This is a genomic window from Marinobacter koreensis (genome assembly GCF_023156285.1).
In the GTDB taxonomy this organism is placed as follows: domain Bacteria; phylum Pseudomonadota; class Gammaproteobacteria; order Pseudomonadales; family Oleiphilaceae; genus Marinobacter; species Marinobacter koreensis.
The window spans coordinates 230,686-288,356 of sequence record NZ_JAKZAJ010000003.1 but is presented as its reverse complement, the minus strand read 5'-3'; the positions used below and the strand labels follow the sequence as shown (position 1 = coordinate 288,356).

The window sequence follows — 57,671 nt, the reverse complement described above, 5'->3', positions numbered from 1 at the left end:
ACTCGCGAACCTGCCCCATCACGCCACTGAGCTCCGGGCCGGACCAACGCTCAAGGACTTTGCGACCGAGCATGCACAGCAGATCAATGTAGATGTCGTAGAGGTTGTTAACGCTTTCACGGGTCAGCGCTGACACAACCGCTCCCCGGCGTGGAAAGATTTCGACCAGGTGGCGACGCTCCATGATCAGGAGAGCCTCACGGACCGACCCACGGCTGACATTCAGTTCCCCTGCAACTTTCAGTTCCTGAATGCGTTCGCCCGGTTTGAGGTCACGGGTAATGATTCGCTGCCCAAGGTGTTGGGCAATCTGCTCGGACAAACTTTCGGGAGCCTGAAACCTCATAGCTACTGACGCTCACTTCCTTCATGGAGACAATCGTAAGCGCAGAAGTTTATCACACGCTTTCGCCTGCCCCATCCCCCGACCGGGAGATTTTGCCTGTCGCCATCGAACTGGCCCGGCAAACCTCTGCCAGTTTTTTGGCACCACCTTCAAAAAACCGGTTTTGGCTTGCCATACAACCTTAAAGAAAGCTATTAGAGTATTGGTTTTACTGTCTTTTTATTTTCCGGCACAGGATCTGCTTATTGAAGCACAACGATTCCGAAAACAGAGCGATTTAACGTGAAGCACACGCCCTTTGTCTCCAAGTCTGCAGACCAGCCTCAGAAACTGGCAGCCCTGAAACAAGCCTGGCAGGAATGGACAACCTCTCCGGACATCCTGGCCCGCCTGACGCGTCGGCTGTCGACAACTCTCTCGCTGGAAAACCAGCTGACAATCTTTGCCGAAGAGGCCGCAACGGTGGTGCCATTTGACTCGCTTCAGTACCGGCACCGCATCGCCAAACAGGACTTCGTATTCTCGACAGGTCTTGGCGGGCCTCACCGTGCAGAATACCGGCTGAATCTGGAGGGAGCCCACTTTGGCACCCTCACGCTGCTTCGAAGAAAACGATTCACCGAAGAAGAGCTGGGCGGAATCGAAATGCTGATCGGCACCGCGATCTGCCCGATCCGGAACGCCTGTCAGTTCATTGCATTGGAACAAACTGCGCGGACCGATGCTCTGACCGGCATTCCCAACAAACGGGCACTGGACGAAGACCTGGCTCGGACCAGCCACCTGTCAGACCGCCATCAGGAAACCTACTCCCTGATTCTTCTGGATCTGGATCATTTCAAGGCCGTCAATGACATTCATGGCCACCTGGTGGGCGACCAGATTCTGAGATTGACCGCTGAGAGCATGGAACGGACGCTGAGGGTTTCCGATAGTATTTTCCGGTTCGGCGGTGAGGAATTTGCGGTATTGCTGCCCCACACGGCAAGTAACGAAGCGCGTGAAGTGGCGGACCGCCTCCGAGAGGCCGTCACCAATACAATCTTTGAACGTGGCGATATTCGCGTCGGTGTAACAGCCAGTTGCGGTGTGTCCACGCACATGCAGGGAGAATCTGCGGAACAATGGCTGACCCGGGCTGATGAGGCGCTCTACCGGGCCAAAAGGGAGGGTCGCAATCAGACCCGAATTTCAGCCACGATCAGCGGCGGTCAGTGACCGCCGCGCCTCGGCGCTCTGCCCTTTCCCTTGCCCGATGGCGCATCGTCAACCTGCCACTTCTTTGCGCCCTTACCCTGGCCAGGTCTTGCAGGTGCCTTTCTACGCTGCCGTTCATGGGCTGCTTTCTGTGACGGAGTCTTGGCGGGGATAGCGACCGACTCCAGACCCACGCTTTTGCTGAGAAGATCCACAGCCTTCTGGTCCAGCTCTTCCCATTTACCCATGGTCAGACGACTTGGCAGAAAGATCGGCCCGTAGCGAACACGCTTCAGCCGGCTCACTTTCACGCCCTGGGACTCCCAAAGACGACGCACTTCCCGATTGCGCCCCTCCAGCAGGGTGACATGGAACCACTGGTTCAGACCGGAACCACCCGCCGGGCTGATATCACTGAATTTCGCCATGCCATCCTCCAGCAACACCCCTTCCAGGAGCCGCTCGATCATGGCCTCATCGACTTCCCCGAACACCCGGACCGCATACTCACGGTCGATCTCATTGGAAGGGTGCATCAGCCGGTTTGCGAGTTCACCATCGGTGGTAAAGAGCACGAGCCCGGTGGTATTGATATCGAGCCTGCCGATGGAAATCCAGCGATGGTCCTTCAGACGTGGTAAATGATCGAAAACCGTGGGCCTTCCCTCGGGGTCTTTACGACTGGTCACCTCACCTTCGGGCTTGTTGTAGATCAGCACCCGACGGACGGTTTCAGCGGCGCCAGTGACGTCCAGACGCTTGCCATCGAGCTCGAACCGGTCGCCGACCGTCGCTTTGTCACCAGGACTGACGGCCTGACCGTTCACCCTGACACGACCGGACTCCATCCAGGCTTCAATTTCCCGGCGGGAACCGACGCCCGCCCGGGCAAGCAGCTTCTGTATCCGCTCCGGTGTGTCCTGGCCGGCTTTGTTTCGGTGATTTGCCGCACCGGCACCTGGTTGGTCTGACGCCATGTTTGAATCCTTGATATAAACTGCGCGAACGGTAACGCGTCAGTGAAGTGTTTCCTGACTGGAGGTGTCGGGGGACTCGAACTCAATCTCCCCCTGCATATTCTTTTCAATCTCCCGGCCGATCTCTTCAAGATCGCGAATTTCCGACAGTGGCGGCAACTGGTCAAGCCCGGTCAGATTGAAATAATCCAGAAACTGTTTGGTAGTGGCATACATTGCTGGCCTTCCCGGTACGTCACGATGGCCGACCACCCGGACCCACTCTCGCTCAAGCAGGGTGCGAATGATATTGCTGCTTACCGTGACACCGCGGATATCTTCGATTTCCCCACGGGTGATCGGCTGGCGATAGGCAATCAAAGCCAGCGTCTCCAGCAGCGCCCGGGAATAGCGCTGTGGCTTTTCCTCGAACAGCCGCCCAACCCAGGGCACAAACTCTTCCCTGACCTGCAACCGATAGCCGCTTGCGACTTTCTTCAACTCGAAACCACGCCCCTCGCAGGCGGCCTCGAGCTGAACAAGGACATGCTCCATCACCTGCCTTGCCGGACGCTCGTCTTCAGTGAACAGCTCCCGCAATTGCTCCAGGGACAGTGGCTTGCCTGCCGCCAGCAGGGCCGCCTCGGCAATGGCCTGGATCCTGAGGATATGATCTTCATTCATGATCGGAATCCGGTTTCTCGTACATTCAGGCTCGTCAGCCTCCGTCAACGCGCAGCGCGCGCTCTGACATGGATGGGTCCGAGCACGTCACCCTGCACGACCTCAATAAGTTGTTCCTTCACCAGCTCAAGCGTCGCCAGAAACGTGACTACGACACCCAGGCGACCCTCTTCCAGGGTAAAGAGGCTCTCGAAGGTCACAAAACGATCGTCCTGAAGCACCGACAATATGTGTGACATGCGCTCCCGCGTGGAGAGAATTTCTCTCTCAACGTGATGGCTGGTGAACAGATCCGCCCGTTTCAGAACGCCCTGCATAGCCAGCAACAACTCCCGCATCTCGACGTCCGGGTGCGGCTGGCTTGAGGGAAGTTTTGGCAGTGCCGCGGATGCACTGAACGTGTCCCGTTCCATGCGCGGCATCTCGTCAATATCCTCCGCGGCCTGCTTGAATCGCTCGTACTGCTGAAGACGGCGAATGAGCTCGGCCCGGGGATCCACCTCCTCCTCGTCTTCCGATTCCTGACGGGGCAACAGCATTCGGGATTTGATCTCCGCCAGTGTCGCTGCCATCACCAGATACTCGGCGGCCAACTCGAAACGCATCGCCTCGACGGCTCCGATGTAGTCCATGTACTGACGGGTAATTTCGCTGACGTCGATATCCAGAATATTCATGTTCTGGCGCCGGATCAGATACAGCAACAGATCCAGCGGCCCTTCAAAGGCTTCGAGAAAGACGGCCAGCGCATCCGGCGGGATATAGAGGTCCTTGGGCAGATCGACCACCGGCTTGCCTGAGACCACCGCCAACGGCGATTGTGCCTCTGCCTCCTGGGGCGTCTCCATGGCCGTGGTATTGGACTCGTCCGTCATTCACTGCCCTCGGATGATTCTCATCGGATCAGGCAAACTACCGCGCTCAGCGATAGCTCAGCCCCATTGCAGCCCGCACTTCCTCAAGCGTGTCCCGGGCAGCGTCACGGGCGTGCTCCCGGCCTTCCTGGAGGATGGAGTGCACCAGATCCGGGTTGTTTTCGTATTCACGGGCACGCTCGTGCAGGGGCCGTTGTTCTTCAACGATCGCGTCGATCAGCGGCTTCTTGCAATCGAGACAGCCAATGCCAGCACTGCGGCAGCCGGTCTGCACCCATTCCTGGGTATCCGCATCGGAATAGATCTTGTGCAGGCCCCACACCGGGCATTTCTCCGGCTCACCCGGGTCCGTCCGGCGAACCCGTTGGGGATCGGTCTGCATGGTCCGGACTTTCTGGGCAACCGCATCCGGCTCCTCACGCAAACCGATGTAATTGTTGTAGGACTTGGACATTTTCTGTCCGTCCAGGCCGGGCATCTTGGACTCCGGCGTCAACAATGGCTGGGGTTCCGGCAGGATCACCTTGCCGCCCCCCTCGATATAGCCATACAGTCGTTCACGGTCACCCAGAGAAATATTCTGCTGCTCCATAAGCAGCGCCCGGGCCGTCTCGAGCGCCTCCATGTCACCTTCTTCCTGGTAGCGCTTCTTCAGTGTCCGATAGAGCTTCGCGTTTTTCTTGCCCATCTTCACGATCGCACCTTCGGCCTGCTCTTCGAAACCGGGTTCGCGACCGTAGATGTGGTTGAACCGACGGGCAATTTCCCGGGTGATCTCCACATGCGAAACCTGGTCCGCGCCGACGGGCACCTTACCCGCGCGGTACATCAGGATATCCGCCGTCTGAAGCAGTGGGTAACCCAGGAATCCATAAGTCGCCAGATCCTTCTCCCGCAGCTTTTCCTGCTGATCCTTGTAGGTCGGAATGCGCTCCAGCCAGCCCAGAGGCGTGATCATCGAGAGCAGCAGGTGCAGTTCGGCATGCTCAGGTACCTGGGACTGGATAAACATGGTGGAAGAGCCGGGATTGACGCCGGCAGCCAGCCAGTCGATCACCATATCCCAGACGCTCTGCTCGATGCCGGAAGGATCGTCATACTGCGTCGTCAGGGCATGCCAGTCAGCAATGAAGAAGAAGCACTCAAACTCGTGCTGGAGTTTTACCCAGTTTTTCAGCACACCATGGTAGTGACCAAGGTGAAGCTTTCCGGTCGGACGCATGCCCGACAAAACCCTTTGCTGGGAATCTACAGAACTCAAAGCACGAACTCCTTATGTTTCTAGCGATAGGCCGAGAAAAATCGGCTGACCGGGCATTATAGTCTGATAGCCCTCCGCCGTTAAGGACACAGGCCAAAAAACAAAAACCCCCGAACACCGGCGGGTGTCGGGGGTTTTTGTCAGAAAGGATGGCTTACCAGCCAGTCACTTCCTTGAGGGCCTTGCCGATATCGGCCAGGCTGCGCACGGTTTTGACACCGGCATCGTTGAGGGCCGCAAATTTCTCATCCGCAGTGCCCTTACCGCCGGAGATGATCGCACCGGCGTGGCCCATACGCTTGCCAGGAGGCGCAGTCACACCCGCGATGTAGGAGACCACCGGCTTGGTCACGTTCTCCTTGATGAACGCGGCCGCTTCTTCTTCAGCGGTACCGCCGATCTCACCGATCATCACGATCGCCTCGGTTTCCGGGTCTTCCTGAAGCAGCTTCAGGATATCGATGAAGTTGGACCCGGGAATCGGGTCACCACCGATACCAACACACGTGGACTGACCGTAGCCGAAATCGGTGGTCTGCTTGACCGCTTCGTAGGTCAGGGTGCCGGAACGGGATACGATACCGACCTTGCCCTTCTTGTGGATATGGCCCGGCATGATGCCGATCTTGCACTCGTCCGGAGTGATCACACCCGGGCAGTTCGGCCCGATCATGCGAACGCCTTTACGATCAACGTATTCTTTGGCGTACAGCATGTCGATGGTCGGAATGCCTTCGGTGATGCAGACGATCAGCTGGATGCCCGCGTCGGCTGCCTCGATGATGGCGTCCTTACAGAACGGGGCCGGCACATAGATAACAGTCGCTTCGGCACCGGTCGCCTCAACGGCGTCACGGACGGTATTGAAAACCGGCAGCCCCAGGTGCTCGGTGCCGCCCTTACCGGGGCTTACACCACCAACCATCTTGGTGCCGTAGGCAATGGCCTGCTCGGAGTGGAAGGTGCCCTGCGAACCGGTAAAGCCCTGACAGATAACCTTGGTGTCTTTGTTAATCAGGATGCTCATTATTTACCCCCTGCGGCTTTAACAACTTGCTCTGCCGCATTTGACAGACTGGTGGCGGCAATGATGTTCAGGCCGCTGTCGGCGAGTACCTGGGTACCCTTTTCGGCGTTGTTGCCCTCAAGGCGAACCACCACAGGAACTTTCACGCCCACTTCCTTCACGGCACCGATGATGCCCTCTGCGATCATGTCGCAGCGCACGATCCCACCGAAGATGTTGACCAGAACGGCCTTGACGTTGGAGTCAGACAGAATGATCTTGAACGCTTCGGAAACGCGCTCTTTGGTGGCACCGCCGCCTACGTCGAGGAAGTTGGCGGGCTGGCCGCCGGACAGCTTGATGATGTCCATGGTACCCATGGCCAGGCCGGCGCCGTTAACCATACAGCCGATGTTGCCTTCCAGAGCCACGTAGTTGAGTTCCCACTTCGCTGCTTCCGCTTCCCGGGCATCTTCCTGGGAAGGATCGTGCATCTCGTGGATTTTCTTCTGGCGATACAGGGCGTTGCCATCCACACCTACTTTGGCGTCCAGGCAGTGAAGGTCGCCAGCCGGGGTGATAACCAGCGGGTTGATTTCTACCAGCGCCAGGTCGGCCTCTTCGAACAGCTTGGCAAGACCCAAGAAGATCTTGGTGAACTGACCGATCTGCTTGCCTTCCAGACCCAGTTTGAATGCCAGCTCGCGGCCCTGGTATGGCTGAGCGCCAACCAGCGGATCGATTTCGGCCTTCAGGATCTTTTCCGGAGTCTCTTCGGCCACCTTCTCGATCTCGACACCACCTTCGGTGGATGCCATGAAGACAATCCGACGGGTGCCACGGTCAACGACAGCACCGAGGTAAAGCTCTTCAGCGATATCGGTCAGGGATTCAACAAGAATCTTGCTGACCGGCTGGCCATTCTCGTCAGTCTGGTAGGTCACCAGATTCTGACCCAGCCATTTCTCGGCGAACTCGCGGATCTCGTCTTTGCTCTTGACCAGCTTTACACCGCCGGCCTTACCACGGCCACCGGCGTGTACCTGGGCCTTGACTACCCAGCCGTCACCGCCGATTTCATCTGCCGCTGCTACGGCTTCCTTGGGAGTATCGCAGGCGATGCCCTTGGATACGGGCAGGCCGTACTCGGCGAACAGCTGCTTGCCCTGATATTCATGCAAATTCATAGTTAATGTCCCGCTTATTGATGGAGGATAACCACGTACGGAAATTGAACCCGCGCAAGCTCCGCAAGACGGAGCTGCTGTTGCGAATTCCGCTCGGCGGGCCGGGGATCACCTCAACCCGCCCGGTGCGCAGCCGGAAACGTGCCTTTCAGATGGCAGCGGGGCGCCGATCCAGGCGCCCCCGTTTTCCTGACTTGCGTTACTTCTTCTTGCGACGGTTGGCGACGTGAATCGCCCCGCCCGCTACGGCCAGTGCTGCCTCGTGCACAGACTCGGACAGAGTCGGGTGCGCAAAACAGGTCAGGGCCAGATCTTCGGCGCTGGAGCCAAACTCCATGGCGATTACGCCCTGTGCAACGATTTCGGAGGCGGCAGGACCAACCACGTGGAAACCGAGGATCCGGTCAGTCTTGGCGTCGGCAATGATCTTGACCATGCCACTGGCGGCGTTGGCAGCCATCGCGCGACCATTCGCTGCAAACGGGAAGACGCCGACGTTGTATTCTTCGCCTTCGGCCTTCAGTTGCTCCTCGGTTTTGCCGACCCAGGCCACTTCCGGCGCGGTGTAGATCACGTTCGGAATGCAGTCATAGTTGACCTGCGGCTTGTGACCGGCAATGCGCTCGGCAACCATGACACCCTCTTCGGACGCCTTGTGCGCGAGCATCGGACCCCGAACCACGTCCCCAATGGCCCAAACGCCCGGGGCCTCGGTTTTGCAGTTGTCATCCACGAAGATGAAGCCACGCTCGTCCATCTGGACGCCGGCATCCTCGGCCAGGAGGTTGTCGGTGTACGGCCGGCGACCGACCGCGACAATCAGCTTGTCGAACTTCGCTTCCTGTTTGCCCTTGGAATCCTCATAGCTCACATTGACCAGCTTGCGCTTCACTTCCGCGTTGGTCATACGTGCGCCCATGACAATGTCCAGGCCCTGCTTCTTGAACTGTTTCAGGGCATCCTTGGCAACCTGCTGGTCCACTGCCGGCAGGAAGGTTTCCTGCGCTTCCAGCACAGTCACTTCGGAACCCAGGCGCGCCCAGACGCTGCCGAGTTCGAGACCGATGACGCCTGCCCCGATGACACCCAAACGCTTGGGCACTTCGGTGAACTCCAACGCGCCCTCGGAATCGACGATGTGCTCGCCATCAAACGGAGCGGGAGGAATCTCGATCGGCTTGGAGCCAGTCGCGAGGATCACGTTGTCCGCTTCGTAAGTCTTGGTCTTGCCATCCTTGTCGGTCACTTCGACCTTGCGACCTGCCAGCAACTTGCCGTGACCGTGGATGGGGGTGACGCCGTTGGACTTGAACAGCCCGGCAATACCGCCGGTCAACTGCTGAACGATTCCGGACTTGCGCTCCATCATCTTCGCGATGTCCATCTGGACATCCTTGGCGACGATCCCCATGGTCTCGTAGTCGTGGTTGGCTTCCTCATACTTGTGAGAAATCTCCAACAGCGCCTTGGACGGAATACAACCCACGTTCAGGCAGGTACCGCCGAGCACCTGGCTCTTTCCATCTGTGGACGTCCAGGACTCAACACAGGCGGTCTTGAGGCCGAGCTGGGCCGCCTTGATGGCTGCCACATAGCCGCCCGGGCCAGCACCAATGACAATGACGTCGTACTTGTCAGACATAATTTATCCCGTTTTCTGATTCGTTAAGGGTCAGTTCACACGTCCAGCAGAATACGTGCCGGGTCTTCCAGCATTTCCTTGATCGCAACCAGGAACTGCACCGCTTCCTTACCGTCGATCATACGGTGATCGTATGACAGCGCCAGGTACATCATCGGCAGGATTTCGACCTGACCGTTAACCGCCATCGGGCGCTCCTGAATCTTGTGCATGCCCAGGATGGCAGTCTGCGGCGGATTCAGGATCGGCGTGGAGATCAGTGAACCGAAAATCCCACCGTTGGTAATCGTGAAGGTACCCCCGGTCATTTCATCAATACCGAGTTTGCCTTCTTTGGCCTTGGTGCCGTACTCGACAATCTTTTTCTCGATGTCTGCCAGGCCCATGGCGTCGGAATCCCGGAGCACCGGAACCACAAGACCGCGGTCGGTGGAAACGGCCACGCCAATATCCTGGTAGCCGTGATAGACCATATCGTTGCCATCAATGGAAGCGTTAACCGCCGGGAACCGCTTGAGTGCTTCTGTTGCTGCCTTGGTGAAGAACGACATGAAGCCAAGCTTGATACCATGGCGCTTCACGAAGCTTTCCTGGTACTGCTTCCGCAGCTCCATGATGGGCTTCATGTTCACTTCATTGAAGGTCGTCAGCATGGCTGCGGTCTGCTGTGCTTCCACCAGACGCTTGGCAATGCTCGCACGCAGACGGGTCATCGGCACCCGCTTTTCGGGACGCTCACCCTGCGCAACATTCACTTCCGGCATTTCAGTCGCGGCAGGCTTTGAAGGGGCAGCGCTCTTCTTGCCATCAACGTAGCTCTGAACGTCTTCCTTGGTTACCCGACCGTCCTTGCCAGTCCCTTTTACAGCGTTCGGATCCACATTGTTCTCTTCCGCCAGCTTGCGAGCTGCCGGACTCAGGATCGCGTCGCCGGAACTGGCCTGAGAAGCCTCTTCCTGCTTCGGAGCCTCTTCCTTCTCCGCAGACTTGTTGTCGGCAGGTTTGGACTCGCCTGCGGCACCTTCCTTGAATTTGCCGATCACTTCGCCGCTCTCGACGGTGTCGCCTTCACCCTTGACGATTTCCTCGATCACACCATCGGCTGGTGCCACGACCTCCAGAACCACCTTGTCGGTTTCGATGTCGACAATCAGTTCGTCGCGTGAACAGGCCTCGCCCGGCTGCTTGTGCCAGGTCGCGACGGTACCCTCTGCGACCGACTCTGGGAAAACGGGTGCTTTAATCTCAGTTGACATTACAAATCCTTAGTTCGGTAGCTCGTCAGATTTCAAACGCGTCGTTGACCAGTTTCTTCTGCTCTTCAATGTGCACTGACATGTGCCCACAAGCAGGAGCAGCAGAAGCATCACGACCGGCATACTGAAGGTACAGCTTGGGATCCAGGCGCTGTAGCGCATTACGCATATGATGCTGACTGCAGTACCACGCGCCCTGGTTCATTGGCTCTTCCTGGCACCACACCACGTTCTTCAACTTGGTGTATTGACCCAGCAGTTCGTCCAGATCGTCTGCGGGGAACGGGTACAGCTGTTCAATACGCACGATCGCCGTATCGTCCCGCTCATCCGCCTTTTTCTTCTCCAGCAAATCATAGTAGACCTTGCCGCTGCACATGATCAGGCGTGTCACCTTCTTCGGGTCGGACGGCTCCTTCTCTGGCAGCACAGTCTGGAAGGTACCGGAGGTCAAATCATCCAGCCCCGAAATCGCTTCCTTGTGACGAAGCAGACTCTTCGGCGTGATGGCAACCAGCGGCTTACGCAGCGGCCGCTTCACCTGCCGCCGGAGCATATGGAAGACCTGGGACGGGGTCGTCGGCACGCACACCTGAATATTGTGCTCGGCACAAAGCTGCAGGAAACGCTCGAGTCGGGCGGAACTGTGTTCCGGACCCTGGCCTTCATAGCCGTGTGGCAACAGAAGGGTCAGACCACAGAGCCGGCCCCACTTGTGTTCGCCACTGGTCAGGAACTGGTCGATGACGACCTGTGCGCCGTTGGCGAAGTCGCCAAACTGCGCTTCCCAGACGATCAGAGCATCCGGCGTGGTCGTTGAATAGCCGTACTCGAACGCCATCACCGCCTCTTCGGAGAGCAGCGAGTCGTAAATCTCGAAACTCGGCTGATCGTCTGCAATGTGCTGCAGAGAGGTATGAGTCGAGCCGTCTTTCTGGTTGTGCAGGACCGCATGCCGGTGAGAGAACGTACCCCGACCGACATCCTGACCGGTAATCCGGATCGGATGGCCCTCGTTAATCAGCGTGGCATAGGCCATCATTTCGCCGTAGCCCCAGTTCAGAGCCAGTGCACCGGCTGTCATCTTTTCCCGATCGTTGATGATCTTGGAAACCTGGCGCTGAATACTGAACCCTTCCGGTACGGAGGTCAGCTGCTTACCGAGCTTCTGGACGGTTTTCAGGTTGACACTGGTCTTGCACTTGGCGGTCCACTCGTGACCGAGGTACGGCGTCCAGTCCACATAGAGCTCCTTGTTGGGCTCTTTCACCAGTGACTTGACCACGTGCTCGCCTTTATCCAGGGCATCGCGATATTCGGTTTCGATCTGCTTTGCTTCTTCTTCGCCAATGACACCCGCGGCCACCAGTTGCTCGGCGTAAAGACCCCGGGTCGTTTTCAGCTTGCGAATCTTTTCATACATCATCGGCTGTGTGGCAGCCGGCTCGTCGGCCTCGTTATGACCCCGACGGCGGTAGCAGACCAGGTCAATCACGACGTCCCGCTTGAATTCGTTGCGGTAGTCCATCGCCATCTGCGTGGCAAAGATGACCGCTTCGGGATCGTCGGCGTTCACGTGGAGGATGGGCGCCTGCACCATTTTGGCGACATCGGTGCAGTACTCGGTGGAGCGGGCGTCTTCCTGTTTGCTGGTGGTAAAACCAACCTGATTGTTGATCACAATATGGATGGTGCCGCCCACGCCGAAACCGCGGGTCTGGGACATCTGGAAGGTTTCCATGACGACGCCCTGCCCGGCAAACGCCGCATCACCGTGCATGACAATCGGCACAACCTGGGTGCCATCCTGATCACCACGACGGGTCTGACGTGCGCGTACCGACCCCTCTACCACCGGAGATACAATTTCCAGGTGGGACGGGTTGAAAGCCATGGCGAGGTGAATTTCGCCACCGGCTGTCATGATGTTTGAGGAGAACCCCTGGTGGTACTTGACGTCACCGGAACCGGAATCCGCGAGCTTCTTGCCTTCGAATTCGTCAAACAGCTCCTTGGGGTTCTTGCCAAGGGTGTTTACCAGCACGTTCAGGCGTCCACGGTGGGCCATACCCAGAACGATTTCCTTGGCGCCGTAGGAGCCTGCACGCTGAATAAGCTCGTCCAGACATGGAATCAGGCTCTCAGCGCCCTCCAGTCCGAAACGCTTGACACCGGGATAACGGGAACCCAGATACTTTTCCAGCCCCTCGGCGGCAGTCAGACGCTCGAGAATATGTTTGCGCGTCTTGGTTTCGTACTCCGGACGGGAGCGAACCGGCTCCATACGCTGCTGGAACCAACGCTTGATGCGGGTATCAACCACATGCATGTACTCGGCGCCGATGCTCTCGCAGTAGGTCCGACGCAGACCGTCGACGATATCCGACAGCTTCATGGATTCTGCGCCGAAATTCAGCGAGCCTACCTGGAACTCGAGATCCAGATCGGAGTCACTCAGCTCGTGGAACTTCGGATCCAGATCCTCGACCGGGGTGCGTTGCCAGACACCCAGCGGGTCGAGCTTGGCCTCCTGATGGCCACGAAAGCGAAAGGCGTTTATGAGCTGCAGAACACGAATCTGCTTCTTGTCCGCATCGGAGGTTGCGCTGGCGGGAACGCCACTGCTGGCGAGGAAGCGCTGATTGCGGGAAATGTGCTCGAACTGTTCACGAATGGAAGAATGAACGACGTCCCGGCCTTTATAGCCATCAACGCTCGGAAGCTTGTCAAAATAGCTTCGCCATTCTTCTGGAACGGCATTGGGGTCTGTCAGGTAGGTCTCAAAAAGCTGTTCAACGTAGGCAAGGTTTCCTCCCTGGAGATGGGAGGTCTGCCACAACTGCTCCATTATGCTTTCGTGCATCTTGAATAGCTCACCTTGGGCTGGTGCGGGGAGCCGGTATGGTCGGTCAGGGGTAATTCTCAGTCAATACGGGATATTACGGCATGACTTTGACCACCACACGCGACACGGATGTTTTCCAATCCCCAGTGGTTTTTATACTCGGCAACGCCGCCGGAAAACCTGATAAGTTATCGTAACGGCATGCGTAGTGTGCACCCGGATAAGACCTTTGACTATAAGCCTTTGGTTGAAGGCCCTGCGAGTCGCAGGGCCTTCTGGGTGCTAGCCTGGTCAGAACAGTATAGCGTCTACTGAGAACTCTGCTGCTTAAGTAGCCCGCTGCAGCAGAAGATTCCGAATGTGGCCGATTGCCCTTGTGGGGTTCAGGCCTTTCGGGCAGACGCTGACACAGTTCATGATGCCCCGGCAGCGGAAAACACTGAACGGGTCATCGAGGTTCGCAAGGCGCTCAGCCTGGGCGGTATCCCGGCTGTCCGCCAGGAAACGGTATGCCTGCAGCAGGCCGGCCGGGCCGATGAACTTGTCCGGATTCCACCAGAACGACGGACAGGACGTGGAACAGCAGGCACACAGAATACACTCGTACAGGCCGTCCAGCTTCTCCCGGTCTTCCGGGGTTTGCAGGCGCTCAATGGCCGGTGCGGGCTTGTCATTGACCAGGTACGGCATGACCTTTTCGTATTGCTTGTAGAAAAGGCTCATGTCCACCACCAGGTCGCGAATGACCGGCAGACCCGGCAGCGGGCGCAACACCAGCTTGTTGTTCTTGACGACATCGGACACCGGCGTGATACACGCCAGACCGTTCTTGCCGTTCATATTCATGCCGTCAGATCCGCAAACGCCTTCCCGGCAGGAGCGGCGATAGCTCATGGACGGGTCCTTCTCCTTCACCAGGTTGAGGACATCCAGAACCATCAGGTCCTTGCCTGCGGGAATCTCGATCTCAACGTCCTGCATGTAAGGGGCGTTGTCAGTTTCCGGGTTGTAACGGTAAAGGCTTACCAACATGTCTTGATCCTCCCCTTAATAAGTCCGGATCTTCGGTTCGAACGTCGGAACGGTCTTCGGCGCGAAGTTCACATCACGCTTGCCAACACGCTTGTCCAGCGGGAAGTACAGAGAATGCTTCAGCCAGTTCTCGTCATCACGCTCGGTGAAGTCGTTCCGTGCGTGAGCACCACGACTTTCTTTACGCTCGGTCGCCGATTTCGCAGTCGCATAGGCAACCTCGAACAGGTTGTCCAGCTCGAGAGCCTCGATCCGTGCGGTGTTAAAGGCATCACTGGTATCTGCCAGACGGGTCTTCTTGACCCGCTCACCGATTTCCTCAAGCAGCTTGAGCCCTTTCTCCATGCTGTCGCCGTCACGGAACACGCCGAAGTACAGCTGCATGCAGTTCTGGAGATCCTTGCGAACCTGGGCAACGTCCTCGCCTTCGGACGCACTGTTCAGCCGTTCCAGGCGAGCCATGGCACGCTTGATGTCTTCCTCGCTCGCGCCGTCGACTTCGAATCCACCGCGGAGCTGCTCCTCGATGTGGAGACCGGCCGCACGGCCGAAGACCACGAGATCCAGCAGCGAGTTACCACCGAGACGGTTGGCGCCGTGTACCGACACGCAGGCTGCCTCGCCACAGGCGAACAGACCCGGAATTGGCTTGTCGTTGCCATTCTCGTCCTGGGTAAGCGCCTGGCCACCCACGTTGGTCGGAATGCCGCCCATCATGTAATGACAGGTCGGAACAACCGGAATCGGCTCTTTGACCGGATCGACATGAGCAAAGGTGCGTGACAGCTCACAGATACCCGGCAGACGCAGGTTCAGAGTCTCCTCGCCCAGGTGATCCAGCTTCAGCAGTACGTGATCCTTTTCCGGGCCGCAACCACGGCCTTCCAGGATCTCCATCACCATGGACCGAGCCACCACGTCACGACCGGCGAGGTCCTTTGCGTTCGGAGCATAACGCTCCATGAAGCGCTCACCCTCGGAGTTGATCAGGTAGCCGCCCTCACCCCGACAACCTTCGGTCACCAAGGTACCGGCACCGTGGATACCGGTCGGGTGGAACTGCCACATTTCCATATCCTGAACCGGGAACCCGGCACGCAGCGCCATACCAATACCGTCGCCGGTGTTGATCATTGCGTTGGTGGTGGAAGCATAGATCCGACCAGCACCGCCCGTTGCAAGGACCGTGGCCTTCGATTTGATGTAGCAGACTTCACCGGTCTCGATTTCGATCCCAACAACGCCAACCACTTCGTCCTTGGCGTTCTTGACCAGATCCACCGCATACCATTCGTTCAGGAACGTTGTACCGCCCTTCAGGTTAGCCTGGTACAGGGTGTGCAGGAGCGCATGACCGGTACGGTCGGCTGCTGCGCACGTACGGGCAGCCTGACCGCCCTTGCCGTAATCCTTGGACTGGCCACCAAAAGGACGCTGATAGATACGACCCTGCTCGGTACGAGAGAACGGAAGCCCCATGTGCTCAAGCTCGAAGACCGCCTGCGGGCCGACGGAACACATGTATTCAATGGCATCCTGGTCGCCAATATAGTCAGACCCCTTCACGGTGTCGTACATGTGCCAGCGCCAGTCATCGTTCGGATCCGCACTGGCGATCGCGCAGGTAATACCACCCTGGGCAGACACGGTGTGAGACCGGGTCGGAAATACTTTCGTGATGCACGCGGTATTGATACCGGATTCTGTCAGCTGCAGGGCGGCTCGCATACCGGCACCGCCACCACCGATAACAATCGCGTCGTAAGACATGGTTTTGATGTTAGCCATCTATTAAAGCCCCCAAAGAATCTGAATGCCCCACACCAGGTACACGAACATAGTCAGGCCGCACAGTGCCTGCACAATGAAACGCGCTCCCATGGGCTTGATGTAGTCGGTGGTGATCGTCCAGAGGCCGACCCAGGCGTGACCGCCGATCGAGAGCAACGCCAGGAGCGTGAAGATCCGGAACCAGGTCTGATCGAAAAGTCCGGACCAGCTCGCGTAGCTGACGTCGGTCGTCAGCAGAAAGCCGAACATAAACAAGGTATAGAGGGCGAGTACGTAGGCTGTTACCCGCTGGATCATCCAGTCGAAGACACCACTGCGACCCAGGTTCGTGACGCTGTTTACCATACCCAGACTCCTGCGAGAACGAAAAGAATGACGGAAACCACGATCGTGATCTTCGCGGCGAGGCGACCACTCTCAAGCTCTTCACCAATGCCCATATCCATGAACAGGTGCTTGATACCTGCAACCAGGTGGTACAGCAGAGCAGACAGGATGCCCCAGATAATCAGCTTGGCAAGGAAGCTGTCCAGCAGTTCACTTACCCGACTGAAACCTTCTTCCCCGGACAGGGAAAGCTGCAGCCCATACAGCAGAAACGCAACGCCGACAAAAATGATAATGCCGCTGATGCGGTGCAATATGGACGTGATGGCTGGCAGTGGAAAATGAAACTTGCCGAGATCGAGATTTACTGGTCGTTTGCTATTCACAGCGCTCTCACACTCTCTCTTGATTCCGCGAGGCCGGCGAACCGACGGCGGACGTTGGTATGTTAGGATCGGAATATCGATACGGTACCGACAACCGATTGGTTCAGGAGGGCGGATGACAGCCAGGTAGCTTGCTAGGCAGAAGCTTACAGACGCCATCATCCCCGATTCCGGGCTACGGATTATAAGGAGAGGCCCTTACAATTACAAACGCTCCACCCTTTCTGTTGCCCGTAATCAGTGGGTTGGCGGCATCTAAAAGGATGATTGACAAACCGGTTTTCGTGCGCCCGGCGCTCTGTTTGGGATATCCCTGATTTACAAGTGGTGAGAATTTGCACTGTTTTCCACGCCTGTCCATTGACAAAAAAAGCTGACGCCCTATATTTTGCCGCCAGTTTTGCGATAATACGCGCCTTCTGCGCATCTACACATGCAGCCAAAAGCTGTCAAAGCTGATACATAGGAGAGCACCATGACCGACAGGAAAGCCACGCTCTCGGTGGGTGATAAGTCCATTGAGCTACCGGTATATTCCGGCACCGTCGGCCCTGACGTCATTGACGTACGAGGCCTCGTCCAGGAAGGCGTTTTCACCTACGATCCGGGATTCGTATCCACCGCTGCCTGCGAATCAGCCATCACTTACATTGACGGCGCAAATGGCGTACTCCTGCACCGGGGCTACCCTATTGACCAGCTCGCGGAACACTCCGATTACCTCGAAGTATGCTACCTCCTGCTGAACGGCGAATTGCCTTCTGACGAGGAAAACAAGCGATTCCACGAGACCATCAAGAATCACACCATGCTGCACGACCAGATGCGCAATTTCTTCCACGGCTTCCGTCGTGACGCGCATCCGATGGCAATCATGTGCGGCGTTGTGGGAGCGCTTTCAGCGTTCTATCACGACCAGATGGATGTGACCGACGAAACGCAGCGTCAGATCACAGCACATCGCCTGGTTGCGAAGATGCCAACGATTGCGGCCTGGTGTTACAAGTACAGTCTGGGTCAGCCGTTCATGTATCCACGGAACGACCTGTCCTACTCCGAGAACTTCCTGCAGATGATGTTTGGCGTACCCTGTGAGGAGTACAAGCCGAATCCGGTCCTGGCCAAGGCCATGGACAAGATCTTCATCCTGCACGCCGATCACGAGCAGAACGCATCAACGTCTACCGTGCGTCTGGCCGGCTCCACCGGCGCAAACCCCTACGCCTGCATTGCCTCGGGCATTGCCGCACTCTGGGGCCCGGCTCATGGTGGCGCCAACGAGGCAGTACTGGATATGCTGGCGGAAATTGGTGATGAAGCCAATATCGAGAAGTTCATCGAGAAGGCCAAGGACAAAGACGATCCCTTCCGTCTGATGGGCTTTGGCCACCGTGTCTACAAGAACTTCGATCCGCGCGCCAAAGTCATGCGTGAAACCGCTCATGAGGTTCTCAAAGAGCTTGGCCTGGAAAACGATCCGCTGCTGAAGATCGCGCAGCGCCTGGAAAAAATCGCGCTGGAAGATGAATACTTCGTGGAGCGCAAGCTTTATCCGAACGTCGACTTCTACTCCGGCATCATCCTGAAGGCGATCGGCATTCCAACCTCCATGTTCACCGTCATCTTTGCGATGTCCCGGACCATCGGCTGGTTCTCCCACTGGAATGAGATGGTTAGCGGCAACTACCGTATTGGCCGTCCACGCCAGCTCTACACCGGCTCGGAAAAACGCGACTACCCGACGAAGTAAGTCCGGACAGACCGCGTTGATAACAAAAAGGCCGCTGAATCCAGCGGCCTTTTTGTTTCCAGGGAATCAAACCCCGAATGGATAGGTATCCGGCATGCCCGGAATAGTCCCCGTCGAAAACGGGGTGATGGCAGAGGTTTCATCCAGCCAGACATATTCATCGAACTGCTCGGGCAGACACGCCCGGAAATAATGACTCTGCCGTTCCGTTTCGGGGCGATAGATCACCCCGATGGCCCGCTCGAGATGTCGGAGCATAAGGGCCTGACGGACCTCTCCGGCAGCTTTCCGCATCGGCAAGAGAAAACAGGGCAACCCTGTCTCATGACAGGCATGCTCGTAGCTTCCGGCAAGCGCCGGCCTCACGGATTTCACCTCCATCGGCGCATCCCAGTTCGAAGCCGCTGCCACCGTGCCGTGATCAGTACCAAACCCCACAACATACACGGCATCTCCATAACGGCCCCGGGCGAGCCTGCCAATATTGAATTCGCCGCGCCGCCCCATATCCGTGGCGTCAGAGTCGCCAACATGACTGTTATGCGCCCAGACTACCGCCTTGCTACCGCTACCGTAATGGTCCAGCAGGCTTTCCAGGGTCTGGAACATATGCGTATCCCGGAGATTCCAGGCACTGTGGGTGCCGTAATACAGGGTTCGGTAATATTCTTCTGCATCGGCAACCAGGCGAGCGTTCTGAACGGCATCGAGAAAGCGGTCAGAATCGTGCTCTGCGTAACGCCGGTGACGCGACAGGAGTTCGCGGAGCATATCCAGCACTGGTTTTTCACAGGTCTGATAGGCAGGGTCCAGCGCTGCCCGGCCGTAGTTCGCGGGCTCTCCCTCAAACGGCGCAAGGCATTCATATCGCCGCCTGGCATCAACCGCGAGGTCCGGATCCACCTCTTCAAGGTACTCCAATACCGCACGTATCGAGCTGTACAGGCTGTATAGATCCAGGCCATGAAAAGCGATGCGGTCCGGCGCCGACCTGAGACGATTGAACTCTCGCAGCCAATCGATGAACCCCCGGACTTCCTCATTTCGCCACATCCAGGTAGGAAATCGTGAAAACGCCGTCCATTCGGAAGGTGGATATTCCGAGTGCCGCACATAGTGATCAATCCGGGCTGCATCGGGCCAATCACCTTCAATAGCAACGAAGGAAAAGCCCTTTTGCTCAATCAGCGCCCGGGTAATGCGCGCCCGGGCCAGGTAGAATTCCGAAGTCCCGTGGGACGCCTCGCCCAACATGACGATCCGAGCCGCACCAATTCGGGACAGCAGTCGTTCCAGCGGAATATCAGGCCCCGACTCAAACGGTTCTGCAACCTCTTTGAGCACCCGGGACAAAGCACGCGGCTGGCCTGCTCCGCCTCCAGTCATCACTCTGGAATGATCGCCTGAATGGAAACCTTCGCCCATAAATGCGCCCCCTCGTCCTGAAGCTCTAAATTCGAGTCTAGTACAGGACGAGGGTTAACCCTCAGGCTTGGGTTCCGTCAACGGCAGCTGGCGGGCAAATAACGCTGGTCCGCATTCTGGCCGTAGCACACCCACTCGATCGCACCTTCCGTGACTGAAGGCTCGAGTACGAGATACTGGCTCTCTCCGGATGAATCCACCCCCATCTCGACGCCGATCATCCCTTCCTCGTAGACATCAATGGTGTAGCCCTGGGGCGCATTGTCCAGGGTAAGAGACGGGTATCCCCCGCCGCAATGGCAGCGATTGCCGCCTTGATGTCGTCCTCGGATTGACAGCACGCCACACCGTACCTGTCGCAGGTATACTCTTCGGCGCGTCGTAACGCGGGCCCCAGCACCGGAAGCAGCGAACCGGGCATAACGAAAGCCCGCCAGGAAAGATGCTTGCGGTGAATATGGCCCAGTTCATGGCCAATATAAAAATCCACAGCACCCGGCTGATCTTCCAGCGCGTCAATCACATCAGTAAACAGCACAACAAAATGCCGGCCAAGGAATTTGGTCGCCAGTGCATTGAAAAAGTCCGTCCGCAGCAGATAGGCCTCGGGCACCTTCGATACACCCACTTTCTCACAGCATCGTGAAAGTCGATCATAAAGGTCCGGGTACTGCTCCGGACTGATTCGAACCCCGGATCCCTTGAGATGGGAGATAAATGCAGAATGCGCAAACAGAAAAAACAGATAACCAAGAAGCAGGTAGACCAGCAAGATTCCAAACGTACCAACCAAAAGAGCCAGCCAGATAATCGCAGACAGCACGATTGCAATTCGGAGCAAAGGCTTTTCGTGTTTATAAACCAGATCCATGTAGTTCCCTCACAGTTACAACATCAGGACGGCAAGCCCGGAAGTTCCGGACTTCTCTGTAACCAGCTACCCGGATACATAAAGCAATGAGGACGCAGATGGCGTTGGGCCGCTCCATTGCAGCGCTTCCTTGCAGCTGAACCTCAAAGCATAAGAACTACATTACAAAAGATCCATAAATCCGTGCCATACCAGCCTGACTGATAGTGAGTGTGTGACTGCGTTCAACAAAAAGGCAGGGTATGATGATGGGAGGCGCAAGCACACGCCCCCTTTTCCGGGAACAGGAAATTTGCAGGATATGAGCAAGTTGCCGTGGTAACTTCTAACGACAAGAAAAATATCTCGACTTCAGGAGACCTCTATGACAACCACCGTTAGCTTTATTGGGCTCGGCGTTATGGGCTACCCAATGGCAGGTCATCTGGCCAAGGCGGGCCTTTCGGTTCGGGTCTGGAACCGGACACTGGCAAAAGCCGGGGAATGGGCCAGCAAACACCGCGGGACCGCCTGCAGCACCATAGCAGAGGCCGTGCAAGGTGCCGACTTTGTGATGACCTGCGTCGGCGCGGACAAAGATCTGACCGAAGTATATGAGGGTGACGGGGGCATTCTGGCCAATGCTCCGGAAGGTGCCGTCCTGGTCGATCACACAACGGCCTCCGCAGGCATTGCAGAGCATCTTGCCGCAGCAGCCTCCAAAAAGGGGCTGGGCTTCATTGATGCGCCAATCTCCGGCGGACAGCAGGGGGCGGAAAATGGCCAACTGACCATCATGTGCGGTGGGTCCGAGAGTGACTTCAGCAAGGCCAGCCCGATCATGGAGCACTATGCCCGCGCAGTGACGCTCCTCGGCCCCCCTGGCAGTGGCCAGAAAACCAAAATGGTCAACCAGATCGCGATCGCGGGGCTGGTTCAGGGCCTGTCCGAGGCGCTGCACTTTGCAGAGCAGGCAAACCTGGATGTGCGCAAGGTCGTAGACGTCATTTCAAAAGGCGCGGCGCAATCCTGGCAGATGGAAAACCGCTCAGGCACCATGATCGATGGAGAATTCAACCACGGGTTTGCGGTGGACTGGATGAGAAAAGATCTCGGCATGTGCCTTGAGGAAGCAAGGAAGATCAATGCAAGTATTCCGGTAACCGCCCTGGTGGACCAGTTTTACGCCGATGTCCAATCGATGGGAGGGCGTCGGTGGGATACGTCTTCCTTGATCCAGAGACTGAGGAAGTTCCGGTAATCAATTGAAAAAGGGGCAGTTTCTGCCCCTTTTTTTTCGCCCTACTTTTCTTTCGGCTGCCACTTGCCGTTAACGTACCAGGCGGACCAACCGGTGGATTTGCCGTCTTTCTCCGACATTACATATTGCTCCTTGGACTTCCGACTGTAGCGAATCACCGTCGGATTGCCCTCCGGATCGGTTTCAGGCGCATCCATCAAATAGTCGTACTTCGGATCAATTTCTTTCCGATGCGGCTTGATCTCTTTTACAAGTGGCGGCCGGGTCTCCCGATTTTTCGGGAATTTACTGGCTGCAAGAAACAGCCCCGAGGCGCCATCGCGCAGAACATAGGTGTCGTCGACTTTCTGGCACTGGAGTTCCGGCATGGGCACCGGATCCATCTTGGGAGGCGCTGGCTCCCCACTCTTCAGGAGCTTACGGGTATTTTTACAATCCGGGTTGGTACACCCGAAATACTTGCCAAATCGCCCGGTCTTCAGCTGCATCTCCGAGCCACACTTGTCGCATTCAAGGGTGGGTCCATCGTAACCCTTGATCCTGAAAGTGCCTTTTTCCACCTCGTACCCGGAACAGTCCGGGTTATTACCACACACGTGCAACTTGCGGGTCTCGTCAATCAGGTAACTGTCCATGGCGGTGCCACATTTCGGACAGCGACGCTTCTTGCGCAGCAAGCGGGTCTCGCCCTCGCCTTCCACGTCTTCATCCGCACTGACCACTTCGTCACCGGACACAAGGTTGATCGTGGTCTTGCAGCGTTCCTTGGGTGGAAGCGAATATCCCGAGCAGCCGAGGAAGACGCCCGTACTGGCTACCCGGATCTGCATGTTCCGACCACAGCTTGGGCAGGGAATATCAGTCTCGGTGGGCGTATTTGCCCGCATTCCACCGTCTGCCTGGCCGGCTTCGTCCAGTTGCTGGCGGAACCGACCGTAGAAATCATTGAGGACTTTCTTCCAGTCGACCTCGCCATCGGCGATTTCGTCGAGTTCGTCCTCCATCCTGGCGGTAAAATCGTAATCCATCAGATTGGGGAAGGATTCGTGCAGTCGCTCCGTGACAATCTCCCCCATCTTTTCGGCATAGAAGCGCCTGTTCTGAAGACGCACATAACCCCGATCCTGGATCGTGGATATGATGGAGGCGTAGGTTGAGGGTCGACCAATCCCCTGTTTTTCCAATTCTTTTACCAGGCTCGCTTCGGTATACCGGGGGGCCGGCTTGGTAAAGTGCTGACTGGGATCCAGCTTTTTCAGATCCAGCGTGTCGTTTACCTGGATATCCGGCAAGGCGACATCCTCGTCCTTTTTCCCGGATTGCGGCGCAGCCTTGAGAAAACCGTCGAATTTGATGATGCGCCCGCGCGTTCTCAGCTCGTATCCATCGTTCGCAACGACGATCGACGTGCTCAGGAACTCCGCATCGGCCATCTGGCAGGCAATAAACTGTCGCCAGATCAGGTCATAGAGCTTCTCTGCGTCCTTTTCCAGGCCGCTAATGTCGGAGGGGCGGCGGCTTACGTCGGTAGGACGAATCGCTTCGTGCGCCTCCTGAGCCCCCTCCTTGCTACCATAGACGCGCGGCTTCTCGGGAAGATACCGATCGCCGAACTGGTCCTTGATAAAGTCACGGCAGCCGGCAACCGCCTCCTGGCTCAGGTTGGTGGAGTCCGTACGCATGTACGTAATGAAACCCGCCTCGTACAGACGCTGGGCCAGCATCATGGTTTTCTTGACACTGAAGCCCATCCGGTTGCTCGCAGCCTGCTGCAAGGTCGACGTGATAAAAGGCGCGGAAGGCCGCGAACGGGTCGGTTTATCCTCCCGCTTTGCGACCTTGAACGCGCCTGCCTTCAAACGATCCACGTGTTCGTTGCTCTGGCTCTCGTTGACCGGACGATAGGGCTGGTCCTGGTAACGGGTCACCTCAAAGCGGACAGGCTCTTTTGCCTGCGCCGGCGTGAGATCAGCATGCAACTGCCAGAATTCTTCCGGAACGAATTTCCGGATTTCCCGCTCCCGCTCGACAATCAGGCGAACAGCAACGGACTGAACCCTTCCGGCGGACAGGCCGCGGGCAATCTTGGCCCACAGCAGGGGTGAAACCATGTAGCCGACCACGCGATCCAGGAAACGGCGAGCCTGCTGCGCATTGACGCGATTGGAATCCAGGTTTCCCGGATCCTTGAATGCTTCCTTGATTGCGCGCTTGGTGATTTCGTTAAAGACCACCCGGCGATATTTTTCCGGCTCGCCACCGATGGTTTCCTGAAGATGCCAGGCAATCGCCTCCCCTTCGCGGTCCAAATCCGTTGCGAGATAAATATGGTCTGCCGATTTCGCCAGGCGTTTCAGTTCGCTGACGACCTTCTCTTTACCCGGGAGAATCTCGTATCGGGCCTGCCAGTCATGATCCGGGTCCACCCCCATACGGGTGACCAGCTGTTCGCGCGCCTTGCGTTTCTTGTGCTCGGCCTTTTCCTCCGGACTCATCTTGCGTGTCAGTGCAGCCTGACGAGCACGCTCCTTCGGATCAGTCTGGGAACCACTACCGCTGACCGGGAGGTCGCGGATATGGCCCACACTGGATTTAACGATGTAGTCCGAGCCCAGGTACTTGTTGATGGTCTTGGCTTTCGCTGGCGACTCGACAATAACGAGACTTTTACCCATATCGGAGATCTGTTTCCTTGGCGACAAATCGGTCAAATATTCAGCAAACCGTAAACTCGCTGTAAAATCAGGCGGCTAGAAAACACATACGCACCGCCCCTTGGTATAGGCTCACTGTTTTACAGGGTCAAGATTGGCAAGACAACCCATTCTTTGTACTAAACCGGCCTTTTTCACATTCCCGAAACAGCGAGGCCCGGCATTTGCCGGGCCTCCTGCATTCAGAGCATCAAGCTACCCACAAGGGTCTCAGAGACGCTCCCAGACTGTGGCAATGCCCTGGCCCAGACCGATACACATGGTGGAAACACCAAGCTTACCGCCTTTGGCCTGCATTACATTCAGCAGGGTTGTGGAGATCCGCGCACCGGAACAGCCCAGCGGATGGCCAAGGGCAATCGCACCACCGTTCAGGTTTACCTTCTCTTCCATCACGCCCAGCAGTTTCAGGTCTTTCAGAACCGGAAGCGACTGCCCCGCGAAGGCTTCGTTCAGCTCCCAGAAGTCGATGTCTTCGACTTTCAGGCCCGCACGCTTGAGTGCCTTCTTGGTGGCCGGAACCGGACCGTAGCCCATGATGGCGGGATCACAGCCGGCAACAGCCATGCTGCGAATCCTGGCGATCGGCTTCAGGCCCAGGGCCTCTGCACGCTCCGCGGACATCAGCACCATGGCGGCAGCGCCGTCGGTCAGCTGCGACGAGGTGCCTGCAGTGACAGTACCGTTCTTCGGATCAAACGCCGGACGAAGCTGAGACAGCGACTCGGCAGTGGTTTCCGGGCGAATGGTCTCATCTTCCTCAATCAGCTTCACAAAGCCATTCTCATCATGACCTTCGATGGGAACGATTTCGTTCTTGAAGCGGCCTTCAACAGTCGCTTCATGGGCCAGACGGTGAGAACGGGCACCAAACTCATCCTGCTGCTCACGGGTAATACCATGCATCTTGGCCAGCATTTCCGCGGTCAGGCCCATCATATTGGACGCTTTGGCGGAGTACTTGGAAGCAGCCGGGTTATGGTCGAAGCCTTCGGTCATGGGTACATGACCCATGTGCTCAACACCACCAACCATGAACATATCGCCGTTGCCAGTCTGGATAGCCTGGGCAGCGGTATGGATGGCCGACATGGCGGAACCACACAGACGGTTGACGGTCTGTGCTGCAGACTCGTGGGGGATACGCGTCAGCAGGGAGATCTGCCGGGCCACGTTAAAGCCCTGCTCCTTGGTCTGGTTCACACAACCCCAGATCACATCTTCAACTTCTTTCGGGTCGAGCTTCGGGTTGCGCTCAAACAGTGCTTCAATCAGCGCAGCCGACAGTGTCTCGGCACGTACGTTGCGGAAACAGCCGTTTTTGGCACGACCCATCGGAGTCCGCACGCAATCGACGACGACAACGTCTCTCGGATTAAGGCTCATAGATCTTTCTCCGTTCGGAAATCTCGTAAGGGTTAGCCAAAGAACTTCTTGCCAGTCTTGGCCATTTCACGCAGCTTCTCGGTCGGCGCGTAGAGAGGACCAAGGTCTGCATACTTGTCTGCCAGTTCGACAAACTTGTCGACGCCCATGTCGTCGATGTAGCGCAGCGCACCACCACGGAACGGCGGGAAGCCGATACCGTAGATCAGGCCCATGTCTGCATCGGCCGGGTCTTCAACAATGTTGTCTTCCAGGCAGCGAACGGTTTCCAGGCACAGAGGGATCATCATGCGGGCGATGATCTCTTCTTCGTCGAAGTCTTTGCTGCCATTCACTACAGGCTCGATGAGCTTGTAGGTCTCTTCATCGACAACCTTCTTCGGCTTGCCCTTCTTGTCTTCTTCGTACTTGTAGAAGCCCTTGTCGTTCTTCTGGCCGTAACGGTCATTCTCGAACATCACATCAATGGCGGACTTGAAATCGGCCTTCATGCGCTCCGGGAATCCGTCTGCCATGACTTCGTTGGCGTGCTTGGCAGTGTCCATGCCTACCACGTCAAGCAGGTAAGCCGGACCCATGGGCCAGCCGAATTTTTCCATGACCTTGTCGATCTTCTGGAAATCGGCACCGTCACGTACCAGCGCTGCGAAGCCACCGAAATACGGGAACAGGACACGGTTGACCAGGAAGCCCGGGCAGTCGTTGACGACGATCGGGGTCTTGCCCATGGCCTTGGCGTAGGCCACGGTGGTCGCAATGGCACGATCACTGGTCTTCTCGCCACGAATAACCTCAACCAGCGGCATCATGTGTACCGGGTTGAAGAAGTGCATGCCGCAGAAGTTCTCCGGACGCTTCAGGTTCTTCGCCAGAAGGTTGATGGAGATGGTCGACGTGTTGGAGGTGAGGACGGTGTCTTCACGAACCGCGTCTTCAGTCTCGCGCAGAACGGCATCCTTGACCTTCGGGTTCTCAACAACCGCTTCCACCACCAGGTCGACGTTCTTGAAGTCGCCGTAGTTCAGGGTCGGTGTGATGTTGTTCAGGACATCGCCCATCTTGTCGGCGTTCATCTTGCCTTTGGCAACACGCTTGGACAGCAGTTTCTTGGCTTCATTCAGGCCAAGCTGGATACCTTCCGGAGCGATGTCCTTCATGATGATCGGCGTGCCCTTCAGCGCAGACTGGAACGCGACACCGCCACCCATGATACCCGCGCCCAGTACCGCAGCCAGGTTCACATCAGACGCTTCTTTCTCCCAGGCACCGGCTTTCTTTTTCAGGGCCTGGTCGTTCAGGAACAAACCAACCAGACACGCGGCAACGTTGGTCTTTGCCATCTTGGCGAAGCCTTTGGCCTCAACCTCGATTGCCTTGTCGCGAGTCATGCTGGCGTGCTTCTGCATGGTCTTGATCGCTTCCACCGGCGCCGGATAGTTCTTGCCAGCCTTGCCGGCCACGAACGCCTTGGAAATCTCGAATGCCATCATGCTTTCCATGGCATTGAGCTTGATCTTGCCCTTCTTCTCTTCCCGACGGGCCTGGTTATCCAGCTTGCCTTCGTTGCACTGATTGATGATTGCAACGGCCGACTCGACCAGTTTTTCAGGCGCAACCACGGCATCGACAGCGCCGACTTTCAGAGCGGCGTCCGCCCGGTTCTCGGTACCACCGGAAATCCACTCGACCGCATTATCAACGCCTACCAGGCGCGAAAGACGTACCGTGCCGCCGAAACCGGGGAAAATACCCAGCTTGACTTCCGGCAGACCCACCTTGGCCTTCGGAGCCATCACCCGGTAGTCGGTTGCCAGGCACATCTCGAAACCACCCCCCAGAGCGATACCGTTGATAGCGGTAACGGTCGGGAACGGCAGGTCCTCGATGGTATTGAACACCTCGTTGGCCTTGAGGTTGTTGGCAACGAGATCTTCCTCGGAACCTGCGAACAGTTCGGTAAACTCGGTGATATCGGCACCGACAATGAAACTGTCCTTGGAGCTGGTTACCACCAGACCCTTCAGATTCTTCTGGGACTTGAGTGCTTCGGCTGCGGCACCCAGCTCTTCAATGGTGAGACGGTTGAACTTGTTGACTGACTCGCCCTGCAAGTCAAAGTCCAACTGAGCGATCCCGCCTTCGATCTCTTTAACCGTGATGGCTTTACCTTCGTAAATCATCAACTGATCTCCAGTCTGTGTTTGGAACTGCTGGCAGCCCCCGAGACCTGATCCGTCGCAGGGGCTGCCCGTGCAGCGAGATTTCGGTCACTGCCCGATCATTCGATCCAAAATTCATACAGTCGTTTGAATCGTGAGGGCACACGATGAAAAAAAACCGAGCGTTTGTCAATTTGTTTCTTGTCTGGCCTACTCAAAAGTTCCCGATCGAAGCGGGAGCTGAGGGCCGAAAACATCAAGACATTATGAAATTCAGGGACCTATAATGGGTCTTGGAGAAAAACCGTGAACTTTGTCACATACATTTCAAAGTTCTTTGCAATTTGGGCTCCGAACCTTCGGAAAATCGCTTGATTGGTCAGTGCAGTTACTTTACCTTCGAATTGCGACTTTGGTCGACAATAATAAAACTGTATTACGGAGAAATATCCGATGAATGATGCCCGCTTGCGGTTCCGATCCCTTGCTCTGGCCCTTGTTGTTCTGGCCATCACTTCCCTCAGCGCCAGGGCCCAGGAGAATACGAGCGCCTTCCTCTCCGACCTCCACAGTTTCCGAATCAGCAACTATATGGCGCTGGATGCGTTCTACCGATTCAGCGCAACCGGATCCACCGACACCCTGAACGAAATTGTCGCAGGCATCAACGCCGCAAACGATGCGATGAACGCAGTCAGCGCGAGCACCGGCGGAGTATTATCAAAAGATCAGATCGAGTCACTGAATCAGGAGTTCGACAAGTTCAAATCCCTGATGCGGGACAATATCAACGTGGTTCGCAAGGAAGGGTATCCCGATCTGCGCCTCGTGTCGGATATGGCCAACCAGGCCGTCGCCATGAGCAACAAGGCAACGGACCTGTATAAAGTCGCCCAGGAGAGCACCCAGACGGACACCAACGATCGGGTTGAAGCGGCGCGAATGGCCGCCGTTAAAATGGCGCAGATGATGGCGAAATACTCGGCAAGGACCAACTCCTCCGTGGCCCAGACATTTCAGGGCTCTTCCTCGGAGAAGCCGCTTGATGAACAGGCACGCGATTTTGATGCGCTGTTCGCGACGGTCCGTAACGGACCGGCACAGGGAGAGCTCAAAGACCAGCTCGACAACATCAGCACCAAATGGCAGTTCATCCGTGGCTCTTACGTCAACTACAACGAAAATAACGTCAGTTTCGTGATTGACCGCTATTCGAAGGGCATTCTGAAACATCTCGCCAAGACCATCGAACTCCTCCAGAAAGGCAACGGCTGACACTCCTCCCGGCCGACGCGTCATCTGGCAGCGCCGGCCTCTTTCCCTCCCGTTCTTGATGCCTGTCACTTTGGCACTACACTGTTGTTCTAAAATTTAGGCTACTATTCCCGTATACGCTGAACCCTAAGGAGTAATGCGATGTCCGCCTATCAGAAAATGCTTGTTGCCATAGATCTCACCGAAGAAGCCCCTCAGGTTCTCGAGAAGGCAAAGGCAGTGTGCAGTGCCCACGGTGCGCAACTGGTTCTGGTCCATGTTGTTGAACCGGTGGGTTATGCTTATGGCGGGGATATCCCAATGGACCTGACCGAGCTGCAGGATCAACTCGACAAGGCCGCCCGGGAGGAACTCGGCAAGTACGGCGATCAGTACGGGGTTGCAAAGGACCATCAGATTGTGACGGTCGGCCGCCCGGAATCAGAGATCCATCGACTGGCCAAGGAACACAATGTCGATCTGGTGATTGTCGGCAGCCATGGGCGAAAAGGTTTCCAGCTGCTGCTGGGTTCAACGGCTAACGGCGTACTCCACGGTACCGAATGCGACGTACTCGCCGTCAGGATTCACTGATCCAATGTGACCGGGGCGGTCTTTGCGGACCGCCCCGTTCAATCCCCTTTCATTTTTGCTTCGAGCTTCCGAAGCTGACTCTCCAGCGAAAAGCTCACGCTTGATGCCATCGAAAAGAAATTGAGCAACGCTTTCAGGTTGCTGTCACCCTTGCACACCGAGTGAATTCGTTGCCAGAGCGCCTGGTTCACCAGTTGCAACCGCTGGTTTCGTTCCACCAGCCCTTTCAGCTCCCAATCCGGCTCGCCGTGATTGCGCTTCACAAAGTACTGCTCGAGAAGATAGTGCGACACGCTGCGCATAATAAATTCATCGCTGCTGGCAAACGGCAGATGATGAACCGCCATCGACTTCAGCTCCGCCAGCACAGGACAGCCACTCGTGGCCATTTTCAGTCCCAACAACGAACGCAGTGCCTCTTCCAGGGCCGTTTGTTTGTGGTAATCCCGGCGTTCGTCCGTCACCTTCACATCGACTTTCTGATAGGCATCTTCTGCCTGGAAGGCCTCCACCACCGGGAGGATCTCCAGAGCTGCCGGACATTCCGGAGAACTCTCTCGCTTGAGCGGACAATTGCTGCACTGGCAGTGTTCCAGCTTTACCCACGCAGGGACCCTTCCGGTCACTCTCGCAGGTTGGTCAGTGACCCTGAACTCAACCTGCCGCCCATCCTCAAATCGAAAATCATAGGTAACGTTCATTGATTCGCCTGTTCTTCCAGCTCCATCCACCGCTCGATAGCCTGCTCCAGACGGGCCTCCGTGTCCGTCAGTTTCTGCAGAGTGGCCGCGACATCATCGGGTGGGCCTGAATAAAAATTCGCGTCTGAAATTGTATCCTGCAAATCAGCAACTTCCTGTTCCAGTGTCTCAATTTTGCCCGGAAGTTGTTCCAACTCAAGTTTCAGCTTGTAACTCAATTTGGCAGGCTTCGGCTTACCGGAAGTCTCGCTGGACGGCGAAGATCCCGAAGCTGGCTTACCCTCTGCCGAAGTGGCCGGCTTTTCGTGCTTGTCCTGTTTATCCGGTCGATTGCCGCCAAACTCGGAAGGGAAACGGCCGCCCTGATGACGCCAATCGGAATAGCCGCCCACGTATTCCCTCACCTTGCCCGTCCCGTCCAGGAAAACCGTCTCGGTAACCACGTTGTCCAGGAATTCCCGGTCGTGACTGATCACAATGACCGTGCCCTGAAACTCCGCCAATTGCTCTTCCAGCAGCTCAAGGGTTTCGACGTCAAGGTCGTTGGTAGGCTCATCAAGCACCAGAATATTGGCCGGTTTACTGAACAGCTTGGCGAGCAGCAAACGAGCCCGTTCCCCACCCGAAAACACCCGCACCGGGGAACGAGCCCTCTCGGGTGTAAACAGGAATTCCTGAAGATAGCCCAGGACATGTTTGCTCTGACCATTGATGTCAATGAATTCGCGCCCTTCCGACAGGTTATCGAGGGCATTCCGCTCCAGGTCAAGCTCGCCCCGAAGCTGATCGAAATAGGCCACCTCCAGACGTGTACCCCGGCGAATACTGCCCTCCGTTGGCGCCAGATCTCCCAGCAGCAGCCGCACAAGCGTGGTTTTTCCGGTGCCGTTCTCGCCCACCAGCCCGATTTTGTCACCCCGCAGGATGGTCAGGTTCATGTCGCGGATAACCGCCGTGCCATCCGGGTAATGAAAGCCCGCGTTGGCCGTTTCTACCACCAGCTTGCCGGAGCGGTCGGCCTGCTCGACGGAAAAACTGGCCGTGCCCCCGCGGACGCGACGCTGACGATGCTCTTCCCGCATCGCCTTCAATGCCCTCACCCGCCCCATATTGCGGGTCCTACGCGCCTTGATGCCCTGTCTTATCCAGGCTTCTTCCTGCTTGAGACGCTTGTCGAACAGGGCATTCTGACGCTCCTCTTCGGCCAGGGCCTTCTCCTTGAGGTCCAGATACCGGTCGTAGCTGGCCGCAAAGCTCACCAGCTTACCCCGGTCGAGCTCGACGATCCGTGTTGCCATACGACGAATGAAGGCGCGATCATGACTGACAAACAGCATGGCACCGCGGAACTGGGAAAGCGCATCCTCGAGCCAGGCAATTGCCGGCACGTCCAGATGGTTGGTTGGCTCGTCCAGCAACAGGATGTCCGGCTCCGCTACCAGCGCCCGGGCCAGAAGAACCCGCCGCTGCCATCCCCCGGAAAGGGTATTCAGTCGCCGATCCGGATCGATACCGTATTGCCCCAGAATAGTGGTGACCTTCTGATCGAGCATCCAGCCGTCCAGTGCCTCAAGCCGCTCCTGAACCTTCATCAGGGCTTCCAGGGCTGATTCGTCTGCCTGCTGCGACAGTCGATGATATTCCGACAGCAATTCGCCGGTTTCCGGAAAGGCACCGGATACAACGTCGTAGGCCCTGCGATCATCATCCGACGGCAGGTTCTGGGGCAGCACGGCGAGAATGGCGCCATCATCGAGGCGCACCGTTCCGCTGTCTGGCGTTATTTCGCCGCTCACAATCCTGAGCAAGGTTGACTTGCCCTCACCGTTACGGCCCAGCAGGCAAACCCGCTCATCCGCGTCCATGATCAGCGAGGCATCGTCCAGAAGTGGGTGCATTCCGTAGGCAAGGGATATGGAATCCAGGGTCAGCAAAGGCACGTTCAATCATTCTCCGATTTGACAATAGTGACTGCGTCGCCGACTCGAAGCTTGCCGGGCCGGTCGTGTATCGCGTTCATTCCGAAAATGACGCCATCGTCGGTACGGCGATAGCTCGTCAACGTCCGTAAAGGCTGAACGGAGGGGTCTTTTATTCCGGTGTCCGGATCAACCGTTGTCATAACGCAGCGCGAACAGGGTTTGACCAGCCGAAATGGCTGCTCGTTGATCATCAGTTCCCGCCAGCCATCCTCGGCCCAGGGAGGCGCACCCTCTATAACGATGTTCGGTCTGAAACGCCGTATGTCCACCGGCGTCTCCAGCCGACTGTTCAGCTCGTCAAGCGAGCCGAGGCTGGTGATCAGGAAGGGAAAGCCATCGGCAAAACTGACGCGTCGGTTGTCAGGAACCCGGGCCGGATCCACACGGCGAAAGGTTTCGTCAGACATATATACCAACCGGAGCGGCATACCACAGAAGCGGCTCAATGCCTCATTGGCATCCTGCTCACCGACAAGGGCTTGCGGCCAGTCTCGCCAGACCTGGACCCGAATTGCGGTAGACGTGGGCCTCAATGGAAATCGCCCCTCTCCGGGGATACTGATCTCCACCTCCTGTTCATCGAGGTGTGCTTCTAACAATGCCAGCTCGGGATGGCGCCGCTGGGTAACAAAGATTCCCTCGTCGTCAACAATCATCCAGCGACGATCTCCCCGAGGCCCGAAATCGTCCATCTCAAACTGATCAACGGCAACGCCGGCAAGGGATTTGACTGGGTATACGAAGAGCGAGTGGATTTTCATCGGACGCGGCTCCCTGGAGTAATTGGCTGGCACGGCCGAAGAGTATAACCGAGAGGGGACCGGGGTGCTGTCGGCTTGCCGACCCGGAAACAAAAAAACCCGGCTTGAAACAAGCCGGGTTTTCGGAATCTGGAGCGGGAAACGAGATTCGAACTCGCGACCCCAACCTTGGCAAGGTTGTGCTCTACCAACTGAGCTATTCCCGCATGGCCAACGCTTGATGCGTTAACGGAGGCGTATTCTACGGATCAGGATTCCTCCGTCAACCTCTTTTTCCCAATTTTTTACCAAACGCCATTCTGGCAACCGGGACTCAGCCAAGTTATTGAAAAGCCAGCTCAGCTCTGACTCCCGTCGCCTGTCGAGGAAGATGCCATCCGGGAATCATCACAGTGCAGAAACTCACTGGTCTGCAGCCAATCCTGGTCCGGGTAGTATTTGAAGACCAGTTGGCCACCTTTCAGATCATCCACCACTTCCTCAATCACTTTGTTGTCCACCGCCGGGCACCCGAAACTGCGGCCAATCCGACCGTATTTCTGCACCCAGCGTTCACTGACATAGCCGGCGCCGTGTATTACGATCGCCCGGTCCCTGGCCTGGTCGTTCACGCCTCGCTCCAGCCCGTCCAGGCGCAACGAATAACCATGCTTGCCGTAATAGGTCTCGCTGGCCCGGAACAACCCCAGGCTGGACTTGTGACTGCCCTCAACATTGGAGAAGGAGGTGGATCGGGTCATTCCCGAGGCCTTCCCATGTGCCACCAGGTCTTTCAGCAGCAGCTCCCCGGAACGGATATCGAAAATCCACATGCGTTTGCGGTTAGAAGGCAGCGAAAAATCAATGACCGCCAATCTGGCCGGCTCCTTCACGCCGCTTGAGACGGCGCAGTGGGCCGCCCTGACCGCCTTGGAAAGCACCTGACGATCGATACCCGGAGCAGCTCCCGCAAGACGTTGTACGAGATTGTTATCGAAGACCTGCGCGCTGGCAGGTGTGGAAACCAAAAGGAACAGCGGCAGGGCCAGGCCCAGACACGCCTTCAGGCTCAAGGATTGCATCATTAACCACCACTGGCTGCCGGCACAAACGGCAAGCACTGAAAAAGATCGTAGAAAGTTGAGAGTAAACTGTGACGCATTCTACCAGCGTTAAACGTCAATTCGGTCACGTTGTACACTTTTCATACAGTTTCGTAACAAAATCGAGGAATCACTGACCAAACGTGCGACCACTCTCAAGGTACGCCAATTCTTCTGGAGTCGAGGTTCGGCCAAGCGCCCGATTACGATGGGGAAACCGCCGAAATCGCTGGATGATCTCGCGGTGATCGGAAGCCGACTCCAGAAAGCTCTTCATGAATTCGCCCAGCGGGCCAGACGTTGTTGCTGCCAGCTGCCTGTAACAGTCGACCGAAAGCTCCTGATCCTCCAAACGTTCGGAATGTTGCAATGGCATGTAAAGAAACGCTCGTTGAACCGGCGGCAGACTCATGTCCTGCCCCTTCCGCATCGACTGATGGCACAGTTTTCTGGCAAGCGGGTCCTGATCAAAGGCCAGCCCCGCCCCGCGAAAGATATTCCGGGAAAACTGGTCAAGCATAAGAATTTCTGCCAGGGCTCCGCCGGGTCGAACGCGCCAGTGTTCGAGCCCGTTCTCCGAAGCAAACAACACCATGGAAAGAAAGCGCCGCCGGATCTCCTGATCAAACTTCCGATCAGACCGGAACCAGCGATTTCGGTGAAGTCGATCAGGCAGACCCTGATCATCAAGTTCACCAAACCAGAAATCCAGAATCTCACTCCAATCGAACATTCATCCGTACTCCCTACCCTGCTATGGTGAAGGCGTTAAAGGCCCGAACCGCTCAATCTGGCAGTTATACGGGGAATTGCCAACTACTGATTAAACCGGAGCACCCATGACACAAGCCCCTCGCATCGTTCTCCTGGCCCATGGAAGCAGCGATCAACGCTGGTGCGACACCTTCGAGCAACTCGCCAAACCCACACTTGAGGCCGTGCCCGGCTCACGCATTGCCTATATGGAGCTGGCGCAGCCGTCATTGCAGCAGATCATCGCCGAGGGCGTTGCCGAAGGCGCGGAGTCGTTCACCGTGGTTCCATTGTTTCTGGCGGCCGGAAGGCACCTCAGACGGGACGTTCCCGAAATGATTGCCGCACTGGAAGAGGAGCATGGCGTACGGGTCGCCCTGGCACCCGCCATCGGAGAGCATCCGCTGTTGGCAGAAGCGATAAAGGACGTCGTGGCGTTGCAACTTCAAACAACGGAACGATCAGTCGGGTAAGGCAAAACGCAAAGGAGGCTCGACGCTATGTCCAAGAACATTCTGATTACCGGTGGTACCGGTTTCATTGGCCGGGAACTGTGTCGGCAACTGCTCGAACGGGGCGATGGCCTGACGATACTCAGTCGCCAGTCGCCAGAGACCGTCAAGGCACTCTGTGGCCGCGTCCAGTGCGTTTCCAATCTGACCGAACTCAGAGATCACCAGGGGTTCAATGCCGTTATTAACCTGGCCGGCGAAGGCATTGCCGAGAAGCGGTGGACGGAGGACAGAAAGCAGGCGCTACGTGACAGCCGTATCGCGTTGACAGAGTCGCTCGTTCACATCATGCAGAGCTGGTCCTCATCGCCGGAGGTTCTTGTCTCGGGATCTGCAGTCGGTTTTTACGGTGATCAGGGGGACCGTACCGTCAATGAAGAGACGCCGCCCCGGGATGAATTCACCCATCAGCTCTGTCAGGACTGGGAAAATGCGGCAGAAGCTGCGCGGGGGCTGGGGGTGCGAGTTTGTCTGTCGCGCACCGGGCTTGTCGTTGGACCGGGCGGAGGTTTTCTCCAGCGCATGGTCCCGCCCTTCCGCTTCGGGCTGGGTGGCCGTCTTGGCAACGGAACACAATACATGCCCTGGGTTCACCGGGCCGATGTCGTTAACGCACTGATCTGGATGCTCGACCACGCCAATGCCTCCGGCGCTTACAATGTTGTTAGCCCCAACCCGGTAACCAATCGGGAATTTACCGCAACGCTTGGCAAGGTGCTCCATCGCCCTACTCCCTTTCCAGCGCCGGCAATCGCGTTGAAACTGGCACTGGGAGAAATGGCAGAACTTCTTCTTACGGGACAGAGGGCGATGCCATCCAGACTTTCGGACGAGGGGTTCCGGTTCGAATTTCCGGAGCTGCAAGCGGCGCTGGAAGACGCCTTGCGACGGGGGACAACATCCTGAAGACAGACCTTTCGCAATGCCGCCTGTTTTTTTCGTAAAAAGCGTTGACAGGGTCCAACGCCTTACTTAATATACGCGCCACCTCGACGAGGCAAGGCTTTGAAAACGTTGCGTCCCCTTCGTCTAGTGGCCTAGGACTCCGCCCTTTCACGGCGGCAACAGGGGTTCGAACCCCCTAGGGGACGCCAATTTTCAACTGACCTGAACCAGATCAGTGCTTGCCTGAATTACCCCCGCTTTTATCATGATGATGCAGCCCTGCATGACCATGACGCTTTTCGTCTCTCATGACGAAAATACCGACCCCGATAAAAAATCCCAGCATCAGCAATACCGTTACAATCCCTGCAATCACGACAGAATCCATATACATTTTGCGTCTCCTTCACTCAACACGTTCGATTGAGTTCAGGTTACGCCCGCGATCAAGCACCCGTATTGACCTAAATCAACTGACTACATTTGCAGCAGATCCGGGCGTTTTGCTGAACGGCCACACATTTCTCTCCATTTTTCCTGTATTTGCAAAGCATTTGATAACGACTACTGCTATATTCGACGGGGTGCGGTTGCTTCGTTTTCTACATATCGAACAGGGTGGCTGAAGTTACGACATGGCAAAACTGTCGACACGTCTTCAACGTTTCCGAACGGGATCGCCCCTGTCCTTCAGGTTGCTGGCCTGGATCCTGCTGTTCAGTTCGGTGTTTACCCTGATCGCCTCTGCAATTCAGATCTACTCGGACTACCGCAAAGACCTTTCTTTGATTGATCGCCGGATGGAGGTTGTCGAATCCGGCTATTCCTCGAGCCTGTCGAGAAGCCTCTGGGCGCTCGACCAGAAACTGCTCCAGACCCAGATGGAGGGGATCCTGAGCCTGCCGGATATCGTGCATCTACGCCTCAGAATCGAGCCCGATTCAGAGCTGGTTCTCGGCGATATCCCCCGGAATTCGGAAACCAAAACGCACAGTTTCAACCTCTATCATGAGGGCGACGAGAGCGTAAAGCTCGGTGAACTGACCATTACCGCCAGCCTGAATCGCGTATACCGCGAAATGAAACACAAGGTAGGCGTCATCCTTGCCACCCAGTTCCTCAAGACGTTTTTTGTCTCCATCCTTATATTGTGGATATTCCGGTTTCTCGTTACCCGCCACCTCAGTGCCATGGCGGACTATGCCAGAGATTTCTCCCTGGAGACCCTCACCCAGCCCCTGACCCTCGACCGTCCTGACACGCCGGTGAACCGGCGGGATGAACTCGGGCGGGTGACAGATGCCATCAACCAGATGCGCGAACGACTCAACGCGGACCTTGCACGCCAGGAACGAGACGCCGCCGAAATCCGGAAATTCTCCAAAGCCATTGAACAAAGCCCTTCATCCGTCCTGATCTGCGACCGGCAGTGGCAAGTCGAATTTGCCAATCAGAAGTTCAGCCAACTCACCGGCTTTGATCGCGAATCCATCATCGGCAAACACCCCGCCGAGTTGAATGAAAAGAACGTCGATAGCCGTGAAAGCCGGAACCTTTGGCAATCCATCCGGCTTCAGGTTCAGCGGGTCGGCGTCTGGCAGGGGGAAGTAAACAGCGTCCGAAAAAGCGGGGAACGATTCTGGGAACAACTCATCGTCACCCCGATCAAGGATAATTCCGGTGAAATTACCGGTTATCTGATTCTTGGTGAGGACATCAGTATCCGGAAGCGCTACGAGCAACAGCTTTTGCGACAGGCCAACTACGACATCCTTACCGGCCTTCCCAACAGGATGCTTGCGCTGGATCGCCTCAAACTGGCGCTTGCCCAGGCACGCCGCGAAAACACGCTCGTGGGTGTCATGTTCCTGGATCTGGATAACTTCAAACACATCAACGATACCCTCGGCCACGACGCAGGCGACAATCTCCTGATCGAAGCCGCCCGCCGGATATCCAGCTGCCTGAGGGGAACCAGCACGGTCGCGCGACTTGGTGGCGACGAATTCCTGGTGATTCTTCCCGGGCTGCCCGGGCCCGAGGCCTCGTCGCAGGTAGCCGAGCGGATACTGAAAACCTTTTCCACTCCCTATATTCTGAATGGTCAGGAAGTCTTCGTGACCACCAGTATCGGTATCGCTATTTTCCCGACGGATTCAGACAATAGCGGAACCCTGCTGCAGCACGCCGATGCAGCGATGTATCAGGCCAAACACAAAGGAAAAAGCGCTTTTGCCCATTTTGCGCCAGAGATGACTGAAGTTTCCCATGAGAGACTTCAGATGGAATCAAGGATGCGGCGCGCGCTTGAGCTCCAGGAATTCGAACTCTACTACCAACCTATCGTCCGGACCGATACCGGAAACCTTCATGGCGTCGAAGCGCTGTTGCGATGGAACAACCCCACCATGGGCATGGTGATGCCGGACCGTTTCATCCCACTGGCAGAAGAGACCGGGTTGATCATACCCATTGGTGAGTGGGTTATCGAAGAGGCCTGCCGCGCCGCGGTCGGCTGGCGGGATATGGCAGGACGCGACATCGGAATCTCCGTGAACGTCTCACCGAGACAGTTCCGGGATCCGGGGTTTACCAATGTCGTGATGAACGCCCTCAAAAAGACCGGCCTCTCGCCGCAGCTCCTGGAGCTGGAGATTACCGAACGGCTGATACTGGATAACTCCATCGAAACCGCCGAAATACTGCGCCAACTTGACCAGGCCGGCATCAAACTGTCCGTGGACGATTTCGGAACCGGGTACTCCGCGCTCAGCTATCTCAAAAGCTATCCCTTTGATACGCTGAAAATCGATAAATCCTTTGTACAGGATCTGATGAAGAATCCGGAGGATGCCTCCCTGGTTCGCGCAATCATCAACATGGCCCACAGCCTTGGGCTGAATGTGATTGCAGAGGGTGTTGAAGAAGAAGCCCAGACGCACTTCCTGAAGCACGAGGGATGCGATTTTTCACAGGGCTATTTCTACAGCCGGCCGCAACCGGAAGCGGATTTCCAGCGCTGGCTGAAAACCAATCACCGGGTGAGGATCCAGGAATCGGAATAATCGCATGGAAGACACGATTCTCGTTGTAAATTGCGGAAGCTCCACGCTCAAGCTCGCCGTGTTTGACGGGGCGTTTCAGGTCCGGGCCTCGGGGCTTGCCGAAAGACTCCACCACAGTGACGCGACCGCCCAGCTACGGAATCACGATCAACCGGTCAAACTGCCACCTGAGGCTTCGCACCGGGATGCCCTGGAAGCCATGATTCACGCGTTGGTCGATCTGGACATCCTCAAGGGAACGCCCTCTGCTGTCGGCCATCGGGTGGTGCACGGTGGTGAGACCTTCCATGATGCGGTATTGATCGACGAGACCGTCATCGAAGCGATTGAGGAGTGCGCCAGCCTTGCACCGCTGCACAATCCGGTAAACCTGTCCGGCATCAGGGCAACCCGCGCTCTGTTTCCTTCGGTACCCCATATTGCGGTATTTGATACCGCCTTCCACCAGACGTTGCCCCGGAAGGCCTATCTGTATGCCCTGCCCTATGATTATTACCGCCAGTGGGGCGTCCGACGCTATGGTTTTCATGGCACCAGCCACCAGTTCATACTGACCGAATCGGCCCGACGCCTCGGAAGAACACCGGCCACAACCTCTGTCATCTCGGCGCATCTGGGTAACGGCTGCAGTATTACCGCCATCCGGGACGGCATCAGCGTGGACACCAGTATGGGATTAACGCCGCTGGAAGGGCTCGTCATGGGCAGCCGGAGCGGCGACATCGACCCGGGCCTGTTCGACTTCCTCAAGACCAAAGGCATTGATCAGGACCAACTGCATCACGTCCTCAACCACGAAAGCGGCCTGCTGGGACTCTCCGGACAGACCAATGACATGCGCACGCTGTGCGAACTGGCGGACCACGGGCACGAACCTTCGCTCGTCGCGGTAGAGGTTTTCTGTTATCGCCTCGCGCGCTATATCGGTGCCATGATGGTGTCTCTGGACCGTCTCGACGGGCTGGTGTTCACCGGCGGCATTGGCGAAAACAGTTCACGGGTCCGAAAGCAGACACTGGATCATCTGGGCCTGGCAGGATTTTCACTGGATCCGGAATTGAATCAGGACCACGGTCAAAACAGCGACGGCTACATCAACGATGCCGACTCCCGGTTCCCTGTTCTGGTTGTACCAACCAATGAGGAACTGGTCATTGCGCGGGAATCGCAGAGGATTGCCTCGTCTCAGTAATACACAACGGAAACCGGTGTCCGACTATGGCGAAAAGTCTCTTCATTGCCCCCACTTCCATGGATTCCGGCCTGACGTCGGTGTGCCTCGGCCTGCTCAGGGCACTTGAGCGCGTGGGGGTCAGCGTCGGGTTCTACAAACCCTTCAGTCAGTCCGTGCACCAGGCCGAATCTCGGCACAACAAGGGCAAGGATTCCTCCGTCACCTTCATTCGCGATCGGAGCCACAGAAACACGCCGGATCCGATTCCTCTCAGAAAGGCGCAGCAACTACTCAATCGCAATCAGTCAGACCTGCTCATGGAAAACGTGGTCGGCGAATTCCAGAAGGTCGCCAGCCAGTTCGACGTCGTCCTGATCGAGGGACTGGTGCCCGACCGCAGTGAGGCTTATATCGCCCGCCTCAATGTAGAGGTTGCCCGAAACCTGGGTTCCGAAGTCATACTGGTCAGCACCCCGGACAGCTGCAATGCCGTCGAGCTGGATGAACACCTGGAATTTTCGGCGCGCCTGTACGCCGCGCCGGAGGACCCGGACGTCATCGGGGTCATTCTTAATAAGGTCGGGGAGCCCCAGAAAGACGGACTGATTCTCCATCGTGAGCTGGAAAGCACGCCCAACATCGATTACCGGAAGGAATGCCGGGTCTTTCGCGACAATTGGTTCCGGTTGCTGGCCGAGATTCCCTGGCAGCCGGACCTTCTGGCACCGAGGGTTTCTGATATCGTACGGGAACTCGAGGTACCGGTCCTCAGTGAAGGTCAGATGCACACCCGCCGCGTAAAGACCGTCTCGGTTTGTGCCAGAACCATTCGCAACATGACCAGCATCCTAAAGCCGGACACACTGGTCGTCACCCCCGGCGACCGCGAAGACATTGTAGTAACGACGGCGCTCGCCGCACTCAACGGTGTTCCTCTGGCTGGCCTCATGTTGACGGGAGACCTTATGCCAGCACAATCCGTTATCGATCTCTGCCGTCGGGCCCTGGACACCGGCTTGCCGGTTCTCGGCTCTGACTGCAATACCTACGAAACGGCGCATATGCTCGCCAGTCTCTCGACAGCGATCCCCCTGGACGATCCGGAACGTATTGAAAAGGCAATGGATGCGGTGGCACCCCGCATAGACGCCGAGTGGCTCAGGGAACACCTGCGTGTTGAGCGACAGAGCCGCCTGTCGCCACCCGCATTCCGCTACCAGCTTTCTGAACGCGCCAGAGCCGCACACAAGCGGATTGTCTTGCCCGAAGGGAGCGAGCCAAGAACGGTGCAGGCGGCCATCATCTGTCATCAGAGGAAACTGGCCCGGTGTGTCCTGATCGGGAAAGCCGAAGAAATAGAGAGTGTGGCCCGGACGCTGGGCCTTACCCTGCCGGAGGACATCGAGATTATCGATCCCGCCAGGGTGCGGGAACGCTATGTGGCCCCGATGGTGAAGCTTCGCAAACACAAGGGGCTGACCCACCAGATGGCTGAAGCCATGCTGGAGGACAACGTGGTGCTCGGAACCATGATGGTCGCACTCGACGAAGCCGATGGCCTGGTGTCCGGCGCCATTCACACGACCGCAAACACCGTCCGTCCGGCACTGCAGCTCATCAAGACCCATAAAAAAGCAAAAGTGGTTTCGTCCGTCTTTTTCATGCTGCTGCCGGAGCAGGTCGTGGTCTATGGCGACTGCGCCATCAATCCCGATCCAGACGCCGAAGAACTCGCGGACATCGCCATCCAGAGCGCCGAGTCGGCCGAAGCATTCGGGATTGATCCGGTGGTTGCGATGATCAGTTACAGCACCGGTGAATCCGGCACGGGTTCCGATGTGGAAAAGGTGAGAAAGGCAACACACATTGCCCGTGAGAGACGCCCTGACCTGATGATTGATGGCCCCCTCCAGTACGACGCTGCCGCCATCGAGAGCGTCGCCCGAAGCAAGGCTCCGGACAGCAAGGTCGCCGGACGCGCGACCGTGTTCATCTTCCCGGACCTGAATACCGGCAATACCACCTACAAGGCCGTGCAGCGCAGCGCCAATGTGGTGAGCATCGGTCCGATGCTGCAGGGCTTGAGAAAACCGGTGAACGACCTCTCACGAGGCGCCCTGGTCGAGGACATTGTTTTCACCATTGCCCTGACCGCCGTCCAGGCCCGGCAGGTCGAGCAACAAAAAACCGTCAGCGCTTGAGACTTTTCTGACGCGTTTTCCTGATACGCCGCCCTTTCTTCAGGTCATTGTCTTTTTTGACCTTTTGACGGGGCGTCAGACGGTCCACCTTGCCGGCAAACGGATTTTCACTGGATCGGAATTCAAAGCGTATGGGGGAACCGTTGACGCTCAGAATCTTTCGGAAGGTGTTTTCCAGATAGCGCTTGTAAGCACCCGGTAACGCTTCCGTCTGGTTTCCATGAACCACAATCACAGGCGGGTTCGAGCCGCCCTGGTGGGCGTAGCGCAGTTTGATCCGGCGGCCATGCACCATGGGTGGCTGATGCTGCACTACTGCGTCCTGTAGGATTGCCGTCAGGCGGTTTGTCGGCCACTTGGCCATGGCGGATTCGTAGCAGGCTTCAACTGACTCATACATCACACCAACGCCGGAGCCGTGGAGCGCCGAGATGTAATGCTTGTCCGCATAGTCGAGAAAATCCAGGCGCCGTCTTACCTGCTCCTTGACCCGGGACCGCTCTTCGGGATCCATGCCATCCCACTTATTGACGGCGATCACCAGCGAACGGCCGGCATCAAGCACAAAGCCGATCAGATGGAGGTCCTGGTCGACAAGCCCTTCCCGCGCGTCAATCACCAGAATGACGACGTGCGCATCGTCGATTGCCTGAAGGGTTTTGATAATCGAGAACTTCTCGACCGTCTCCCGGACGTTCTTTCTTCGGCGAACGCCTGCGGTATCAATGAGCGTGTACTGCTTTCCCTGTCGTTCGTACGGGATGTACACACTGTCCCGCGTGGTTCCGGGCATATCGTATACCACCACACGATCTTCCCCGAGCATCCGGTTCACCAGCGTGGATTTGCCCACATTTGGCCTGCCGACAACGCCAATCCGGATACCCGGATAACGCTCTGCACTGTCTTCCTCACCTTCTTCCGGGTTGGGAAGCAGTTCTTCGAGCATCGAGCGGATGCCCCGGTTATGTGAGGCCGCAATCAGATAGGTTGAATCAAAACCCAGGCTGTAGAAATCGGCGGCGGCGACATCGGGATCCTGACCATCCGTCTTGTTGACGACCAGATGGGCCTGTTTACCGCTTCGACGGAGATGATCTGCGATCATTTCATCTCCGGCGGTAAGGCCGGCGCGCCCATCCACCAGAAACAGCACGATATCGGCTTCATCGACCGCCTGCATCGACTGGCGTGCCATTTCGGCATCCAGTCCGACTTCATCGCCCGTCAGACCCCCGGTATCGATGACAATGAAACGCTGGCCCTCGTAATTACCTTCGCCGTATTTACGGTCCCGGGTCAGCCCCGGAAAATCCGCAACAAGCGCATCCCGGGATCGGGTCATCTGATTGAATAGCGTTGACTTTCCCACATTGGGTCGACCAACAAGGGCAATTACTGGCGTCATAAGGGTAGGTTACTCTGATTTTCTGAGTTCGAAGACGGCCAGACGTCCGCCGTTTCCAAAAACGAGCAGGTTACCATTCGCCAGTCTCTGTGCCGGTACGCGGATACCCTCATCGTCGAATTCCATCTGCCCCTGCAGGCTGCCGTCCTTTGCAGACAGGGCGTGGAGGTAGCCCTCAAAGTCGGCGACCACGACATAGTCTCCAGACACAACCGGCTGGGTAAGCTGGCGCCAGGCGAGGCGATCCTGTACCCACAGTTCATCCCGATCGGAACCGCGCAGTGCCCTGACATCGCCGTTGGCCGAGGAAAGGTAGATGTTGCCGTCGCCAAGCGCGGGCGAGTATAGGCTGGAGGCCTTCGTGCTCCAGATCTCACGACCGGTCTGGATATCAAGCAGCGCAAGCTTGCCCTGATAACCGACAACCATCAGTGCCCTGTCAAGGACGATGGGCTGCCCTGTGATATCCACCAGGCGCTCCAGCTCCGTCCGCCCTTTGGGCTGGCCGACTTCATACTGCCAGATTGGCTGACCGGAATCTCCGGCAAGCGCCATGAGTTTTCCGTTGGCAAAGGAGGCAATGACAACATCTCCGCCTACCAGCGGCGCAGCAGCGCCCCGAATAGACAGAACAGGCACTGTGCTCTCGTATTGCCAAAGCTTTTCGCCCTTGGCGGCATCGTAGGCCAGGACGCGACCATCGGTGGTCTGAACCACCACCATGGAGCCGTTGGATTGAGGTGCAGAGAGTACCTCCGTCGGCAGGGATTTGCGCCAGAGTTCCTCGCCGTTTTCCCTGGACAGGGCGATCAGATCGGCTTCCCGCGTCACGAGATAAAGCTGGTCGCCATCACCACCAACGCCGGCGAAGATGCGGTCCTTGAGCTCACGCTCCCAGATCAGCTTGCCTGTGTCGGGCGTTACCGCAACGAGATCGCCATCCGCGGAAGCGGCGTAAATAACATCACCGGCATTGAGCGGCGCCAGGTACAGGAAACTTCCATCATGACCGTCACCAACCGACATGTCCCAGACCTGATCAAAGTCTACGGTAGTATCGACGTCGGGCAACGGAGCCGGCTGCTCAAAGGTGTCGGTCGTACTGCAACCACTCATCCCGATGATCGAAGCGAACAACGCAAGCACCCAAACCGTCGATCTGCCAATGCGCAGGCCCGGCATCAAGCGCCCTCCCCGACACCGAGGTCTGACAGCTTGAGCTCCAGCACACCGTTGCGGCCCTGCTCGCTCTGTTCCCGTGCGCTCAGGTAGGCCTCGCGGGCGCCATCACGGTTACCCTGGGCCAACAGAATATCCCCCTTCAACTCCGACAGTATGGAGGCAAAGGTTCCCGGATCCTTCACGTTGCTGATGGTCTGCAAAGCGTCGTCATACTTGCCAGCGGCAAACTGCGTACGCGCCAGCCGGTTCTGGATGACCAGGCTGAGTTCAGGATGCCCCTTGGCATGCTCCAGCGCCCAGCTCAGCGAGTCGATGGCTGCATCCGGATTATCCTCGCGCATCAGTTGCTGGCGGGCCAGAATCAGGTTGCCGTAGATGGCGTAGGCGCTGTCGGTGTAATCCTCCCGAAGCTTCTTGGCCACATATCCGACTGTCTTAGCCGAGGTTTCATCGTCCTGATTGCCGAAGGCACCCAGTAACTCGGCAAACTGGTTAGCCGCTTCCGCACGCTGCTGGGCTTGCTGGTTTTGCCAGGCCTGCCAGCCGAATACGATCGCCAGTGCCGCGGCAATGCCAATCAGCAGTGAACTGCCGTTTCTCTTCCACCAATCCTTGATCGCCTGAATCTGTTCTTCTTCGGTGCGCAGTTCGGCCATGATGACTCCTGTTGAAAATTATTGCTCTTATCGGGTTCGTTTCAGTGTGAAAGCCTGTCTGACAGCGCCTGCGCCAGCTCCGCCTGGGGCACGTCCTGTTGGGGCTCATCATCACGCAGCGGTTTCAGAGCGGCGGTACCGTTGTCCAACTCATTGTCGCCGAGAATGATGGCGTAACGGGCTCCGCTCTTGTCGGCCTTCTTCATCTGGCTTTTGAAGCTGCCACCGCCACAGTGGGTGACAATGGTCCGGCCAGGCAACTGATCGCGGAGTTTCTCTGCCAGCGCCAGCGCGGGAGCCACCGCCCTGTCGCCCATTGCTGTGAGGTAGACATCCGCATTCGCATTGACAGAATCCGGAATCAGGCCAAGGGTCTCCAGTAACAGGATGAGCCGTTCCAGCCCCATGGCGAAACCAACGGCAAAGGTCGGCTTGCCGCCAAGCTGCTCAACCAGTCCGTCGTAACGTCCCCCGGCGCAGATGGTGCCCTGCGCACCCAGGCTGTCGGTAATCCATTCAAAAACGGTCTTGCCATAGTAATCCAGCCCGCGAACCAACGCCGGATTCACCGTATAGCCAATACCCGCCGCATCAAGAAGTTCCCGCAGGCGGTCAAAATGGGCGCGGGACTCTTCGTCGAGATAATCGTCCAGTTTCGGGGCACCTTCCAGAACCCTGCGGGTGCCGGCGTCCTTACTGTCGAGAATGCGCAACGGATTGGTCTCGAGCCGGCGCTGACTGTCCGCATCCAGCTGGTCGTGAAACTGGCGGAGGTAATCTACGAGGGCCAGACGATAGTCCTTGCGGGATTCGGAGGTTCCGATGGAATTGATTTCCAGCCGGGCGTGATCGGTCAGTCCGAGTGCCTGCCAGAGGCGCGCCGTCAGAATCAGCAGTTCCGCATCGATATCCGGACCACTCATTCCGAAACATTCCACGCCAATCTGGTGGAACTGTCGATAGCGTCCTTTCTGCGGGCGTTCGTGACGGAACATTGGCCCGGTGTACCAGAGGCGACGCGTCTGGTTAAACAGCAGTCCGTGCTCTTCCGCTGCCCTCACGCAACCCGCGGTTCCCTCCGGACGAAGGGTCAGGCTGTCCCCATTGCGATCCTCGAAGGTATACATTTCCTTTTCGACGATATCCGTCACCTCACCGATGGACCGTTTGAACAGATCGGTCTGCTCCACAATCGGCATCCGGATTTCCTGGTAACCATACTGACCGAGCACCTGTCGGACCGTCGCTTCAACAAACTGCCACACCGGCGTCTGTTCCGGCAGGATATCGTTCATCCCGCGAATTGCCTGAATCTTAGCCAAATGAAAAACCTTACTGATTCTGTCTGGTTGTTAGCGTGTGTTCCGGAACCGTTCAGTCATCCGAACGGGCAATGATGGCCTCTTCCTGTTCCTGGCGGCGGGCCACCTCCTCCCGGATCAATCGTTCCAGATCATCGGTGAGCGTGGCATTATCAAGCTTCTGGTTCGGCTTTCCAGCCATGTAGAACAGGTTCTTGGGGCTGCCTCCGGTCAGGCCGATATCAGCCTCTTTGGCCTCGCCCGGTCCGTTCACAATACACCCGATAATCGCGACATCCATGGAGGTATTCACGTCTTCAAGGCGTGCCTCGAGGTCGTTCATGGTCTGAATGACATCGAAGTTCTGCCGGGAGCAGCTCGGACATGCGATGAAATTGATCCCACGGCTGCGAAGCCGCAGGCTCTTCAGGATGTCGTAACCGACCTTGATTTCCTGCACAGGGTCAGCTGCAAGCGACACCCGGATGGTATCGCCAATGCCGTCCATAAGAAGCATGCCGAGCCCGATGGACGATTTCACCGTCCCCGAGCGAAAGCCACCCGCTTCGGTGATGCCAAGATGCAGCGGCTGGTCGATCTGGCTGGCAATCTTCCGGTAGGCATCCACCGTCATGAACACTTCCGAAGCCTTCAGACTGACCTTGAAGTTCTGGAAGTCATAGCGATCCAGGATGTCGATATGCCGCATGGCGGACTCCACCAGTGCGTCTGCGGTGGGCTCGCCGTACTTCCGTTGCAGGCTCTTTTCCAGTGACCCCGCGTTAACCCCGATCCGGATCGGAATACCACGATCACGAGCCGCCTCGATCACTGCGCTGACCCGGTCATCCCGACCGATATTGCCTGGATTGATCCGAAGACAGTCGACGCCGAGTTCAGCCACCCGGAGTGCGATTTTATAATCGAAATGAATGTCCGAGACGAGCGGCACATTCACCTGCTGACGAATCTTGCCGAATGCTTCCGCCGCGTCCATGGACGGCACGGATACACGGACGATGTCCGCACCCGCTTCCTCCAATGCCCGGATCTGGGCAACGGTGGCATCAACATCACAGGTATCGGTGTTGGTCATGCTCTGCACGGCAATGGGTGCATCACCGCCCACCGGAACCTTCCCCACCATGATCTGGCGAGATTGACGTCTCTTGATAGGAGATTCGTGCTTCATGTTTTCAGGACCAAAAAAATACGAATGGATTCGTTCAGGGTGCCAGGGTGAATTCCGAGCGATTGTTTGTCACGCGAAACCCGTTCAAATCCACCGGCTCCCCCTCAAACTTGATGGTATCTACCGCGTCCACGGCACCGATCACGACCCGCAGTGGCGCCTCGCCGGCCACATCCAGTGTATCGCCGGAACGTTGCAGTGAGGCGACCAAACGGTTGCCAACAGAATCGGATACCTGGACCCAGCAATCTGCCTTGAAGGTCATCTGTAATCTGCCCTTGTCCGACAACGCGATCGGCTCCGGCTCGGTAACGGTTGCTGGCGCCTCTGCCATTTGCTCTGTTCCCGTCCCGGCTAGAGACTCCTCTCCTGCGGGAGCTGCTACATCCCCGGTGTCTTCCGGAGCAACCGGGGACGTCAAATCTCCGCCCTCCGATGTTTCGACATTGTCCATGGTGCCGGTATCAGGAGAGGCAGCCAGTTGTGACTCATTCGACGCCACAGCAGGCTCATCTTCAATCGCGGGCTGGTCCTGAACGGATTCAGCCACATCGGTCTGAACCGGAGCCGCAGATTCCGCCTGCGTGGGCGCAGCGGTTTCAGAAATCCGGTCTTCGATCAGAAAACGGAACACCAGATAGCCCGCGAGAACCAATACCAGAACCAGCAGAAGTGCCTTGGCGATCCGACGTTTCTGCCTTCTCCGGCGTTCGATATCGACCAGCGGATTGGCTTCGTATTGCCGCTCACGCTCCTTTCGGAGTGGTTCCAACTCCCGATCCAGAGCTTCGATCAACGCATCCGGGTCAAGGCCGACCTGATTGGCATAGGCTCGGACATACCCCTTCAGGAAAAGTTCGCTATCGATGCGTGAGTGATCGCCATTTTCAATGGCCTGTATCACGGCGGGACGCAGGTGCTGTGCATCCGCAACCTCGGCAACACTCAGACCGATCTTTTCACGCGCCCGTTTGAGCTGCTGCCCAACAGGGTCATTGACTTCTGGTTGAGACTTTTCATCACTGGCCATTAGAAATCAGCACCTTGTATTGTTGGTATTCCACTGACTCCGGGTATTCATTTTTCAGCAACAACGCCAGGCTGGCTTCCTGGTCGCGGTCGTTAAAATGGCGGGCAATCCGGATACCGGTAAAGAGACTTTCCGCCGAATGCTTGATGCCTTTGTTATGGGCAATCACCGATAGCAGCCGGCTGTAATACCGGGATGCCGCCTGATAGTTCCCTTCTTCCACCAGCACACGGGACAGGGACAGCAACGGACGGGAATCGCCACGGGACAGTTCCACCGTACGCCGATAGGAGGTCGCGGCCTTGTCAGGTTCGCCGAGCTTCTCCTGGGTCAGCCCCAGGTTGTAGAACACCGAACCCCGATCCTTGTACTCAGTGTCCCGGGACGCTGCACGAAACTGGTTTCTGGCCTCCTCCATGCGCCCCTGGGCATACAGGAATGCGCCGTAGTAGACCCGCCCCCGGGTGTAACCAGGATCTGAATCGATGGCTTTTCTGAAACTTTCGTCGGCGAGCTCGGTTTCGCCATTGGCGTTTTCAACCAGCCCCCTTGCCGATAGCGCCGCGGCGTTATCCGGATCGATCTGAAGCGCACGATCCAGATGGTGTCGGGCTCGCTCGAAATTACCCTGCCCGATATACGCTGTCGCCAGCTTCACATAGTTATGGATGGCTTCCTGTTTGTCTGCTTCCCGGGCAAACGGACTGTTCGTGGTCGTTACGCATCCCGCTAAACCGGCGAGGCCCACCAGTATGAACGCCATGGAGATTCGCCTGATTACACGTTTAGTCCTCACGATTCCACAGTCCTCGCATCTGGTGGTTTTAGCCTCAGGGGTTGACCTGCTGTACCGCAATGTATCGCTGACTTCGGCGAGTACGATCCTCTACCCGTCCGACCAGCTGACCGCATGCTGCGTCGATATCATCTCCACGTGTGGTCCGCACAGTCGTGACGAAGCCGGCTTCGTTCAGTACCGCCTGAAACCGCCGGGTTGCGTTCATACTGGGGCGCCGGAAATCGCTTTCCGGGAACGGATTGAACGGAATGAGATTGATCTTGCACGGCAGGCCTTTCAGGAGCGTAACCAGTTCCCGAGCATGTTCGGGCTGGTCGTTAACACCCTCGATGACCGTGTACTCGATCGTTGCCTTCCGTTTGTCCGGCAGCCGACTGAGATAACGACGCGTTGCCGCCAGCAATTCCGAGATCGGATACTTTTTATTCAACGGCACCAACTGGTTACGCAGCTCATCATTCGGTGCATGGAGCGAAATGGCCAGTGAAACATCGGTAACTTCACCCAGACGGTCCAATGCTGGTACAACACCCGAGGTGCTGAGTGTCACCCGACGCTTGGAAATCCCGTAAGCCAGATCTTCCATCATCAGGTTCATCGCATCGACCACATTGTCGAAGTTCAGTAGCGGCTCACCCATGCCCATCATGACCACATTCGTGATCGGCCGATCGGCATTGGGCTCGAAAGGCATGAAGGCCCTTCTCGCAACCCAGACCTGGCCAATAATCTCTGCAGCAGTCAGATTGCGGTTGAATCCGCGCTTGCCGGTGGAGCAGAAGGTGCAGTCAAGACTGCAGCCAATCTGGGAGGACACGCACAAGGTACCGCGCTCGCCATCCGGTATCAGCACCGTCTCCACGCTGTTGCCGTTATCCATGCGCATGACCCATTTACGGGTTCCGTCTTTCGACGTCTCGTCATAGACCACCTCCGGCCCACGCACTTCGGCAACGTCCTTGAGCTTCTCCCGGAGCACCTTGCTCATATTGGTCATTTGATCGAAGTCATCCACGCCACGCTGGTGGATCCACTGCAATACCTGCTGGGCCCTGAAGCGTTTCTCGCCCAGCGTTTCGAAGAATGCCTCAAGCTTCGCCTTGGGCATTCCGAGCAGATTGGTCCTTTCGACACCAGCGGTCATTTGTAACCTCGATCAGATAACCAATCCGGGGCAGTCAGTGACTGCCCCGGGACAACACGATCAGCCGCGCGGGCAAATCTCGTTGTCATTAAAGAAATAAGCGATTTCGCGCTCTGCAGAAGCCGCGGAATCAGAACCGTGAACGGCGTTTGCATCAATTGAGGAGGCAAAATCAGCACGAATGGTGCCTGCTTCCGCTTCCTTCGGATTGGTAGCACCCATCAGGTCACGGTTTTTCAGGATAGCACCCTCGCCTTCCAGCACCTGAACAACAACCGGTCCGGACGTCATGAAGGCCACCAGGTCGTTAAAGAACGGACGCTCTTTGTGTTCGGCATAGAAGCCCTCGGCCTGTTCCTGGGTGAGATGCATCATCTTGGCGGCAACAATCTTGAGGCCGGCCTTTTCGAAACGGCTGTAGATTTCGCCAATCACATTCTTGGCGACCGCGTCGGGCTTGATGATAGAGAGCGTGCGCTCGTTTGCCATGGTAAGTCTCCACTATGGTTAGGGTAAAAATTCAGGCCTGCGATTATACGCAGTCCGGGACCGACTGCCTACCGCACCTTGCGTAGCCGGCCCACAACATCAACTATTTGGGTCCCCGCGAAGGCGATTTCCTCCTCGGTGGTAAACCGGCCAAACGAAAATCGTAACGCCCGATGCGCCTGGGCATCGTCCAGACCAATACCCCGGAGCACGTAGGACGGCTCCACCGTGGCCGACGCACAGGCCGAACCGGAGGAGACCGCCAGATCCCGCAAACCCAGCATCAGCGACTCCGCCTCAACGCCCTCAAAAGACAGGTTCAACAAGCCAGGCACACGATGTGACTCGCTCCCGTTGAACGACACGCCGTCCAGGCCATCCAGCTGCGCCAGAAAAACCGAACGCAGCCCCTCAAGCCGAGTCATTTCAGCCTCAAGTCCCTCACGGGCAATCGCAAAGGCCTTCCCCATGCCCACAACCTGATGGGTCGGCAACGTCCCCGATCTCATGCCCCGCTCGTGGCCCCCGCCATGCATCTGGGCTTCGATTCGAACATCTGGCGACCTCCGGACGTACAACGCCCCCACCCCTTTGGGGCCATAGACCTTGTGCCCGGATAACGAGAGCAGATCCACCGGGGTCGCATTCACATCGATCGGCAACTTGCCTGCCGCCTGGGCTGCGTCAACGTGGAAAAGCACACCACGCTCACGCAATGCAGCACCGATAGTCCCGACATCCGAAACACAGCCCAGTTCATTGTTGACCATCATCAGGCTGACCAACACGGTGTTGTCCTGCAGCGCATCCAGTACCTTTTCCAACGGAACCCGCCCGTCGGGATCCGGGGACAGCCAGGTAACCTGAACGCCTTCAGCTTCCAGCCACTTGCAGGTATCGACCACGGCCTTGTGCTCGATAATGGAGGTGACGATATGGGCACTATCGCGACCCGCGACCGCCCCCTTGATCGCCAGATTGTCCGATTCTGTCGCGCCGGAGGTCCAGACGATTTCACGGGGGTCGCCATGAATCAGGTCAGCCACCTGACGACGGGCCGCTTCAACCGCGGCTTCGGCTTGCCAGCCATAGGCGTGGGTCCGGGATGCCGGGTTCCCGAACACGCCATCCAGCGTAAGGTAGCGGCTCATTTCATCGGCAACAGCAGGATCAACGGGCGTCGTGGCCGCGTAGTCCAGATAGACGGGCTTTTTCATGATCAGTAGAAGCTTTTTTGAATCAGGCCGGCGCCTGGTCGCTCAGGCGTTCGGTATTAATGGTTTCAGATTCCGCATCAGATTGAAGGCGGTTCTGGCGATCCGCGACCTCGCGGATCTCGTGTTTTTTCATCAGGTCCCCAAGACTGATTTCACTGAGGAACTGGTGGATCTGGTCGCTCAGATCGGACCATAGATGGTGGGTCAGACACTTCTCGCCTTTCTGGCAGTCCCCTTTGTTTCCACAGCGCGTCGTATCCAGGGACTCGCTCACAGCGTCTACCACTTCCGCGATAAACACGTGATCGGCATCCCGGCTCAGGCGGTACCCGCCCCCCGGTCCCCGAATGCTGGTGACGAGCTTTTGGCGACGAAGCCGGGAAAAAAGCTGTTCAAGGTAGGACAGTGAGATCTCCTGCCGGGTCGAGATATCCGCAAGACTGACTGGCCCCTGGTCTCCATGGAGCGCCAGATCAAGCATCGCTGTGACAGCATAGCGGCCTTTGGTCGTCAGTTTCATGGTATAAGCCCCGGGCGGGATCGTTCTCGGATAACAGGAACGAGTATGAATTGACCCAGTAAACCAGTCAAGTATTCAGCTCCGGGTGTCCGTTTCGTCCCGAACGCAATCAAAGTCCTCATCGTGCAACGGCGGAAGCTCGCCGTTCTGATACTCGCTGTTCACCTTTTTCAGCGCTTTGCACATGGTCTCGATGCGATCATCCACCGCATGCATGTGATCAAGCAACGCCCGCATTGAGCGGGCTACCGGATCCGGCATCTCTTCGGTTACACCGTAGGCATCGAAGCCCATGCGTTCTTCCATTTCCTTTCGGCGGACATCGTCTTCGGATTTCCGTTTTACGATCGCGCGGCCGGGAATCCCCACTACCGTCGCGCCGGCCGGAACGGCCTTGGTTACCACCGAGTTCGACCCGATCTTGGCACCCTCGCCGACCTCAAAGGGCCCGAGAATCTTCGCACCCGCTCCAACGACCACACCGTTCCCGATGGTCGGGTGGCGCTTGCCCTTGTTCCAGCTTGTTCCGCCGAGAGTGACACCCTGATAAAGCGTTACATCGTCACCGATCACCGTGGTTTCACCAATCACGACGCCCATCCCGTGGTCAATAAAGAACCGCCGGCCAATAGTGGCTCCGGGATGAATCTCGATCCCTGTCAGCCAACGGGCAATCGTGGAGATCGTCCTGGCAAGCCACTTGAGTCCGAGACCCCAGAGCCAGTGCGCAAAACGGTGAGACAGCAGCGCATGCAGCCCCGGATAATTGGTCAGCACCTCAAAGGTATTCCTTGCCGCCGGATCCCGGTGAAAAACACTGTTAATGTCTTCCCTCAGCTGATTAAACATGATCTTTTTCCTGTCCCGGTGCCGAGGCATCATCCCCGGCGGATTGAGAGTTAGCGCCTTGCTTTCCGGCCGCTTTCTGGGCAGCCGTCAGGATGCCGCGAAGGATATTAACCTCCATTTCGTCCAGTCTGGCGCGCTGGAATAGCCTCCGCAAGCGCGTCATTAGCTGGCGCGGATTGTCCCTGCGATGGAATTCGACATCGATCAGCATCTGTTCCAGGTGGCCGAAAAAGCCCTCGACGTCACGAACGCTTGCCAGGGACACATCCCAGCCGGCATCACCCGGTGCCGCCATGGGCTTGAGGTATGGGCTGCCCTCGCCCGCTTCAAGGCCGCGGAGATAATGCATTCGCAATTCGTAACACATCACCTGGACCGCCATGGCCAGATTCAGCGAGCTGTACTCGGGATTGGAGGGAATGTGGATATGATGATGGCAACGCTGCAACTCGTCATTGCTCAGGCCGTTACTCTCGCGCCCGAACACCAGCGCCACATTGCCATCGGCGGAAGCGTCTGAAGCGGTAATCGCGGCCTCTGGCGGCGGCATTACCGGCCATGGCACTTTCCTGCCCCGCGCACTGGTTCCCATCACCAGAACGCAATCATCGATCGCCTCGTCGAGACTCGCGACCACCCGGGCCCGATCAAGCACATCGGAGGCGCCGGCGGACCGGGCGTAGGAAGCTTCATCCGGAAAGGACTTGGGATTGACCAACCAGAGACTACCCAGTCCCATATTCTTCATGGCACGGGCCACGGCGCCGATGTTCCCGGAATGAGTGGTCTCAACCAGAACAATCCGGATCCGGTCATTGAAAGTATCCGTGCCTTCCAGCGGCAGCGCGGGTTTGTGCATGATGAAGTCGCCCGTATCTGAGTACTACTAGATGAACCGAGCGCGACATGATACCAGAACGAGCAGGACCAGGCTCCTCAGGAGAATCCGTAACCTGCCGCCATCCGTGGATTTCCGGAGTCAAAAAACAGACAAATCAAGTCATCTTTTGCTATCATACCGGCCCTCCATACACCGGGATAATGAACACTCCGATGCAACCAGCAATCAAAATGGCCCTGCGCATTGCGCGGCAGGGGTCCGATTATCTGAAAGCCCATTTCGAGCGTCAGGAATCCAGCGACAAGGACAGCAGCGAACGCAGCCGCCAGCTGGATCGGGTCGAGCAGTCCATTTACGACAACTTCAAAGAGCAACTTGAGAAGGCGTACAAGGACCACAGCATCGCCCCACTCAACGAGGCAAGTGCCGGCGACAGCGACAAAAGCTGGCATATTTTTCCGGTCCTTGGACGGGAGAATTTTCTGCGAGGCATCCCGGAGTTTGCCCTGGCATTGTCGCAGAAGAAAAACAACCGAACCGAAAACCTGCTCCTGGTGAACCCCATCACTGGTGAAGAATATTCCGCCTCACGGGGCCATGGTGCAGCGTTGAACAGCCGCCGGGTACGGACCTCCGAAACCCGGCAGATCGATAAGGCTGCCATTGCCAGCAACCTCCTTGACCAGGCCCGCAAGAGCGAGCAGTCCCAACTGTGGGGCGAAATGGCCGCCGTACTGGCACACGATTCAGCGCTGTTCCGTACCAGCGGCTGCGTCGTACTCGACATTGCGAGGGTTGCCTCCGGCCAGCTGGATACCGCGGTGATCTTCCGCCCCGAACCAGCGGAGCTGGACCTTGGCGTTACCCTGGCCATGGAGTCGGGAGCACTCACGGGCGACTTCTCCGGCAATCCATCCACGGGTTCCGCCCGCCAGCTGGTTGTAGCCAACCCGAAGTTGTTCCGGGAAGTCCTGAAGACCCTTCATCCCTTCCGGGGCCGCCTGCCGCGCTGAGGCACTGCCAACAGCAAACAGGCATAAAAAAAACCGCCAACTCATCGAGTGGCGGTTTTTTTGTGGCCGGTTACATCACATCCGGTTCAGCCATTCCGGCGGCTCTTCGTCTTCTTCTCCCGCGGCTCCTTCCTTCACTGGCAGGAGCATGTCTTCCCGGGAGACCCGGAAAACCATCAGCAGGTTGGCGGCGACATAGATCGAAGAATAGGTACCCACAACAATACCGATGATCAGTGCCAGTGCGAAGTTATTGATCGCCTCGCCACCGAACAGGTACAGCGCGAACAGCACCATCAGGGTTGTTCCCGAGGTGTTGATTGTACGGCCGATGGTCTGATGAACCGATACGTTGATGATATCCCAGGCCGAACCCACCCGCATTTTCCGGAAATTTTCACGGATGCGGTCGGCAACGATAATTGTGTCGTTCAGTGAATAACCGATAATCGCCAACAGCGCGGCAAGCACTGTCAGATCAAAGGTCCACTGGAACAACGCAAAAACGCCGAGCACGATGATGACGTCGTGAGCCAGTGGCAACACGGACGCAATGCCGAACTTGAACTGGAATCGCATACCGACGTAAATCAGGACCACCGCAAGTGCGAGCAGAAGACCCAGTCCACTGTCCTCTTTAAGCTGCTCACCCACCTGGGAACCGATGAACTCCGAACTGACCAGATCCAGCTTGTCACCACCAGCCTTCAGGGCCTCGGTCACTCGTTCA

The 57,671-nt window shown here is 57.1% G+C and carries 51 protein-coding genes and 2 tRNA genes (2 of these 53 only partly in view); 12 read left to right on the top strand and 41 right to left on the bottom strand.

Annotation, left to right across the window (positions count from 1 at the left end):
* A protein-coding gene (locus MLD04_RS09625) for a GntR family transcriptional regulator (RefSeq protein WP_248157515.1) crosses the window boundary here: on the bottom strand, positions 1 to 322 show its start. The gene continues 338 nt to the left of window position 1, outside the view; 322 of the gene's 660 nt are visible here — the first part of the coding sequence; the start codon lies at positions 320 to 322; the stop codon falls past the left edge of the window.
* A gap of 306 nt (positions 323 to 628) precedes the next feature.
* Here MLD04_RS09625 and MLD04_RS09620 point away from each other — a divergent pair, with 306 nt between their 5' ends.
* Complete coding sequence (locus tag MLD04_RS09620; protein ID WP_248157513.1) at positions 629 to 1,564, top strand: GGDEF domain-containing protein; 936 nt, start codon at positions 629 to 631, stop codon at positions 1,562 to 1,564.
* On the opposite strand, the gene rluB is transcribed toward MLD04_RS09620, so the two are convergent.
* The 13 genes from rluB to sdhC all read right to left on the bottom strand — a co-directional run bounded on the left by rluB (position 1,558) and on the right by sdhC (position 16,791).
* Positions 1,558 to 2,520 carry a 23S rRNA pseudouridine(2605) synthase RluB gene (gene rluB, locus MLD04_RS09615; RefSeq protein ID WP_248157511.1) on the bottom strand — a complete coding sequence of 321 codons (963 nt, stop codon included), beginning with the start codon at positions 2,518 to 2,520 and terminating at the stop codon, positions 1,558 to 1,560. The two genes, MLD04_RS09620 and rluB, sit on opposite strands and share 7 nt — an antisense overlap.
* Positions 2,521 to 2,559: 39 nt before the next feature.
* Complete coding sequence (gene scpB / locus MLD04_RS09610; RefSeq protein ID WP_248157505.1) at positions 2,560 to 3,183, bottom strand: SMC-Scp complex subunit ScpB; 624 nt, start codon at positions 3,181 to 3,183, stop codon at positions 2,560 to 2,562.
* Positions 3,184 to 3,227: 44 nt separating this feature from the next.
* Positions 3,228 to 4,058 carry a segregation and condensation protein A gene (locus tag MLD04_RS09605; RefSeq protein WP_248157503.1) on the bottom strand — a complete coding sequence of 277 codons (831 nt, stop codon included), beginning with the start codon at positions 4,056 to 4,058 and terminating at the stop codon, positions 3,228 to 3,230.
* A 46-nt stretch (positions 4,059 to 4,104) separates the two neighbouring features.
* Positions 4,105 to 5,319 (bottom strand): tryptophan--tRNA ligase, encoded by a 1,215-nt coding sequence (locus MLD04_RS09600; protein WP_083870969.1) that lies wholly within the window; start codon positions 5,317 to 5,319, stop codon positions 4,105 to 4,107.
* Positions 5,320 to 5,473: 154 nt separating this feature from the next.
* On the bottom strand, positions 5,474 to 6,346 hold the full coding sequence (sucD, locus tag MLD04_RS09595; protein WP_008938189.1) for a succinate--CoA ligase subunit alpha: 873 nt from the start codon (positions 6,344 to 6,346) through the stop codon (positions 5,474 to 5,476).
* Complete coding sequence (gene sucC, locus MLD04_RS09590) at positions 6,346 to 7,512, bottom strand: ADP-forming succinate--CoA ligase subunit beta (RefSeq protein ID WP_248157501.1); 1,167 nt, start codon at positions 7,510 to 7,512, stop codon at positions 6,346 to 6,348. Before sucC ends, sucD begins: the two co-directional genes overlap by 1 nt.
* 199 nt (positions 7,513 to 7,711) lie before the next feature.
* On the bottom strand, positions 7,712 to 9,154 hold the full coding sequence (lpdA, locus tag MLD04_RS09585; RefSeq protein WP_008938187.1) for a dihydrolipoyl dehydrogenase: 1,443 nt from the start codon (positions 9,152 to 9,154) through the stop codon (positions 7,712 to 7,714).
* A 35-nt stretch (positions 9,155 to 9,189) separates the two neighbouring features.
* Entirely contained in the window at positions 9,190 to 10,410 is a 1,221-nt protein-coding gene (gene odhB, locus MLD04_RS09580) for a 2-oxoglutarate dehydrogenase complex dihydrolipoyllysine-residue succinyltransferase (RefSeq protein WP_248157498.1), read from the bottom strand.
* Positions 10,411 to 10,435: 25 nt separating this feature from the next.
* Positions 10,436 to 13,273: a 2-oxoglutarate dehydrogenase E1 component gene (locus tag MLD04_RS09575; RefSeq protein ID WP_248157496.1), complete on the bottom strand. Its 2,838-nt coding sequence runs from the start codon at positions 13,271 to 13,273 to the stop codon at positions 10,436 to 10,438.
* A gap of 309 nt (positions 13,274 to 13,582) precedes the next feature.
* Positions 13,583 to 14,287: a succinate dehydrogenase iron-sulfur subunit gene (locus MLD04_RS09570; protein ID WP_248157493.1), complete on the bottom strand. Its 705-nt coding sequence runs from the start codon at positions 14,285 to 14,287 to the stop codon at positions 13,583 to 13,585.
* A gap of 15 nt (positions 14,288 to 14,302) precedes the next feature.
* Positions 14,303 to 16,075 (bottom strand): succinate dehydrogenase flavoprotein subunit, encoded by a 1,773-nt coding sequence (gene sdhA, locus MLD04_RS09565; protein ID WP_248157491.1) that lies wholly within the window; start codon positions 16,073 to 16,075, stop codon positions 14,303 to 14,305.
* Between the two features lie 3 nt (positions 16,076 to 16,078).
* Positions 16,079 to 16,423 carry a succinate dehydrogenase, hydrophobic membrane anchor protein gene (gene sdhD / locus MLD04_RS09560; protein ID WP_008938182.1) on the bottom strand — a complete coding sequence of 115 codons (345 nt, stop codon included), beginning with the start codon at positions 16,421 to 16,423 and terminating at the stop codon, positions 16,079 to 16,081.
* Positions 16,417 to 16,791: a succinate dehydrogenase, cytochrome b556 subunit gene (gene sdhC, locus MLD04_RS09555; RefSeq protein WP_248157489.1), complete on the bottom strand. Its 375-nt coding sequence runs from the start codon at positions 16,789 to 16,791 to the stop codon at positions 16,417 to 16,419. Before sdhC ends, sdhD begins: the two co-directional genes overlap by 7 nt.
* A gap of 475 nt (positions 16,792 to 17,266) precedes the next feature.
* On the opposite strand from sdhC, the gene gltA reads away from it, so the two are divergent.
* Positions 17,267 to 18,541, top strand: a complete 1,275-nt coding sequence (gltA, locus tag MLD04_RS09550; RefSeq protein WP_248157487.1) for a citrate synthase — start codon at positions 17,267 to 17,269, stop codon at positions 18,539 to 18,541.
* Between the two features lie 66 nt (positions 18,542 to 18,607).
* Here the strand turns inward: gltA and MLD04_RS09545 are convergent, their stop codons facing one another.
* From MLD04_RS09545 to MLD04_RS09535, 3 genes are all read right to left on the bottom strand, one after another.
* On the bottom strand, positions 18,608 to 19,966 hold the full coding sequence (locus tag MLD04_RS09545) for an erythromycin esterase family protein (RefSeq protein WP_248157485.1): 1,359 nt from the start codon (positions 19,964 to 19,966) through the stop codon (positions 18,608 to 18,610).
* Between the two features lie 77 nt (positions 19,967 to 20,043).
* Positions 20,044 to 20,187 (bottom strand): pilin, encoded by a 144-nt coding sequence (locus MLD04_RS09540; protein WP_248157483.1) that lies wholly within the window; start codon positions 20,185 to 20,187, stop codon positions 20,044 to 20,046.
* A complete protein-coding gene (locus MLD04_RS09535) occupies positions 20,184 to 20,837 on the bottom strand; it encodes a M48 family metallopeptidase (RefSeq protein WP_248157481.1) in 654 nt (217 codons plus the stop codon). The genes MLD04_RS09540 and MLD04_RS09535 overlap by 4 nt, the downstream gene beginning before the upstream one ends.
* A gap of 364 nt (positions 20,838 to 21,201) precedes the next feature.
* Here MLD04_RS09535 and MLD04_RS09530 point away from each other — a divergent pair, with 364 nt between their 5' ends.
* Entirely contained in the window at positions 21,202 to 22,077 is an 876-nt protein-coding gene (locus tag MLD04_RS09530) for an NAD(P)-dependent oxidoreductase (protein ID WP_248157479.1), read from the top strand.
* A 41-nt stretch (positions 22,078 to 22,118) separates the two neighbouring features.
* On the opposite strand, the gene topA is transcribed toward MLD04_RS09530, so the two are convergent.
* The 3 genes from topA to fadB form a co-directional block, all read right to left on the bottom strand.
* Positions 22,119 to 24,752: a type I DNA topoisomerase gene (gene topA / locus MLD04_RS09525; RefSeq protein WP_248157477.1), complete on the bottom strand. Its 2,634-nt coding sequence runs from the start codon at positions 24,750 to 24,752 to the stop codon at positions 22,119 to 22,121.
* Positions 24,753 to 25,001: 249 nt separating this feature from the next.
* The gene (gene fadA / locus MLD04_RS09520) at positions 25,002 to 26,177 is read right to left on the bottom strand and encodes an acetyl-CoA C-acyltransferase FadA (RefSeq protein WP_248157476.1); all 1,176 of its coding nucleotides are present in this window, start codon (positions 26,175 to 26,177) and stop codon (positions 25,002 to 25,004) included.
* Positions 26,178 to 26,209: 32 nt separating this feature from the next.
* Positions 26,210 to 28,357 carry a fatty acid oxidation complex subunit alpha FadB gene (fadB, locus tag MLD04_RS09515; RefSeq protein WP_248157474.1) on the bottom strand — a complete coding sequence of 716 codons (2,148 nt, stop codon included), beginning with the start codon at positions 28,355 to 28,357 and terminating at the stop codon, positions 26,210 to 26,212.
* Between the two features lie 432 nt (positions 28,358 to 28,789).
* Here fadB and MLD04_RS09510 point away from each other — a divergent pair, with 432 nt between their 5' ends.
* Positions 28,790 to 29,611: a hypothetical protein gene (locus tag MLD04_RS09510; RefSeq protein ID WP_248157472.1), complete on the top strand. Its 822-nt coding sequence runs from the start codon at positions 28,790 to 28,792 to the stop codon at positions 29,609 to 29,611.
* Positions 29,612 to 29,752: 141 nt separating this feature from the next.
* Positions 29,753 to 30,184 (top strand): universal stress protein, encoded by a 432-nt coding sequence (locus MLD04_RS09505; protein WP_248157470.1) that lies wholly within the window; start codon positions 29,753 to 29,755, stop codon positions 30,182 to 30,184.
* A gap of 38 nt (positions 30,185 to 30,222) precedes the next feature.
* On the opposite strand, the gene MLD04_RS09500 is transcribed toward MLD04_RS09505, so the two are convergent.
* From MLD04_RS09500 to MLD04_RS09475, 6 genes are all read right to left on the bottom strand, one after another.
* Positions 30,223 to 30,885, bottom strand: a complete 663-nt coding sequence (locus tag MLD04_RS09500; RefSeq protein ID WP_248157468.1) for a DUF6901 family protein — start codon at positions 30,883 to 30,885, stop codon at positions 30,223 to 30,225.
* Positions 30,882 to 32,825 carry an ATP-binding cassette domain-containing protein gene (locus tag MLD04_RS09495; RefSeq protein ID WP_248157466.1) on the bottom strand — a complete coding sequence of 648 codons (1,944 nt, stop codon included), beginning with the start codon at positions 32,823 to 32,825 and terminating at the stop codon, positions 30,882 to 30,884. Before MLD04_RS09495 ends, MLD04_RS09500 begins: the two co-directional genes overlap by 4 nt.
* Before the next feature lie 2 nt (positions 32,826 to 32,827).
* Positions 32,828 to 33,628, bottom strand: a complete 801-nt coding sequence (locus tag MLD04_RS09490; RefSeq protein ID WP_248157464.1) for an MOSC domain-containing protein — start codon at positions 33,626 to 33,628, stop codon at positions 32,828 to 32,830.
* Between the two features lie 130 nt (positions 33,629 to 33,758).
* Positions 33,759 to 33,834 (bottom strand) — tRNA-Gly (locus MLD04_RS09485).
* A 132-nt stretch (positions 33,835 to 33,966) separates the two neighbouring features.
* Positions 33,967 to 34,689: a murein L,D-transpeptidase catalytic domain family protein gene (locus tag MLD04_RS09480; RefSeq protein ID WP_248158263.1), complete on the bottom strand. Its 723-nt coding sequence runs from the start codon at positions 34,687 to 34,689 to the stop codon at positions 33,967 to 33,969.
* Between the two features lie 151 nt (positions 34,690 to 34,840).
* The gene (locus MLD04_RS09475) at positions 34,841 to 35,443 is read right to left on the bottom strand and encodes a DUF924 family protein (RefSeq protein ID WP_248157463.1); all 603 of its coding nucleotides are present in this window, start codon (positions 35,441 to 35,443) and stop codon (positions 34,841 to 34,843) included.
* Between the two features lie 106 nt (positions 35,444 to 35,549).
* Between MLD04_RS09475 and MLD04_RS09470 the strand changes: the two genes are divergently transcribed.
* From MLD04_RS09470 to MLD04_RS09460, 3 genes are all read left to right on the top strand, one after another.
* Positions 35,550 to 35,936 (top strand): sirohydrochlorin chelatase, encoded by a 387-nt coding sequence (locus MLD04_RS09470; protein WP_248157462.1) that lies wholly within the window; start codon positions 35,550 to 35,552, stop codon positions 35,934 to 35,936.
* Between the two features lie 27 nt (positions 35,937 to 35,963).
* A complete protein-coding gene (locus MLD04_RS09465) occupies positions 35,964 to 36,881 on the top strand; it encodes a TIGR01777 family oxidoreductase (protein ID WP_248157460.1) in 918 nt (305 codons plus the stop codon).
* Positions 36,882 to 36,993: 112 nt separating this feature from the next.
* Positions 36,994 to 37,069, top strand: a tRNA-Glu gene (locus MLD04_RS09460).
* 23 nt (positions 37,070 to 37,092) lie between these two features.
* Here MLD04_RS09460 and ccoM read toward each other — a convergent pair.
* Positions 37,093 to 37,254, bottom strand: a complete 162-nt coding sequence (gene ccoM, locus MLD04_RS17765; RefSeq protein ID WP_008938165.1) for a cytochrome c oxidase subunit CcoM — start codon at positions 37,252 to 37,254, stop codon at positions 37,093 to 37,095.
* 241 nt (positions 37,255 to 37,495) lie between these two features.
* On the opposite strand from ccoM, the gene MLD04_RS09450 reads away from it, so the two are divergent.
* Genes MLD04_RS09450 through pta form a run of 3 tightly spaced genes read left to right on the top strand, consistent with a single transcriptional unit; the run spans position 37,496 to position 43,300 of the window.
* A complete protein-coding gene (locus MLD04_RS09450) occupies positions 37,496 to 39,925 on the top strand; it encodes a bifunctional diguanylate cyclase/phosphodiesterase (RefSeq protein ID WP_248157453.1) in 2,430 nt (809 codons plus the stop codon).
* Positions 39,926 to 39,929: 4 nt separating this feature from the next.
* Positions 39,930 to 41,117 (top strand): acetate/propionate family kinase, encoded by a 1,188-nt coding sequence (locus MLD04_RS09445; protein ID WP_248157451.1) that lies wholly within the window; start codon positions 39,930 to 39,932, stop codon positions 41,115 to 41,117.
* Positions 41,118 to 41,143: 26 nt separating this feature from the next.
* Positions 41,144 to 43,300: a phosphate acetyltransferase gene (gene pta, locus MLD04_RS09440; protein WP_248157449.1), complete on the top strand. Its 2,157-nt coding sequence runs from the start codon at positions 41,144 to 41,146 to the stop codon at positions 43,298 to 43,300.
* On the opposite strand, the gene der is transcribed toward pta, so the two are convergent.
* From der to trmJ, 13 genes are all read right to left on the bottom strand, one after another.
* A complete protein-coding gene (gene der, locus MLD04_RS09435) occupies positions 43,290 to 44,708 on the bottom strand; it encodes a ribosome biogenesis GTPase Der (protein WP_248157447.1) in 1,419 nt (472 codons plus the stop codon). The two genes, pta and der, sit on opposite strands and share 11 nt — an antisense overlap.
* Positions 44,709 to 44,717: 9 nt before the next feature.
* Positions 44,718 to 45,890 (bottom strand): outer membrane protein assembly factor BamB, encoded by a 1,173-nt coding sequence (gene bamB, locus MLD04_RS09430; RefSeq protein ID WP_248157445.1) that lies wholly within the window; start codon positions 45,888 to 45,890, stop codon positions 44,718 to 44,720.
* On the bottom strand, positions 45,890 to 46,546 hold the full coding sequence (locus MLD04_RS09425; RefSeq protein ID WP_248157443.1) for a YfgM family protein: 657 nt from the start codon (positions 46,544 to 46,546) through the stop codon (positions 45,890 to 45,892). Before MLD04_RS09425 ends, bamB begins: the two co-directional genes overlap by 1 nt.
* Positions 46,547 to 46,587: 41 nt before the next feature.
* Positions 46,588 to 47,868: a histidine--tRNA ligase gene (hisS, locus tag MLD04_RS09420; RefSeq protein WP_248157441.1), complete on the bottom strand. Its 1,281-nt coding sequence runs from the start codon at positions 47,866 to 47,868 to the stop codon at positions 46,588 to 46,590.
* A 52-nt stretch (positions 47,869 to 47,920) separates the two neighbouring features.
* Entirely contained in the window at positions 47,921 to 49,039 is a 1,119-nt protein-coding gene (ispG, locus tag MLD04_RS09415; RefSeq protein WP_248157434.1) for a flavodoxin-dependent (E)-4-hydroxy-3-methylbut-2-enyl-diphosphate synthase, read from the bottom strand.
* Positions 49,040 to 49,073: 34 nt separating this feature from the next.
* Positions 49,074 to 50,069 (bottom strand): RodZ domain-containing protein, encoded by a 996-nt coding sequence (locus MLD04_RS09410; RefSeq protein WP_248157432.1) that lies wholly within the window; start codon positions 50,067 to 50,069, stop codon positions 49,074 to 49,076.
* Positions 50,059 to 50,832 carry a type IV pilus biogenesis/stability protein PilW gene (pilW, locus tag MLD04_RS09405; RefSeq protein WP_248157430.1) on the bottom strand — a complete coding sequence of 258 codons (774 nt, stop codon included), beginning with the start codon at positions 50,830 to 50,832 and terminating at the stop codon, positions 50,059 to 50,061. Before pilW ends, MLD04_RS09410 begins: the two co-directional genes overlap by 11 nt.
* A gap of 67 nt (positions 50,833 to 50,899) precedes the next feature.
* A complete protein-coding gene (rlmN, locus tag MLD04_RS09400; protein WP_248157428.1) occupies positions 50,900 to 52,012 on the bottom strand; it encodes a dual-specificity RNA methyltransferase RlmN in 1,113 nt (370 codons plus the stop codon).
* A gap of 60 nt (positions 52,013 to 52,072) precedes the next feature.
* Positions 52,073 to 52,501, bottom strand: a complete 429-nt coding sequence (ndk, locus tag MLD04_RS09395) for a nucleoside-diphosphate kinase (protein ID WP_248157425.1) — start codon at positions 52,499 to 52,501, stop codon at positions 52,073 to 52,075.
* Positions 52,502 to 52,569: 68 nt separating this feature from the next.
* Positions 52,570 to 53,718, bottom strand: a complete 1,149-nt coding sequence (locus MLD04_RS09390; RefSeq protein WP_248157423.1) for an IscS subfamily cysteine desulfurase — start codon at positions 53,716 to 53,718, stop codon at positions 52,570 to 52,572.
* A gap of 22 nt (positions 53,719 to 53,740) precedes the next feature.
* Positions 53,741 to 54,238, bottom strand: coding sequence for a Fe-S cluster assembly transcriptional regulator IscR (gene iscR / locus MLD04_RS09385; RefSeq protein ID WP_248157421.1), 498 nt, complete (start codon positions 54,236 to 54,238; stop codon positions 53,741 to 53,743).
* A 75-nt stretch (positions 54,239 to 54,313) separates the two neighbouring features.
* Positions 54,314 to 55,087, bottom strand: a complete 774-nt coding sequence (gene cysE / locus MLD04_RS09380) for a serine O-acetyltransferase (RefSeq protein ID WP_248157419.1) — start codon at positions 55,085 to 55,087, stop codon at positions 54,314 to 54,316.
* The gene (trmJ, locus tag MLD04_RS09375) at positions 55,080 to 55,946 is read right to left on the bottom strand and encodes a tRNA (cytosine(32)/uridine(32)-2'-O)-methyltransferase TrmJ (RefSeq protein ID WP_248157417.1); all 867 of its coding nucleotides are present in this window, start codon (positions 55,944 to 55,946) and stop codon (positions 55,080 to 55,082) included. The genes cysE and trmJ overlap by 8 nt, the downstream gene beginning before the upstream one ends.
* Positions 55,947 to 56,140: 194 nt before the next feature.
* Between trmJ and MLD04_RS09370 the strand changes: the two genes are divergently transcribed.
* Positions 56,141 to 56,941: an inositol monophosphatase family protein gene (locus MLD04_RS09370; protein ID WP_248157415.1), complete on the top strand. Its 801-nt coding sequence runs from the start codon at positions 56,141 to 56,143 to the stop codon at positions 56,939 to 56,941.
* A 75-nt stretch (positions 56,942 to 57,016) separates the two neighbouring features.
* Here MLD04_RS09370 and secF read toward each other — a convergent pair whose 3' ends face one another.
* Positions 57,017 to 57,671 carry the 3' portion of a protein translocase subunit SecF gene (gene secF, locus MLD04_RS09365; protein WP_248157413.1) on the bottom strand. The gene runs 296 nt beyond the window's last position, so only the last 655 of its 951 coding nucleotides appear in the window; the start codon falls outside the window, past its right edge; it ends in the stop codon at positions 57,017 to 57,019.

Coding starts and splice junctions, on each gene's coding strand:
- MLD04_RS09410 (WP_248157432.1), bottom strand. CDS start 50,069: ATGGCCAGTGATGAAAAGTCTCAACCAGAAGTCAATGACCCTGTTGGG.
- MLD04_RS09535 (WP_248157481.1), bottom strand. CDS start 20,837: ATGGATCTGGTTTATAAACACGAAAAGCCTTTGCTCCGAATTGCAATC.
- MLD04_RS09530 (WP_248157479.1), top strand. CDS start 21,202: ATGACAACCACCGTTAGCTTTATTGGGCTCGGCGTTATGGGCTACCCA.
- MLD04_RS09605 (WP_248157503.1), bottom strand. CDS start 4,058: ATGACGGACGAGTCCAATACCACGGCCATGGAGACGCCCCAGGAGGCA.
- MLD04_RS09465 (WP_248157460.1), top strand. CDS start 35,964: ATGTCCAAGAACATTCTGATTACCGGTGGTACCGGTTTCATTGGCCGG.
- MLD04_RS09470 (WP_248157462.1), top strand. CDS start 35,550: ATGACACAAGCCCCTCGCATCGTTCTCCTGGCCCATGGAAGCAGCGAT.
- odhB (WP_248157498.1), bottom strand. CDS start 10,410: ATGTCAACTGAGATTAAAGCACCCGTTTTCCCAGAGTCGGTCGCAGAG.
- MLD04_RS09570 (WP_248157493.1), bottom strand. CDS start 14,287: ATGTTGGTAAGCCTTTACCGTTACAACCCGGAAACTGACAACGCCCCT.
- MLD04_RS09425 (WP_248157443.1), bottom strand. CDS start 46,546: ATGGCCGAACTGCGCACCGAAGAAGAACAGATTCAGGCGATCAAGGAT.
- fadB (WP_248157474.1), bottom strand. CDS start 28,357: ATGATTTACGAAGGTAAAGCCATCACGGTTAAAGAGATCGAAGGCGGG.
- MLD04_RS09510 (WP_248157472.1), top strand. CDS start 28,790: ATGAATGATGCCCGCTTGCGGTTCCGATCCCTTGCTCTGGCCCTTGTT.
- pilW (WP_248157430.1), bottom strand. CDS start 50,832: ATGGCGTTCATACTGGTGGGCCTCGCCGGTTTAGCGGGATGCGTAACG.
- trmJ (WP_248157417.1), bottom strand. CDS start 55,946: ATGCACAAACCCGCGCTGCCGCTGGAAGGCACGGATACTTTCAATGAC.
- ispG (WP_248157434.1), bottom strand. CDS start 49,039: ATGAAGCACGAATCTCCTATCAAGAGACGTCAATCTCGCCAGATCATG.
- MLD04_RS09540 (WP_248157483.1), bottom strand. CDS start 20,187: ATGATCGGCGTCGAGATGGGGGTGGATTCATCCGGAGAGAGCCAGTAT.
- sucC (WP_248157501.1), bottom strand. CDS start 7,512: ATGAATTTGCATGAATATCAGGGCAAGCAGCTGTTCGCCGAGTACGGC.
- MLD04_RS09445 (WP_248157451.1), top strand. CDS start 39,930: ATGGAAGACACGATTCTCGTTGTAAATTGCGGAAGCTCCACGCTCAAG.
- iscR (WP_248157421.1), bottom strand. CDS start 54,238: ATGAAACTGACGACCAAAGGCCGCTATGCTGTCACAGCGATGCTTGAT.
- sdhD (WP_008938182.1), bottom strand. CDS start 16,423: ATGGTAAACAGCGTCACGAACCTGGGTCGCAGTGGTGTCTTCGACTGG.
- gltA (WP_248157487.1), top strand. CDS start 17,267: ATGACCGACAGGAAAGCCACGCTCTCGGTGGGTGATAAGTCCATTGAG.
- MLD04_RS09450 (WP_248157453.1), top strand. CDS start 37,496: ATGGCAAAACTGTCGACACGTCTTCAACGTTTCCGAACGGGATCGCCC.
- MLD04_RS09475 (WP_248157463.1), bottom strand. CDS start 35,443: ATGTTCGATTGGAGTGAGATTCTGGATTTCTGGTTTGGTGAACTTGAT.
- bamB (WP_248157445.1), bottom strand. CDS start 45,890: ATGCCGGGCCTGCGCATTGGCAGATCGACGGTTTGGGTGCTTGCGTTG.
- pta (WP_248157449.1), top strand. CDS start 41,144: ATGGCGAAAAGTCTCTTCATTGCCCCCACTTCCATGGATTCCGGCCTG.
- MLD04_RS09505 (WP_248157470.1), top strand. CDS start 29,753: ATGTCCGCCTATCAGAAAATGCTTGTTGCCATAGATCTCACCGAAGAA.
- ccoM (WP_008938165.1), bottom strand. CDS start 37,254: ATGTATATGGATTCTGTCGTGATTGCAGGGATTGTAACGGTATTGCTG.
- topA (WP_248157477.1), bottom strand. CDS start 24,752: ATGGGTAAAAGTCTCGTTATTGTCGAGTCGCCAGCGAAAGCCAAGACC.
- MLD04_RS09490 (WP_248157464.1), bottom strand. CDS start 33,628: ATGAAAATCCACTCGCTCTTCGTATACCCAGTCAAATCCCTTGCCGGC.
- sdhA (WP_248157491.1), bottom strand. CDS start 16,075: ATGGCTAACATCAAAACCATGTCTTACGACGCGATTGTTATCGGTGGT.
- cysE (WP_248157419.1), bottom strand. CDS start 55,087: ATGTTTAATCAGCTGAGGGAAGACATTAACAGTGTTTTTCACCGGGAT.
- MLD04_RS09575 (WP_248157496.1), bottom strand. CDS start 13,273: ATGCACGAAAGCATAATGGAGCAGTTGTGGCAGACCTCCCATCTCCAG.
- ndk (WP_248157425.1), bottom strand. CDS start 52,501: ATGGCAAACGAGCGCACGCTCTCTATCATCAAGCCCGACGCGGTCGCC.
- scpB (WP_248157505.1), bottom strand. CDS start 3,183: ATGAATGAAGATCATATCCTCAGGATCCAGGCCATTGCCGAGGCGGCC.
- MLD04_RS09390 (WP_248157423.1), bottom strand. CDS start 53,718: ATGAAAAAGCCCGTCTATCTGGACTACGCGGCCACGACGCCCGTTGAT.
- rlmN (WP_248157428.1), bottom strand. CDS start 52,012: ATGACCGCTGGTGTCGAAAGGACCAATCTGCTCGGAATGCCCAAGGCG.
- lpdA (WP_008938187.1), bottom strand. CDS start 9,154: ATGTCTGACAAGTACGACGTCATTGTCATTGGTGCTGGCCCGGGCGGC.
- MLD04_RS09370 (WP_248157415.1), top strand. CDS start 56,141: ATGCAACCAGCAATCAAAATGGCCCTGCGCATTGCGCGGCAGGGGTCC.
- MLD04_RS09500 (WP_248157468.1), bottom strand. CDS start 30,885: ATGAACGTTACCTATGATTTTCGATTTGAGGATGGGCGGCAGGTTGAG.
- fadA (WP_248157476.1), bottom strand. CDS start 26,177: ATGAGCCTTAATCCGAGAGACGTTGTCGTCGTCGATTGCGTGCGGACT.
- sucD (WP_008938189.1), bottom strand. CDS start 6,346: ATGAGCATCCTGATTAACAAAGACACCAAGGTTATCTGTCAGGGCTTT.
- MLD04_RS09545 (WP_248157485.1), bottom strand. CDS start 19,966: ATGGGCGAAGGTTTCCATTCAGGCGATCATTCCAGAGTGATGACTGGA.
- rluB (WP_248157511.1), bottom strand. CDS start 2,520: ATGGCGTCAGACCAACCAGGTGCCGGTGCGGCAAATCACCGAAACAAA.
- MLD04_RS09480 (WP_248158263.1), bottom strand. CDS start 34,689: ATGCAATCCTTGAGCCTGAAGGCGTGTCTGGGCCTGGCCCTGCCGCTG.
- der (WP_248157447.1), bottom strand. CDS start 44,708: ATGACGCCAGTAATTGCCCTTGTTGGTCGACCCAATGTGGGAAAGTCA.